The organism is Ruegeria sp. CDSC045, assembly GCF_059610725.1.
Window position 1 is genome coordinate 115,344 of record NZ_JBXWOE010000005.1, and the last position, 56,307, is coordinate 171,650.

A 56,307-nucleotide genomic window follows, 5' to 3' on the forward strand; every position below is an offset into this window, starting at 1 on the left:
GCAAGTCGGCGGGCTGATTGCTTCCGGCTTTGGCGCAGCTCTTTTAGCGACGCGCCGATGGCGCGATCAATTTGTCTTCCCGGAGTGTCACCTTGCATGATACATCCTGTCACTCGTCGGCGTAGTAACCCACGACGTCCCCATCCGTGGTGACGCCGAGACCGTTTAGTAAACGGTTGGCATAGTTGAAATAGCTCACAATCTGGTTGATTTCGAGGATCTCGCCATCCTCCCAACCTGCAACTTTCAGTGTGGTTGCATCCGTCTCAACCATCGTTCCGGGTGCTAGGGTAAGTTTCTCGGCATAGATCAATGCAGCAAGGTGTGCCCCTTCAAAAGCATCCTGCGGTTGGTGGGCCTTTAGCGCAGCCTCAATTTCATCGGCGCGCGCATTGTCATCAATCAGGTGCCGAGCGTTTGCCCAGTGGTTGGCATAGGAGTAGGGGCAGTTGTTCAGGGTCGACACGTAAGAGCTGATGACTTCCTGAAACCACATCGGTATGGAGTTTGCGTGATCGTGCAGGCACGCCCGGTACAAAATAACATGCCCTTTCATTGTGTTGGGCCGCAGGGAATGCACGCGCATGACATTATCCACTGTCCCGTGCGGCGTGCGTGCCATATCCAATGTGGCTTTTAGCTGATCGTCGGCTTCTTCGTCAGAAATCATCCGAATCCAGGCAGACATTTATGTTTCCTCCCTTGGTCGTCAGCTCAATTTTTAGGCAGCCAGAACCTGCCCGTTGAGTTTTTTATTGACGAATATTGCATATTAAGCAACCATATTAATTAGCGTGCAACAGATTTGAGGATTCTATGGCCTTGCCCGATTGCTCCACTCAATCGCATCGCCAAGCCAACGGCTGCTATCTGGGCAATCCCCGGATCGAGCCACGGCAACAGAATTTCCCGACGGATTTTCGGGGCGGTAGCTTTCTCACCTCTGATTTCATCCACTCACGAGGACACCCGAAAGTGTGGTCTCCCGAAACGACAGGCCCATCATGAACCAACCTTCTCCCATGATTGAGGTAACCAACCTGGATAAATTCTATGGCTCATTTCATGCGCTTAAGAACATTGATCTGAGTGTTCATCAGGGTGAAAAGGTGGTGATCTGCGGCCCGTCCGGTTCGGGGAAATCCACGTTGATCCGCTGTTTCAATGGTTTGGAGTGGCACAATTCCGGGCGTCTCGTGATCGATGGGATCGAAGTATATGAAGGCATAAAGGAAATCCGCGAATTACGGCAAGAAGTTGGGATGGTCTTCCAACAGTTCAATCTGTTTCCGCATCTGACTGTTCTTGAAAACCTGATGATCGGACCGATGAAGGTGCGCAAGGTATCAAAATCTCAGGCCGAAGAGACTGCGCGCAATTATCTGGACCGGGTCCACATTCCTGAACAAGCAGATAAATACCCGGCTCAACTATCTGGTGGACAACAACAGCGGGTGGCCATTGCACGATCCCTGTGCATGGAAACCCGGATCATGCTTTTTGATGAGCCGACCTCTGCCCTTGATCCCGAAATGATCAACGAAGTGCTGGATGTGATGGTTGAACTTGCTGAGACCGGTATGACCATGGTCGTCGTCACCCATGAGATGGGATTTGCCCGTAAGGTCGCTGATACGATGGTTTTTATGGAAGCGGGGCAAATTGTCGAAGTTTCGCCGCCGGAACAGTTCTTTACCAACCCCTCAAGCGAACGCTGTCGCTTGTTCCTAAACCAAATTCTGGAACACTGATATGAGCGATTTGGGCATATCGGGACCTACAGGTCAGGCGCTGCCGAAACCGCCGGTCATTAAGAGGTTTTTTGGCTCAGTACCCGTATCGATCGCTATCTATACAATCATCGTAGGTTTGATTGCCTATGGCTCTTATGCTGGTGCTCAGGGCATGGGGTATAATTGGCAGTGGTACCGCGTACCACAGTTCCTGTACCGCAATACCGAGGTTGGGTTCGAGTGGGGCGAAATTCCGATTGGTCTGGTCGCCACTATTCAACTATCCGTCACGGCCTTTTTGCTGGCAACCGTTCTGGGGTTGTTGTTGGCGCTATTGCGGCTGTCCGGACTGGTCGTGGGTTCAGCGGTTGCGGTTGGCTACCTTGAGCTTATCCGGAACATCCCGCTCTTGGTTCTGCTTTATCTCTTTTACTATGTGCTGGGTCCGATCTTCGGGTTTAATCGTTATACCGCGAGTATCTTGACCCTGGCGGTGTTTCATTCTGCGTTGATATCTGAGATTTTGCGGGCGGGGATCAACGCCATCCCCACGGGCCAGTGGGAAGCGGCCAAATCCATCGGGATGAGCCCCTTTCAGATATATCGTTACATCATCCTGCCACAATCGGTGCGGTTCATGCTCCCGCCGATGACCGGCGAGGTCGTTCATCTGATCAAATCATCAGCAATTGTCAGCGTGATTGCGGTGGCCGAACTGACCACTTTCGGACGTAACATCATTTCTGACACCTACATGAGTTTCGAAATCTGGTTCACCATCGCATTGGTCTATCTGGTGGTGACCCTGATCCTGTCGATCGGCGTGAGCTATCTGGAGAAGAAATATGCCGTCGACCAATAAACCTGAACAAATTGTCGGACAACAAGGAGAACCAATATGAAGCTTTCTCGCAGAATGCTCGGGGTAGCCCTGGGTGCGGTCGTGGCGACTGGACTGGCGACCTCAAGCTGGGCACAAAGCGCGACCCAGGAACTGTCCAGTGAAAGTGTGATTGAAACCATCAAGCAGGACGGGGTGATCCGGATTGGTCTTTCACTGTTCGTGCCGTGGTCGATGCGTGACAATAATGGTGAGCTGATCGGCTTCGAACTGGATGTTGGGCGCAAATTGGCCGAAGACATGGGGGTCGAGGTCGAATTCGTTCCAACCGCCTGGGATGGCATCATCCCTGCGTTGGTGTCGTCCAATTTCGACGTGATTATCTCAGGTATGTCGATGACCGCGCAGCGAAACCTGACCATCAACTTTACCGATCCTTACGCCTATTCAGGTCTGGCCATCCTGGCCAACAAATCGATGACCGAAGGCATGACACTGGAAGATTTCAATAAACCAGAGATCACTTTTGCCGCCCGCCGCGGTGCGACCCCGGCTGCGGTGATCGCACAGAACTTCCCTGATGCGACCTTGCTTTTGTTCGATGAGGACGGGGCTTCGACCCAGGAAGTTCTAAACGGCAACGCGCATGCATCAATGGCTGCGCAACCGACTCCAAACCGCGAAGCGGGGCGCAATCCTGAAACGTTGTCCGTTCCGTTCGAAAATCTCTATGACCCGCGCGGTGAGGCCTTTGGGGTGCGCAAAGGTGATCCGGATGCCATGAATTTTTTCAACAACTGGATTGCACAGCAATGGCGGTCCGGTTGGCTGGAAGAGCGTCACAACTATTGGTTCGCCACCGAAGAGTGGGCTGATCAGGTTGCGCAGTAACTAAACTAACCGGGGGCGGGTGCACCGCCCCCGAGATTGACGCGGAGCGCGCCCGGTGCAGAATTTCATCAAGAAGCTCAGATGGCCCGACTACCTGATCCTGGCGATTTTGATTGCCTTTTTCGGGTATATCTGGCTGTCGATCGAAGGCACGCTCAATTACAAATGGCGCTGGGAGCTTATTCCTGGATATATAGTCGGCTGGCATTCAAGTCGTGAAGAGTACTTTGCCAACCTGCTTTTGCAGGGGCTAGCTGCCACCGTTCGCATCAGTATCTATTCCGGCATTCTGGCCCTTCTGTTGGGCACTATTTTGGGCGTTGCCCGGTGTTCAGCTAATTTGACAATCCGGATGCTGGCCCGAACCTACCTCGAGTTTTTGCGCAACGTGCCACCGGTTGTTGTCGTCTTTATCTTCTTCTTTTTCCTGTCCCAACAACTGATTGACGCCCTGAATCTTGAACGCTGGGCGCGTGGAATCGCGCGACAAGAGAACAACCAGGTCTGGACTTTCTTTTTTGGCGAAATGCGGCGTTTCCCTTCGCTGGTTTCCGGAGTCATCGTTCTGGCGTTGTTTGAAAGCGCCTTTGTCGGGGAAATTATCCGGGCGGGTATTCAGTCAATTCCGAAAGGCCAGCGCGAAGCCGCGCGTTCGATCGGGATGAGTCAACTACAGGAACTTCGCTATGTAGTCCTGCCTCAAGCGTTGAAGAAAGTGGTCCCGCCTCTGGCAAACCAATTTATTTCGTTGATTAAGGACAGCTCGATCTTGTCACTGATCTCAGTACAGGAACTGACATACAAGACCGTCGAACTTGTTGCGTCCTCACGTATGATCTTTGAGGCCTGGATCACAACGGCAGCTTTCTATTTTATCGTCTGTTTCAGCCTCAGCCGTATCTTTGCCCGCCTCGAAAAACGATCGGATAAACGATAGGTCGGACGACCCGAATGATACGTCTTTACGATTTCAAGTTATCTGGTAGCTGCCACAAAGTCCAATTGTTGTTGTCGATGCTGAAGCTTGAATATCAGCTCATCGATATTGATCTGCTGAACTGCGACCAGAAACAGGAAGAGTTTCTGCGGATAAACCCGCTGCACAAGGTTCCTGTTATCGATGATGACGGATTTGTTCTGCGCGACAGTACGGCAATCATGTTGTACCTGGCACAGAAATACGATGCTGAGAATTGGGGACCCAGAACACCGGAAGAACACGGCGAGATTCAGCAGTGGCTCTCATTCTCGGTCAATGAGATATTTCACGGCATGGCAACAGCCAGAGCGATTGTTTTATTTGAACGGGATATTGATCTGATCGGACCGCAATCACTGGGCGAGGCGTCGCTGGAGATCATGGAGCGGCAGTTGTCAGACAGCCCTTGGCTGACGTGTGGCAGGCTGACCCTGGCGGATCTGGCCTGTTACCCGTACACAGCGTTAGCTTATCAGGGCAACATTCCATTGTCCCCGTACCCGTCGGTTCGAAATTGGATCCAACGGGTTGAAGCATTACACGGATATGTGGCTATGCCCGGAATACCGGCGCTTGCCTAACGCACATGGCTGATAGGTACGTGGACACATTCATAGCCTGACCTGAACCATTCCATTTTCGACCCGAGTGTCAAAAATGCGCATTGCTCGCGTTGCGGGTGCTGACACGGGTTTGCCGTCTCGTACATCGAACGCGCCCTGATGCAACGGACATTCAATCACGTGTCCATCGAAGTAGCCGTCACATAAATCAGCGCCGCCATGGTTACACAGCGCCAGCGAGGCATAAACACCGCTTGGCGTATCATAAACGGCAATTAGCCGTGGTCCGATCTCAACGCGCGTGACCCAGTTCTTTTCCAGCTTCGCAACATCGATCAGGTCGCGCCATGGTTTCTCATTTCCCATCGCTCAAACCTCTGCCGATTGCTCGGGTTCACGCCGCAAAATTTGCCGCAGAATGTCACGATGCGCTGCCAAGTAGCCGCCTCTTTCGACAAAAATGTGATCCTTCAGCTTTTCATGCAAGCGCGGCAGCGAATGGAATGGAACCGATGCAACGTAATGATGTTCCGCGTGATAGTTCATGTTCCAGCACAGAAAGGCCATCGGTGTTGATACCAGATTGGTGCGGGTGTTTTCCGACATCTGGGCAACCGTTGGTCGCCCCACATGCTCGGTCATTCGCACAAATCGCATAACTGGTTCCCCCAGAAACAGTGGAATGATCCAATACCAGATCAGGCCCCACCAGCCGGTCAGAGCCATGGCTAGAAAAATGGCGGTGTAAATGGCAAGCATCCTGCGCGCGTCCCGAAAAACCGCTTTGTGCTCGACCTTGGGGATAAAGCGCAACTCTGTCTCGTTCAGCCGTCCGCGGGCATGTCGGAACACTTCGGTGAACTTACCGCGCCAATAGGGCAGGGCTGAAAGGTAAAGAAGATATTGTCCAATCGTCTTGGGCATAGGGATAAGTTCAGGGTCTTCGCCGGTGAGTTGGGTATAGGTATGATGGTCGCAATGCTCGTACCGGAAAAACCGGTGTGGCAGAATGATGATCAGCCCACAGATCTGACCAACCAAATCATTCAGCCAGCGTGTCCGAAACACAGTGTAATGCACACATTCGTGCTGCAACGAAAAATGATGCACCAGGACAACGCCTTGAAGGAACATTGCCGGCCAGATCAGCCAGCTGTTCCAGGCAAGTGTTATCAGCGTCGTGGTGAACGCAAGCAACAGGATCCAAAGCGCCAGATGGCGCAATCCCGGTCCGTTTGAACGTTGCATGAATCCTTTGAGTTCTTCGCGCGTGAGTTTTCCTTCGGCCAAGGCCTGAGTCAGCGGCGTAACGATAGCTTTTGACATATGGGTTCCATAATTTTGCCGGTGCGGGGGACTTTGCCCTCTTCGTACATACCGGCACCGGAGACGGGAGTGCTCCGCACCATAAGACCAACTTGATCGGGTCCTATTAACAATAGATCATCCTATCTGGGCGCGATTCGATCAAGTTAGGAATGATCAGATAACCGCACGCAATCCGATATTCGGATCAGGATCAGCAAACAATGCCGCCGCGCAGGAATGGCGATCGAGAATTGACGGTCCAGCAGGCAGCCGTTCAGCGTAAAAAACACCATTGTCCCAGTAAGTCTCGCCGTCGATCACAATGGTCGGATCGATTACGTTCCAGCTGATTTCACCGGGGGCATAAGCACCACAAGTGTGGAAATGCAGAATACGCGGATTGCCAAAAGCAGACCCGCCCCATCTTTCGTAATTTTCTCGCATATCCCAGGGATATCCGCAGCCTGGGTGAATCCCAGCATGCCATGAATGTACGAAATTACGATCTATGTCGAACTGCCCGGCAACCCGATCATAGTGGGCCTCAGCTCTTGCAACATTAGCAGGGTCGCCGTCAAACCGCGTTAGCTGGCCATTTTCCATGATTGCAAAAACCGGTTCGTCGAATTCGATAGTATAATTGTCATAATACCTCGACCCGGTCCCGGTAAGAAAACTGACGGCCACCCTGCCAGAAAAACTATGTGCTGGAACCGGTGTAAAGACGGACATTGGAAAGCGCAGGATCGAGGTATCCCCAGTGGGCTTCAGATCCATAATCGGGTGTCCACGTACATCAGTACCCAGCGGGCAGGTGATCCGGACTTCGTCTGCCGCATCAAGCACCGCATTGACGTCTGACTTGAGGTCCAAAAACGCATCGTGGTGGCCGTTCGAAAACCCCGAGCCCAGCAGTTCTTTGTTCACCGCAAAACTGACAATAATCCTTTTGCCCCGCGGCATGTCCGAAAACCGCAACTGATCGCCCAAGCGCGCCAAGAACAGGATGATGTCTGCAGCCCGAAATCGGACAAGAAGGTCGGGCGAGAGATGGGGGTTGTCAGGGTTGAAACCCACATCAACCGCATCAACAATTAGCCCTAGCTGCTGTGCCGCCTGGCTGACGATGTCTACACAATTTGAGTCGAAATACCCGAACTGCGGAGGCTCGTAGGCGATTAGCAACCGGTCGCCCGCTGTTGCATGGGCACAGTTCACCAGAAGGTTTAGCGCTCCTCGCCCGGGCGTTGTGTCGGACATCAGTACCCCCAAAGATTTGATCTTAGAAATCTAGAGCCCTGTATCGACTCTAATCCATTTGAAAGAAGTAATGCCTGACATTAGGATAGCTAATATGATCCTGAATTTGCCATATTCGGCGCTTCGCGCTTTTGAGGCGGTCGTCCGCCATTCCGGCTTTTCGCCAGCAGCCGAAGAGCTGGGTGTAAGTCAAAGTGCGGTAAGCCAGCATGTAAGGTCGCTGGAGGAATGGCTTGGCAGAGAATTGCTGGTGCGCGGTGCGCGTCAGTCACGTCCCACACGCGAGGGCGAACAGCTGGCTCTGGCTATATCCGATGGATTGGGGCGTATTTCTGACGTCTGCGCTCAGTTGCGGGATAAAACTCGCAGCGACCGAACAATAGTCATTTCATGTCTGCCGGGCTTTGCGTTTAACTGGTTGTTTCCGCGGCTTATTCACTTTGATTTGGCGCATCCCGACCTGTCGATTTCGATCGCTACAGATACCGGGCAGCACCCCTTTTCTGGTGCCGATGCGGATATCGGCATTCGGTATGGGCTGGGTGAGTACCCGGGGTTGCAGGCCGATCTGTTGATGGAAGAACGGCTTTTTCCTGTCTGTGCTCCAGCTCTGTTACCCGATCTTCATGGCATCAAAGATTTGTCTCGTCACACACTGCTTGTGGATGAAAACCTACGTCATGGTGCGGCTAACCCGACGTGGGAATTCTGGGCCCGGCAATGTGATCTTAACTTGCCGACAGTGCTGCGTACACGTCGGTTGGGGCAGTCGAATATGGTTGTACAAGCTGCAATCGAAGGGCTCGGCGTGGCGCTCGGTCGTGAGCCGCTCGTGATCGACGCACTCTGTGATGGCCGATTGGTGCGACCGTTCCCACATTTGACGCCATCTCCTTTGTCCTACTGGCTGGTGCGGCGGCATGAGACGAAGGATAGCCAAAAGGTCAGCGAATTCCTGAACTGGATTCATGCCGAAGCCAAAGCGCAACCCGACATCCCGCTGCTCGCAAACGAGTCAAATTAGTAGACCTTATATGTCCCATTACCAATCCAGCATGGCGAAGTGCGGGGAAATTACCCCATATTGGCGCAAGCTAGATATTGAACGGAGAGCGGGATCATGTATCTGAAAAACTGCTGGTATGTTGCCGCATGGAGCAAAGATATTGGTCGCGAATTGAAGGCCGAGACCTTTCTGGGCGAAAACGTCGTGCTTTATCGCCAGCAGGATGGCGCGCCGGTTGCCCTGGAGGATGCGTGCCCGCATCGCAAGCTGCCCTTGTCAAAGGGCAATCTGATAGGCGATCTGGTCGAGTGCGGCTATCACGGTTTGACTTTCGACTGCTCGGGCAAGTGCATAGACAGCCCCACCCAGCGTGGGATGACCCCGCGCCGTGCGGTTGTCAAATCTTATCCGGTGGTTGACCGCTATCGATTGCTCTGGATCTGGATGGGGGATCCGGCACTGGCAAATCCTGATCAGATTTTCCCCGTAGAGAATTTCGATAACACAACCTGGGGCATGACGGATGGTGGCGTGATGGATATCGATTGCCACTACCTTTGGGTCTGTGACAACCTGCTTGATCCCAGCCATGTGGCTTGGGTGCACGTGAGTTCGTTTGCGGGAGCAGGGACGGACGAAGAACCATTGAACGTGGAAAAAACAGATCGCGGTGTAATCGTGTCGCGCTGGATTGAGAACAAACCGCCTTCACCTTACTATTCCAAGCTTGTGACGTTCGGGGGCGAATGCGACCGCCTGCAACATTATGAGATGTGCATGCCTGCCATCGGGTTGAACAAGTCCATTTACACACCGGTTGGAACCGGTGGGTATGACAAGAGTCCGGTTGCTGAAACCTTCATCAATATCTCATATAATTTCATGACCCCGATTGATGAGGATCGGACGAGGTATTTCTGGTTCCAGCATCGTAATTCCCTTGCCGACGATGCCGAAGTGTCAACCTACATGAATGACGGTGCGCGTATGGCATTTCTTGAGGATAAGGATGTGCTGGAGGCAGTCCACAAAGGTATGAAGAACGCCACCACGTCGAATATTGATTTGGGCCTCGATGCGGGCGCCAAACAATTCCGACGCGTTCTTGACCGTGCTATCGAGGCCGAGAATACGTCACAGGAGGCCGTCGCGCGGAAGGCCTGAGATCTTGGCAGAGGGCTGGGAAATCCAGCCCTCTGCCGCAGATTTACGCAGTTTCGTAGATGACGGGGAACCGTCCACCGGCAAACGGCGCGCCCGGTTTAAGACTGTCATCATGCAGCCATTCGGTGACGGAATCGCGTGGCTCATAAGTTGCTCCGTCAACGGCAAAACGGATTGCATACCCTCGCCTGCGACGGGTGGTGGTTCTGTTACCCATAGCAGAATGAACGGTCATCCCGTCAAAGGCCAATGCATCACCGGGCTGCATATTCTCAAAATGGAAGATGTCGTAGTCGTCGCGGTTTGCCTCAAAATCTGGCATATCGATATAGTCGGGATTGTCCTGTTCCAGATAGTGTAGAAAACCACCGAGTTGATCGGTTTTGAACGGACGGTACTTGGCCCCCCACGCATGTGAACCACGTACAAATTCCAGCGCTCCATTGTCCGGGTCGACCGGGTCAAGCGCGATCCACATTGTCATGATCGGGCCGGATACCGGCCAATAAGGCTGATCTGTATGCCATCCGGTTTGAGTCTGCGTTCCCGGCTCCTTCACGAATATTTGGTCATAGATCAGCGATGTCCATGGGCTGCCAGCTACCTGAGACACGCGCTGGCCGATATCCGACTTCAGGCAATAGTCCTGAAACACACCCGGCGTTTCACGCATGTTCTTGTAGGCGAAATAGCGGTCGCCCTTTTTGATTTCGGTATCTACAGCGTGTCGCAGTTTGGTCAGCCATTCGTCAGATAGGATATCCCTTAGCAGCACGACACCGTCGCGTGCATAGGTATCCTGAACCGTCATAGTTTCAGTTGATGTTGTCATTGCTTTTCCATCCATAAATTCCACCCGAGATTGAGGGCGGTAAAAAAACAGGCGCTATGCGCCCAAGTTCTCATGGAATCAGGATGTTGGAGAGCTGCGACAGTTTATGATGAAACAGGGCCACTTCGACCGGGTTGACCATTTTCCGGCTAGGTTTCGGTGAAACTGTTTGATGCGAACATGCATGACGCACCCTACCCGAAATAACCTGACCGAACCAGCAAATACCGCAACAAGTCATGTACGCGATGCGCACGATGACTCGTTCAAATGCTGCGGCGCGCCAAAACGGGGATTGCATTTAGGTAAATTTATTTATTGACGAATATTGCTTCTTAGTTAATAGAATTACCAACATGCAAAAATACTCTGTGTTCTCACTCGCTCGAAACGCGCTCTCTGGCCATCGCAACTGGCCCTTGGCCTGGCGAAGCTCGCCCCTGAAAGACCAGTATGAAGTTGTCGTGATTGGGGCAGGGGGTCACGGTCTGGCCACTGCCTATTATCTGGCCAAGGAATTTGGCATTACCGACGTCGCCGTGCTGGAGCGAGGCTGGCTGGGCGGCGGTAACATCGCGCGCAATACGGTGACAATCCGTTCAAACTACATGCGGGACGAGTCGATCCCGTTCTATGTCAAATCAGTCGCGATGTACGAAGGGCTTACGCAAGAGCTGAACTTCAATATGATGCACTCAAAGCGCACCATGGTAGATGTCGTACAGACTTGGCCCAAGCTGCGAGAGCTTCGGCGACGGCAATTGGTCATGGACATCTACGGCTCAACTTACGAGCAGATCAATACAGACGAATTACGCCGTCGCATTCCCGCGCTGACTGGCGGAGGACCTGATGCTCGGCTGCCAATCATTTGCGGCATGGTACATACCGATGCGGGTGTGAACCGGCATGATGCAGTGGCCTGGGGATATGCCCGCGCGGCGGACGCGATGGGGGTCGAGATCCACCAGCAGACCGCAGTGCAATCGCTGATCCGAGGTGCAGACGGCGCGATCGACGGTGTCGAAACCAATCGCGGAACCATTCGAGCCAAGAAAGTTGTCGTAGCGGTGTCTGGACATACCACAACGTTGACGGAAACCGCCGGGCTGAAGCTGCCGTTGCGAACTATGAACCTGACAGCTTTTGTTTCCGAGCCAGTCCAGCCGTTGGTCGATGTGATCGTGAATTGCCCCGACAGCGGGTTCTATTTCAGTCAATCTGACAAGGGTGAAATGGTAATTGGCGGCGCGCCTGACATGGGCCAGAGCTTTCGCCGGGACATCAAGCAAAACGTGTTCGAAGATACTGTGACGACGATGTTGTCGTTGTTCCCGTCATTCAAAAAGCTCAAGCTGATGCGACAATGGGGCGGGCATCTGGATATCGCGCATGACGCCTCGCCTATCATGGATCAGACCGAAGTGCCGGGGCTGTTCATCACGGCGGGTTGGTGGGGTGGTTACAAGGCGATCCCGGCAGGCGGTCTGACCCTGGCCCATCTGGTTGCTAAGGGTCAGCCTCATCCGCTGATGTCTTCATTTACCCTCGACCGATTCCGTCATCTGGATTTTGTGATGGAAGCCGGCACCACAACCGCCCGATAGAGAGGACAGGACCATGTTGCTTATCCCCTGCCCATTCTGCGGCAAGCGTAACGAAAGTGAATTTATCTTTGGCGGCCCTGTCGGTGCCGATCGGCCTGATCCAAATGCCGTGAGCGACGCGGAATGGGTTGAGTACCTGACTGTAGCACCGAACCCGTTAGGACCGGTGCAGGAAAAATGGTGGCACGGGCGAGGTTGCGGTGAATGGCTGACAATCTGGCGCGATACCCGAACCCATGACATTGTGGAGGCACCCGATGGCTCAGAGTAATCGTCGTGCCTCGGGCGGGCGTATAGATCGCACCTGCCCAATGACGTTCCGGTTTAACGGAAAAACCTATGAAGGTTACAAAGGAGATACTCTGGCCTCGGCCTTGCTGGCCAATGGGGTCCGTATCACAGCCCGCAGTTTCAAACATCATCGCCCGCGCGGCATCGTTGGTCATGGACCTGAGGAACCGGCGACTTTAGTCGAGCTGGACGGTGAAGATTCATCGGGTAACCGTCCGGCAACAACTGTGCCGCTGCGCGATGGGCTGAGCGCCCGCTCAGTCAACTGCTGGCCTTCGCCCGAGTTTGATCTTGGTGGCGTTAATCAGCTGTTAGGACGCTTCATTCCAGCTGGCTTCTACTACAAGACATTCAAGTGGCCCAACTGGCATCTGTTCGAACCATCTATCCGCAAAGCTGCGGGGCTGGCGGCAGCACCCGCGCAACCTCCTACTTCGGGCCACTTCGAAGCGCGTCATGCCCATGCCGATGTGTTGATCGCTGGTGCAGGACCTGCCGGATTGCAGACCGCGCTGGAGGCGGGCAGGGCTGGCAAACGTGTGTTCATTGCTGATGAGGGAACAGAGGCGGGCGGCAGCCTGTTAAACCGGGATCTAAAAATCAACGGGCGATCCGCATTGGACTGGGTGGCTGAAGCTGTTGAAGAATTGCGTGGGATGGGCAACGTTATCCATCTGCAAAATGCAACAGTCTGGGCCTATCGCGAACATAATCTTTTGATCGTGAATGAACGGGAACCCTTAGAAGGCAGTATTCTGGAACGGAGCTGGCGGGTGCGTGCAGACGAGGTGGTTGTCGCCACCGGGTCCACCGAACGCGCCATGGTTTTTGCAGACAATGATCGGCCGGGCGTCATGCTCGCTTCGTCAGTACAGGCTTATGTCAATCGTTGGGGTGTCACTCCGGGACAACGAGTTGTTCTTTTTACCAACAACAACAGCGTTTACGCAGTTGCAGCTGACCTAATGGCAGCAGGTGTGTTGGTCGTCGCAATCCTAGACAGTCGCGATACAGTGCCGCAAGCCGCACTGGATATGGCACAGGGCGTCACCGTTCATACAGGCACCGTCGCCGCAGGTGTGCGAGGTCACAAGCGGGTGCGCGCGGTACGTGCAGTATCCGTCAGTAGTGGGGCGGAGACCTGGATCGATTGTGACCTGCTGGGCCATTCCGGCGGTTGGAACCCAACCGTGCATCTGTGGTCTCAATCCAGAAGTACTCTGCGGTTTGATGAGGAGTTGTCCGCTTTCGTACCCGATCAGGCCGCCCAAGCTTGCCGCGCTGTCGGAGCTGCCGCAGGAGAGTTGACGCTTGACGGGATTATCGAAGGAGGTTCGGACCTGCCCTATGCCATCGAGCCGCTATGGCGCGTAGACGTCTCGGGGCAACGTGGAAAGGCATTTCTGGATCTGCAGAACGATGTGGCGGTTAGCGATGTACACTTGGCCCTGCGCGAAGGCTATGACAATGTCGAGCACGTCAAGCGATATACCACCGGCGGCATGGGCATCGACCAGGGAAAAATCGGTAATATCAACATTATCGGTACTGTTGCGATGCAAAAGGGTGTGCCCTTGCAGGATGTCGGAACGACAACCTTTCGCTCTCCCTACACACCAGTTTCTTTTGGCGCGATCGGAGGCTTGCGCGAGGAAACAGTGTTGTTCCCCTACCGCCACACGCCGGTCACGCAGTGGAACAAGGACAATGGTGCAGTGATGTACGAAGCTGGCGCCCGTTGGCAGCGTCCTGGATACTTCCCCAAACCTGGAGAAGGGTTGCAGGAGGCTGTGAACCGCGAATGTCGTGCGGTGCGCGACGGTGTAGGCGTCTATGACGGCTCCCCCCTCGGCACATTCGAGCTGAAAGGGAGTGATGTCCCGCACTTTCTCGATTTTCTTTACTCAAATGTCATGTCCAGCCTGAAACTCGGTGATGGGCGTTATGGTCTCATGCTGTCTGATGACGGGTTGATCCTGGACGACGGGGTGGTCTTTCGACTGGACGAGCACCGTTGGATGATCTCAACGTCGACGGGTCATGCAGACGCGGTTAACCAGCACATGGAAAAGCTTCTTCAGACTGAGTTTCCCGACTGGCAGGTCATGATCACTACTGTGACCAGCCAATGGAACAACGCTACCATATGCGGCCCCCACGCACGCCATGTCATGCAGGCGTTGGGAACAGATATTGACCTGTCGTCTGAGGCCTTTCCTTTCATGTCTTTCCGCGACGGCACCGTGGTTGGGATCCCGGCCCGCGTCGTGCGTGTCAGTTTCACTGGCGAGCTGTCATTTGAGGTCAACGTCGCGCCGCGCCACATGGCTGCACTGTGGAACAAAGTGATCGAGGCGGGCGCGCCCTTTGGCATTCTGCCAGTGGGTTCGGAATCCAGCCACGTTCTGCGGGTCGAAAAGGGCTTTCTGTCACTGGGGCATGAGGTGGACGGCACTGTAGATGCCTACGATCTGGGTATGGGATGGGTCATGTCGAAGAAGAAGCCTGACTATTTGGGTAAGCGTTCGATTGGGCTGCGTCGTGAAGGTGGCGGCACCCGGCGAGAACTGGTTGGCATTCTTCCTGAAGACCCCAATCGACAAGTGCCCGAAGGTGCACCGCTCACCCCCGGAGGCCGAAAAGAAGCCACCGAGGGGCTCGTCACCGCCTGTGTCTGGAGTGTGGTGAACGACCGTTGGGTCGGTTTGGCGTTGCTGGAAAACGGGCACGCGCGGCATGGGGAATCCGCCCATGTGCGCCTGAAAGATGGGGTGATCCCGGTCACCATTACCAAGCCGGTGTTCCACGACCCCGACGGCAAATTACTGAGGTCCTGAGATGAGCTATGACGTACAGATCACACGCCAGAGTCTGAACGCACTGTTCGATCTCAAAGGGGCATTGGCAACGATTGAAAACTGGGTGGGGGACGCTTTGCCCCGTTTGTCCGATAAGCCTAATAGACGAACAGAGAAAGATGCGATTGAGCTGTATCACATCGGGCGAGACCACTGGATCGCCCGTGCTTCGCTGGATTTGGAACAAACGTTGAGAGCACAGCTCAAGCCTACCGATTGTCCCGCCAATATCAGTATTGTGCAGATTTCGGATACTCTGGCCTTTTTCAAAGTAGTGGGTCCGCAGGCGGGCGAAGTGATGGCCATTGCCTGCCCGTTGGATCTGCATGACACTGCATTCGGCAAAGACGCTGTCACCTATACTGAACTGTTTGGCCTCAAGGCATTGGTGATGCGATGCAAGGATGGTTTCGAATTCGCTGTCGAACAGAGCTTTAGTGACATGGTAGAGGACTATCTGGCTCGCGCCGTCACCTGAAGAAAGGGATGCCATGACCCGCACACATATCCACAAGTACCAGACCCGCTATCACGCGCAGGCGACCTATTCCAAAGCGATCCGGGCCCGAGGTGATTTTGTGTTCATGTAGGGACAGGTTGGTACTCTGCTGGACGGAACATTGATTGGTGAAGGCGATCCGGGCGTACAGGCAGATCAGGCCTGCCGCAACATCCAGCGCTGGATGGAAGAAGCCGGGGGCAGTTTGGCGGATGTCTGCAAACTTACCGTCTATGTCACCGACATCTCCTATCGCCCCGCCGTTTACGAGGTGATCAATCGCTGGTTTGACGGCGTGCACCACTGTTCGACCGGTGTTGTCGTGCAGGGATTGGCTGATCCATCGTTATTGGTCGAAATCGATGCAATGGGCGTCATCGACGACGAGTCCGAAGCATCCTGATGACCGAGGTACAATTTCGGCGTCGAATGACATTGATCTTCACTCTTTGAAAGTGTCGGGTTGGGTGTGTTCATTTTTGCCCACGGATCGCCATGCTGACGACACTGACTTCCATCCTGCCGATCTTTCTGATCATCGCTTTGGGCTTGGCTCTTCGAAAGGGCGGCATCCCCAGCACCGATTTCTGGAACCTGAACGACAAGCTTGTCTATTGGGTACTGATGCCTTGTCTGCTGTTTACCAAAATCTCGCTGTCGCCACTCGATAAATCCGCGCTTGGCCTTTACTCGGTTACCATTCTGGGCGGGTTTGTTGCGGCGCTGATCTTTGCCTTCATAAGTGCGCGCCTTTTTGGGTTCGCGGCACCGCAAGGTACATCGATACTACAGGGAAGCGCTCGGCATAACTCATTCATCGGGCTGGCGCTGGCGGCAAATCTTTTTGGTCCCACAGGATTAGATATCGCTATTCTTGCGACTGCGATACTGGTGCCGACCACCAATATCGTAATGGTGGTCATGCTGGTCGGTGCACTGCAACGCGACAATGCCACCAGTTTGCCTGTTGCAATCCTGCGCGAGCTTGCCCGCAATCCTTATGTTATTTCGATATTGCTTGCGTTCGGCGCCAACCAGCTGATCGGTGACCGGATCCCGGTTTTACATGATGTAGCAGACGTTTTAGGGGCCGGGGCTTTACCGATTACCCTGTTGGCCGTAGGCGCAAATTTGAGAGTGCGCGCTATGGCCGCCAGTGTGCTACCGCTTATCCTTGCGTTCTTAGGCAAGATGGTGGTCTTCCCCATAGCGGTACTGGTGGTCGGGTTGGCGGTTGGATTGCCCCGGGATGTGCTGCAAATTGCTGTCGTTTATTCTGTGGTTCCAACTGGTGCATCCTCGTACACGCTGTCAAAGCAACTGGGTGGCGATGCCCCTTTGATGGCAGCGATTGTCACATTGCAAACCCTGATCGCCGCAGTGAGCATCCCTCTGTCTTTGGCAATACTGCTGCCGCTGGTCGGTTGATACAGCATCCAGAGAGCGGGATTTATGCTGCTCGGCAGGATACCTGCAGAATCCCGTGCACCCATTGGGCGATGTCCAGCAATCGCTTATCTGCTCCGCACGGGCCGATCAGTTGTATACCTAGCGGTAGACCAGAGTGATCCGTACCAAAGGGCAGGGCGATTGAGGGCACCTGAAGCAGAGTCCACATCCGCGAGAACACCGGGTCACCTGTCGCGCCAAGCCCTGCCGGTGCCGGACCAGGAGCTGAGGGAACCAACAACGCATCCACGTCGCGGAACATTTGATCCAGCATGGTTGATGCACGGTTACGGGTCTCAACCGCAGTAAGATATTCGTCTTCTGTAACCAGCAGCCCATCGGCTATCAAATCGTGGAATTGCTGGCTGATACCGGGGACGCCAATTTGGTACTCTGTTTTGCGAAGGCGGGCTGCCTCGTACCCCATGACGGTTATTTGCGCCTGTGTAAGCTGGGAAAATATCGGCGGGTGCGTGATTTCACCTGTTTCCGCACCGGTCGCGGCAATGGCTGCCAGCGCACGTGTGCAGGTGTCGCGCATCTCTATCGATCCGTCCGCCCAATGGGGACCACGCATCAGGCTGACCCGGGGCAACGCAACGTCGTATTCAGGTGGCGGTGTCAGTTTTGTTCCACGCAAAACGGCATCTGCCAACACCAGATCACGCGGATCTCTTGCCAGAACTCCCAGCGTGTCAAGGCTGCCTGACAAGCCCATAACCCCGCTCAGATCATAGTTACCCGTGGTCGGTTTGAGGCCGCAGATACCGCAATAAGCGGCCGGCCGGATCAAAGAGGCAGCTGTCTGCGAGCCAAATGCGAGCGGTGCCATGAAGTCGGCGACCGCAGCGGCAGACCCGGAGGAAGAGCCGCCGGGGGTATGTCCAAGACTTGCCGGATTTGCAGTATTGCCCGGTCGAAAATAGGCAAACTCGGTTGTGACCGTCTTGCCAACTGGGATCGCCCCTGCGTTCAGAAAAGTCTGGACGCATGTCGCGTTTTTGTCTGGTTGTCGATCGGAATAAAGATCGCTGCCCCAACCTGTTGGCAAAGCTTCAGTGTCGATAATGTCTTTGATAACAAAAGGTACGCCATGGAGCGGCCCACCGATTGGAAGTGTATCGGCAGCGTGAGCAAGCTCCATGGCGTGATCCGCATCGAGGTACTGAAACGCCCCGATCGCAGGCTCCCGTTGCGAAATTCGGTCCAGATGTGCCGCCATCACCTGAGACGGTTTGACTTCACCCTCGCGGATCAACCGGGCCAATTCATGCGCGCTGAACCTGTTTAACTCCGTCATTTCTCCAACGTTTCCATGGCCACAGCGAAGGGGGTGACCGGCATGTCATAAATACCCCCTCCCAGCCGGCCAGCTTCGCCAAGCTTGTCGAGGATACCCAGACCAATTACCGGCCCCGACCCTTCAGCCACCGCGCCGCGTGCCGTGCTGCCTAGTCGAATATCTAGTGTTCGAAAATAAGGATGTGTCCCTACGGATAGGCCGGAACTGCGCGCTTGAGCGTTGTCGGGCAGAAAGGCACCCAGACCCTTTTTCTGATCTGGGCTCAATTCGATGGCCATGGCGCCGAGTCCGAAAGCCTCAATTACGGCGCTGTCACCGATTGCTCCCAATGCCCTGTCCTGGGGCACATCGACTTCGAATTTCCCTTTTGGTGGATCGGCTTGAATTGTAAACCATTGGCCGGGTAAGCCCGAAATCTGGATACCAACCTCGTGCCCGTTGCCACCGGCAGCAGTGACAAAACTTGAACCTTCGACACCTTCGGCCAACTTCATCATGCATTTTGTGGCTGCCATCCAAAGATTGAGGAACAGCGACGGCGAGCTAGCCATGAAGGCCAGCGCTTCTTCGTCTTTGATCCCGCCAATGGTACGATCTTTCAGTTCGGCGACAAGCGCGTCTGTTGCAACGGGTGTTCGTCCATGGCAGTCGTCCCCCCCTACCAGGCCAGTCACGGCCAGCGGCACAAGTGCGATACCTTCGGCGAGCCCATTGTCCAACACATCCACAAATCGGGTGTTGAGCCAGCGGATGTGCTCCAACACTGCCATGGATCGTTGACCCAGCCGCATCGCTGGACGGCTGCCCGCATTGATCGGTGTGAACACACGTTGCTGCCCGCGCCAGGCATCATAAATTGTGTGTAGCGGCATGTCTGCCGAGACAACAGCGGCCAGAGGAGTGACAAGATCGTGATCCTGAGCGGGTTTCAACTCGATTTCACCATTTAGGATCATCGCCTCGGCCTGGTCGAAATCCCGAGCAAGCCCCTGCCAGACTGCTGCGACGCAAGCTGAATTAAGGATCGGGGCCGTGATTAGATTGGGATCGGCAAAGGCCGGCCCTGCATGAAGCAGTGTGTTTTCCGCAAGCCCCAACGCGTCGGCGGCCGTGTTGAACCGGTTCCAGACCGGCTGTGTTACCATTGCCCTGTCAAATGCGAGTTGATCCGCAGGATGCAGCATCACGGATTCTCCGGCGGGATGATCCATGTCTCCGAGAAATATAGGAACGCGGTGGTCGTATCGTAGCCGGCCTGTACCCTTGTTCCCAGCTTACCTGGCAGCCATTTGCCATTGACAATAATCTGTGCCGAATGCGCCGGCACGAGTAGCGAAAACATGTTCTGTTCGCCCGAGGCAACCTCATGTGGCGACAGTTCCAGCGCCCGTGGCGGTTGGAGCCCCTCCCAGACGAGTTCGACGGTCAGGCTCTCACCTACTATTGTCTCGGTATAGCGGTGGCTCATCGGATCGCCGGAGGTTCGCACAGCTTGTGCGCCGATTTCAGGCATGGTGGCAAATGCTGGTGCATCGGCAAATGCAGCCAGTTTGCTGATGAAGTTCTTTTTCAGGAATGTGGTTAGATCTGGATTGTCGCTGAGGATCACATTTGGAGCCTCTGGCGGTCCTTCAACCTGATCAGGTGTCCCATAAAGCAGCAATACCTGACCCTGTCCGACAGGCGACCAGGCAACGCGAAAGAACAAAGCCATCGCTGTGAAATCGCCATTGTCGTCTTTTAGCAGAATGCCCGGGTTTTCACCTGTCCAATCTACGGTGCCCGGTGTGACTGGCTCGGTCAATGGCATCACAGATCCTCCTGTGGCGTTACCCAGGTTTCCGAAAAGGCTAGAAAAGCCGTGCTCATGGTTCGGCCAAAGAACTGCCGATCGGCAACGATGCCTGGCAGGGGCGTACCGTTGATCACGACCTGTGCGGATTTTGCTTCCAGAAACACCGAATACATTTCATGCTCTTTGGTGGCCGAGTTTTCCTTGGTCACTTCGACCGGCAAAGGTGCACCCATGTCGTGCCAGATCATTTCGACCGTGACGCCTGATCCACGTAATGTTTCTGAGTAACGTGCCTTCAAATTGCCAGGACGCTTTTCGACACTGTCGCAGTCGAGCCAGGTCATCGCCTCTAGACCCGCTTTGCCGACGAAGGTCGGCATTTTGGTCACCCAGCCATCCACGATCCAACGCATCAAACGCTGGTTGTCGGTCATGATCAGATTTGGAACATGTGGCCAACCTTGCGCCCGATCCGGTGCACCTAAGATGATTGCCGCGTGACCGCGACCATAAGGCGAGAGCACAACGCGGAAAAACAGTGCCAGAGTATCATACTGTTCCTTATCAGCGTTCTGCTTGAGGTAAATGCCCGGGTTTTCACCTGACCAGTCAACCCGGCCAGGGTTGTGAGGGATACGCGTGGTCATGACCAACTTGCCTCGTATGTTTTTAGTGCCTCAATGATGAAGGCTTTGCGATCATCGCCCTGCAAGTGATCGCCGGACATGTAAATCTCGGCCACCCGATGCGAGATCTCCTTGAGAACTGCACCATCGTCGCGCCCCTCCTGAACGGGAATTCTCAGCATCGTATCACCGGCGTAGGTTGGGATGATCTGTCCGGAGAAATTGTCAGACGGTTGTGCCGGAGGTTCTCCGTTTTGCAGCGCGCGGATGGCATTTCGCAGCAGCCGGCGCGCCTTGGCCACCCCCCGGTCGGAAAAGCTGAGATTTTCGCGTGAATGGATATTTTTGGGCCCCTGACTAACCCAGGCATCATAGTCGCCAGGGTCACGTTGCCGCATTTCATATGGGCGATCGGGATCCTGCCCATAGAAGTCGGTCTTGCCAAAGCCCACTTTGCTTTTGTCAGTCAGGCCCTTCGGGTCATCGTTGGCATCAGCGTTGCGGAAATGACGCCAGGCAATGACCATGGTGTTCGTGTCGTCAATGGGTGTGATCCAGCGCGACAACCCGCAACGCCCAAAATAACGCGGCCCGTTTGGCACCGGGAAATGCCCACCGTTCTGGGTAAATGACGGCAGCATATGATCATGGATACGGATCCAGACGATGTCATCTACACGCCGCACATTGGTGTAAAAATCACCAGTGGCACTGGCATGAAACTCAATCATCGGCATTTCGGCGAAGGCGTCGATGAATTGGCTGCGCACGGCCAGCGTATGAAGATAGACCACATGAAACGGATCCCAGGCGTTCTCCATGACCTGAAGCCAGTTGCAAGGGGATTTGATCAGGTAGGGCACCAGCTCGTCACCCTCATCATCGAAAGTGTCCATTACAGGGAAAGGAGGTTGGGCTTCGGGTGGACCCATATAGGCAAAGGCGAGTCCTTTGTATTCGATCACAGGATACGCCCCCAAACAGGCCTTTTTCTTGACTTGTGATGCGGGCGGTTCGCAGGGGGTCTCCAGAATGGTGCCGTCCAGCCCGTATTTCCAACCGTGATAAGAGCAGCGAATGCCGCCTTCCTCCACGATCCCGAACTCAAGGCTCATGTTGCGGTGGCAGCAATGCAAGTGAGTCAGCCCCAGCTTGCCTTCTTTCTTCTCGCGAAACAGTACAAGGTCTTCGCCCAGAATGCGTAAACGATAGGGCAGATCACCAACCTGATCTGTCATTGCCACCGGCATCCAGAACCGGCGCAGATATTCCCCGCATGGGGTGCCAGGGCCAACCTCAGTCAGTTCCGGGTCAGGTTTCTGAGCCCAAACTGACTGCTTGTCATGGCCTCTAAAATCGCCTTTGGGGGCGTCGAAATGGTCATTCATGGCGTCCTCCGTACGTATTGGTGCTGACAGATCAGGGAAACGGATCCGGGACCGGCGCTGCGCCGGTCCAGACGGATTTGATCTGACAGAAATCCTTGATGGCGTCCGGGCCAAGTTCTCGCCCATATCCGGACAGCTTGACCCCGCCAATAGGGCTGGCGGGATCGACGCTGCGATAGTGATTGATGTAAACGGTGCCTGCTACGATAGCCTCGGCCACTCGCTTGCCTTTGGCGGGATCCGTGCTCCAGACACCGGCGGCCAACCCATAGTCGCTATCGTTGGACAGCGCGATGGCCTCGGCTTCTGTATCAAATGAGGTAACCGCCAGCACCGGCCCGAACACCTCTTCGCGCCAGAGCTGCATGTCGGGCGTCACATTGTCGAAAATGGTTGGGCCAACAAAAAACCCGTCTCGCCCAGCGGCAGCTTCAAGCCCGTCCAACAGGCAAACAGCCCCATCCGCCTTTGCCCGTGCAATCATTTCGGTCACTTTGCGCAGGTGCGGTTCATTGGCCAGCGGAGCAATCTGAGTCTCAAGCTCCATCGGATCACCAAGACGTAAGTCGCGCGCCCGTGACAGCAGTTTTGCCAACAAGTTTTCTTTCATGCTGGCTTCGACGATTAGACGTGACCCGGCGACACAGGTCTGTCCATTAGACAGAAAAATACCAGAGAGAATGCCGTTGACGGTGTTGTCCAGATCACAGTCTGCAAACACAACCTGCGGTGATTTTCCTCCTAACTCCAGCACTGTCGGGACCACACCCGCCGCCGCTGCTTCGGCGACTTTACATCCTCCGAGATCTGACCCGGTAAAGGTCACCTTGCGGGTCAATGGATGGCGAACGAGCGACTCGCCAACCTCATAGCCGAGCCCAGTCACTACATTAAGGACGCCAGGCGGTAACCCAGCCTCATGTACAAGCCGGGCAAATTCCAGCGTTGAGGCTGACGCCATTTCCGATGGTTTGACAACAACCGTGTTGCCCGCCGCCAGTGCCGGAGCCAGCTTCCACGCAAGGATCATCAAAGGAGAATTCCAAGGTGTTATTGCCACAACCACGCCATAGGGGATGTAGTGGCCTACGCTGCTCACGCCGAGGACTGTATTTGCCTGTTGTTCGGGCTGCATTTTGCGAGCTTGTGCTGCGAAATGCCGAAACCAGCTATGCAATCCGGCAAATTGCCCCCGTACTTCGGAGATCCGCTTGCCATTGTCGCGGATCTCGGGCTCGACCAGTTCCTGCCAGCGGGTCTCCAAAGTATCGGCAAGCTGATCAATAACATAGGCCCTGTCATTTGGGCTGGTGTTGGCCCATGGGCCTTCCCGAAAGGCGCGGTCGGCATTTCGTATGGCTTGATCGGCTGTTTCAGCGCCACATCGTGCGATCTTGCTCCATTCAGTGCCGGTGGCCGGGTTAACACTCGGAAGTGTTTCAGCGGCCCAGGGTAGAAATGACCCGTTGATGAATGGCGTATAGGTCCGCATCTATGGCCCCTCGGGCAGAGGTTGCGCCACCAAGGTCAGCAAATCGCCCCGGCGCACCACACCGCGATTGCCATGGGCAAGAACAAGACCCGAAGCTGGAAACCTCAGATCCAACGGTGCGCGATCCGGTTCGGCCGGAAAAAAGAGCGTGCCAGCAGATGCTCCGGCCTCGACATATTGTCCGGCGGAGCAGCGTCGATCAAACAGGCCATCGGCAGGGGCGTAGAGACTGTGCGTTGGGTCCGCGATTTCTACGCAGTGCGTCGGGACAGATTCCGAGGATCTGCTGGGTAGAACACCCAGATGACGCAGGCAACGCATCAGGCCAGCCTCAGCAAGATCGGTCACATCAGGGTCGACACCGCCGCCACCGCTCAGTTCCGCCGCGATCATAGGGATCTTGGCCCGAGCCGCGGCGGAGTTAACTGATCGGTTGTCGTTGTTCGCACCGAGTACCCAGATCAACGGCAACCCAAAGGCCCGAGCCAATTCCATATTGGCTGCAGTGAGCTGCGCATCGTCTGTGCGTGCAGCCAACGCGCAGGGTTCGAACACTGATGCCTTGCCTCCGGAATGCAGATCAATCACGGCATCTGCCCGCGGGATCATTTCAGTTTCAATAAAATGGGCAAGCATGGCGGTTGGGCCGCCGTCTGCATTTCCGGGGAATGCGCGGTTCAGGTTTTGACCATCTAGCGGCGAAACACGCGAAGAGGCGTGAACCGCCGGCGCGTTCAGAGCTGGGATCAGGATGACCTGTCCGGTCAACTTTAACGGATCAAGTTGCGCTGCAAGCCGAAGGATAGCTGCTGGACCTTCGAATTCATCACCATGAGTTCCCCCAAGCATCAACACGACAGGCCCCGGCTGTCCGCGGATGCTGATGACCGGAACGGGGTAATACCCAAGGGGCACAGCATTGTCGGACCATTTCAACATCAGATCACCGGTATTCCGTCCCGGTAAGTCCAGATCCGTTGTGAGATGAAGCCTGCTGTTAGAGGTCGCGTGGGGATCAGTCATGTGAGTCCTTAGGGTGGCATTCTGCACATCAATATCATAACATTAAAGAAAGTGAATTGCTAAAAATGACTAGTTATGTGATATGAAGGAAAATCACAACCCACCCCGCCTATTGGTGCAGGAGGACATGAATGACCGTTGCCCTCGCGAAAGCGGGAATTGACAAGATCAAACCCCATATGGTGAGCGAGGCGGCCGATATCGCGCCGCCCTCCGCAGTCCTGCTCAATTCAAACGAAAGTGCGTTTGGTCCCAGTCCGATTGCCCGAGACGCGGCACGGGCTGCCGCCAGCTCGATTGAACGTTATCTGGAAAATCCGGATCACATTCTTGCCCCGGCAATCGCGAGCCATTTCGGACTGGATGCGGCGCGCATCACAACAGGGCAGGGGTCCGACGACTTGCTGGCGCGGCTGGCGCGGGCATATCTTGGACCCGGTACCGAATTGATCCGCAGTGCAAACGGCTATCTGAAGGTCCCGAACTACGCCTATGCCAACGATGCCGAGGTTGTGTCGGTTGCAGATGATCATTTCAAACCATCCGCTGACCGTATGATCAATGCGTTGACCGATCGGACGCGGGTGGTTTATCTGGCCAACCCCGAAAACCCGGCAGGTACTTACCTGAGCGGAACTGAAGTTCGCCGCCTGCATGCTGCACTGCCGGACAACGTCTTGTTGATCATCGATGCAGCTTATGAAGAATACGTCGACGCGCCGGATTATGAACCCGCCCATATTTTGGTCGAACAGGCGGAAAATGTCGTCATCTGCAGGACGTTCTCCAAGATTTACGGATTGGCCGGCGCGCGCGTGGGTTGGATGTACGGGCCCGATGACATCATCGATGCTGTTCGTCGGGTCGGTTTGACTTTTCCAGTGGCGTCGTCCTCTGCTGCAGCTGCGATTGCGGCATTGGAAGATGAGGCGCACACACGCTATGTCCACGATGCGAACCGTAGGGGCCGGGACTGGATCAGCGCCGAGATGCAGGCACTTGGGTTGGGCGTAATACCCAGTCAGGCAAATTTTGTTCTGGTTCATTTTCCCGATATGCAAAAATCCGCAGAAGCGGCCACAAGCGCGCTTTTGCAGCAAGGGGTCGCGGTGCGGCGGTTCGCCTCGTCCGCATACGGGGACTATTTGCGCATAACTGTCGGACATATGCGCGATCTGAGGATTGCGCGGGACGGTATTGCAAGATTTCTGGGCGGAGGCGCGTGATGGTCGCTTCGTCTAGGGTGGCGGCGGATGTGCCAAAGGTGGCGCATCCTTCTGGTGCAGCAATTCTGGCACAAATTAAGGCGGCGCATGTGCGTGAAATTGTGGCCCTGCCTGATATTGTTACCAGTGATGGGTTGCTATGGCCAATTTCTCGGGATCCGGAATTTCGGCTGACCCGCATCTGCAAGGAAGATGAAGGTGTCAGTATCTGTGGGGCTATGTCCTATAACGGAACCCGTGCGCTTTTGATGATGCAGCAAACAGGATTGATGGATTCTCTCAATGCAATCCGGGCTATCGGGGTGGATTACGAACTACCGGTCGTGATGATGGTGGGTCTGCAAGGGAAAGAGCCGCATATACACCCAGATTACTCGGCCTCTTACGGGGTCAGGATCGTCCGTCCGGTCCTGGATGCAATGGAACTGTCGCATTCGCTGATCGAAGAGCCCGGAGATGAGGCGCATATCTGCCAGGCCGTTGAGGCCGCCTATACATCGTCAAAACCCCATATTTTCCTGATCGGGCGCCCCCCGGAGACACCATGACAATGCACCGAGATGCGGCGCTCGAGGCGCTGATCCCTCATGTTCGCGACGACGATATTGTGGTCGCAGTCTATCAAAGCTGTTTCGACTGGCTGGCGCTGAACCCACGTGAACTGAACTATGTCGCAGTCGGGGCGATGGGGCAGGCCTCATCTCACGGATTGGGGCTGGCGTTGGCCAATCCAGATCGGCGCGTGATTGTTCTGGATGGTGATGGCAGTCTGTTGATGAACCTCGGGACATTGGTCACAATTGCCAGTGCCGGGGCAAGAAACCTGTATCACTTTCTATCTTTCAACAGGGTGTACGAAGTGAACGGAGCGCATCCTCTGCCTGGGGCGGACATGGTAGATTTCGCTGCTATGGCCTGGGCCGCAGGGTACGCGGGTGTGCAACGTTTCACGGATATCGACCGGTTTGCCGAAGCGGCACCACAGGTATTATCTTTGTCCGGCCCGCAGTTCATTTCGATGGAGGTAAAGGCAGGCGCGTCCTATCCCCGCGACTATGCCTATATCCACAGCGCTCAGGCGCGATCGACTTTTCGGGCGGCTCTCAATCGGCGTTGAGATCTGATTGGACGATGTTCAGAAAAGACTTTCCAACGGCAGATAGGGTCTTGTTCTTTGACCAAAATAGAACAGCCCGGAAGTTTAACGGCGCGGCAAATGGTATAGCCACGCAACCTGGAATGGTCTTGAGGTAGTCCAGACTGGCGCCGACGACAGAAACTCCCAAACCACGTGAAACCAGCCTGCAGATAGAGTCGGTTGTGCGCGTCTCATACTGCATGCGCCGTGCAATCCCTTTTGCTTCGAAAAACTGGTCGATTTCATAGCGAAAGCGAGAGGACGGCATATAGGAAATAAAACTTTCATCTGCCAGATCCCTCGCCTGGACAAGAGCATTGCCGGCCAAGGCGTGATCCACCGAAACCACGCAGCACACATCACTGTCTTTGATCACAAGGCTTTCAAATGACGGATTTGCCGGTTGGGTTGTCGTGATGCCAAAGTCATAATTCTGGGACACCATCCATTCGACTGCGTCATCGCTGGGGGCAATTTCCATTCGGGCCATCGCATGTGGGCAAGTGGCAGCAAATTTCCCTATCAGGTCCGGCGCGAGTTGCGAAGAAACGCCCGGCGTAATCACAAGATTGAGGCGCGCGTGGCCAAACTTCCCAATAGCTGTGGCAGAATCCTTAATATGTTCCATACCGCTAACGGCTTGGCGCACTTCTTCAACCAGTAATCTGGCCTCGTCTGTGGGTATCAGCACACGGCCGACACGCTGAAAAAGTGGAAACCCAACTTCTTCTTCGAAATCAGAGATCAGCCGGCTGACTGCAGGTTGAGAAATACCCAACATCGCTGCGGCCTCGGTCACAGTCCCGGTCGAGACCACCGTTCGAAACGCGTCAACTTGTCGGAATGTGATGTTCATTTGGCCTCAGTGGTTTTGCCTTGTCATGTAGGGTGTCAGATTCGACCCATAAGATATAGTTATTCGAATTTCAAAAATCTGGCCAGCATGCGATATCACTTAGTTGGCGCCAAATTGGGTTGTGTATCTGGATTTCCCTGCTATTGCTGACGAGTAGAGACGGCTATGAATTCGATCTTTTGCGAGTGGATTTTACGGAAACCATGTGGAAGCTTGGCATCAAAACTCAACGTATCTCCCGCTGACATATCAAAGTCTTCGCTGCCGCAACGATAGATTGCCTGGCCTTCGATTATGTATATGAAGACATAGCCTTCATGCTGATAGCCGGGCAAATTGTCTGATTGTTCTTTTGAAATACTGATCCGTGCCGACTGGAACGTCCCTTGGGGTGCGCTGTGCTTACCCAACAGAAGGTAGTTATGCGTGTGCCCCTGAGTGATACGCCGCGCCTGGAGACCATCCCCGGCACGCGCGTGATGCACATCTGCTGCCGCGTCTGAGCGTGCAAACAATGCCACCAATGGCACATCAAGGGCATCCGCCAGTGATTGCAGCATCGCAAGCGAAGGTGAGACATTTCCATTCTCGATACGACTGATCATCGCAGTGGACACCTGTGCCCGAGTAGCCAGGTCACCCAACTTAAGTTCACGCTCTTGGCGTAACCGTTGCAGTGTCTGACCTATTTCACTTTCTGTGCAGTTTTTCTTTTCCACTATTTTTGCTGCCGATCATGGAATTCAGGATATGGATACAGCGCATCCGGGATGTCAACATCAGTGCCCTAATTCGAAAATGCGTCAAGGCTCGAGTATTCAGAACACTTTTTGGATTTCCGATACCAGCAGATTGGACAGCCGACTGGTCACTGTATTTGGGACTTGGTCAGGTTGTTGATCGGAAAATGTTGCAATCTTTTGACCATCAACGCATTCGGAATTAGCGCGTGAATGGCTGCTGGTCATATCAAGTCGAAAGCCGGTTCATGATTTCCTTTAAAGGCGCGCAATATCCAAAGGATGTATTCCTGATCTCAGCGTTCTTTCCCTCCGCTACGGTGTTTCCTATCGTGATCATGAAGAAATCTCGACCGTCACTATCATCTGCACAAATCAGCCTGCATTGTTGGCGGACGCGGTGACACGTCAGGTGGAGCAACCCGAACTTCAGCGGTTTGAGATTTCGGCGGCGCAGCTAGCAGCCAACTATAACCAAGCTTTGGAACAGGGGATTGAGGTTGACCCCGACCAATGGGACGCCCTGAACGCCGCCGCTTGGCCCATTCTCGTTCGCTCGGATACGCAATCCCGCTCAGGCGCGGGGCCCATGTGAGGCTTGGGATATGAGCCAGCGCTTGCTCCGTTTGCAAACAAGAAATGCCGCCCCGATTGGGGCGGCGTCGGACCGGAATTCGTTCAACATGTATTCCCGGTGAATCGGCGCTGGGTCGCCAAAGAACCTTTTGACCCTGCGCGCCATGAGCCAGGGGTAGTGCACAGAGCCAAGGTCTGATGTGCGTCAATCCTGCCGGTTATGTTCGCGGTAGCTCGGACATTCTGGCAAGGATATCCACGCCCTGCTGTTTCCAGAAATGTAAAAGGTCGATGAATATCCAGTTCTCGGCCAGCTTATCCCCGTCTCGCCGATAGATATCTATTACCCGAAATTCACCGGCTTTGTCAGTCGCAGGCATTCCCATGAACCCGCCAGTTGGACGGGCTGTGAAATTCGGCCAGCCAAAAAAACCGCCATAATGACCCTCTGCCAGGCGGCATATGTGTTTGGTTTTTGACCGGTCAGCGAAACCAGCACGGAAAGGGCCTGCATGCTGTTGGGCGTAGCGTTCGATCGTGTAGGTCGCCCCGATCCCGGATGGCCCCCACCAGATCATGTCTTCGGACCATGTGCGCCGTAGCTCGTCCTCAAGGCTGAGGCCGCTGTTCCATTGGCCCAGATCGGAGATCATAGAGTTGATGGCCGCCAGAGTCCGCTCTCCTTCCGCCTCAGGTTGCGGACCGACCATCAGGCCGTCATGGGTCATGGGCCCCGGCTGCACGAGCTGCGCGGCTGTCTGAGGCGGGAACGGCTGCAATCCGGCCTGCATCATGAAATGAGGTATGTCGAAATACATCGCGGTTTCAGTGATTTTTCCGTTTTCGACCTTGTTGAATTCGCAATAGCGCAGAAATGTCATTTTGCCGTTTGGCGAGATACCTAGCCAATCTTTGTCGAACAGCCCCATGAGATGGCCCATTGATACAACCCAGACCGAGGTGAAACCGTCCATCTCGTTTTCTCCGGCCATGAATATGTCCATGCGGCGCTGCATTCGGGTCAGGCTTTGTTTCAGCGGAAGCCAGAACTGGGTACCTACGTCACTGGGGCCATGCAGTTCGTCAAAGGGATGGAATCCGCGCCACAGATAGTCATCGGCGCAATATTTCGAGATCACGTCAGGGACCGCTGATTCTTCAGCTCGGCTCAGAGCTTCATAAAGATCCAGAACAATATTTTTCTCGGCTTCGTAAGGCATATTCTTTTCTTTCAGTGCTTTACCAGGAATTGAGCACAGGTTTTCAGTATAGTGAAACGTAGATTTGCAAACGCATGCAAAAAAAGCTTGCCTGATGTTCCATCAGATGTCTATGCTCTTGCAAACGTATGCACGACAAGTGCACATGGGAGGACAGAATGGCCGAAATTCAACTTCGCAGTGTTGGGAAACGTTGGGGATCGTTTGTGGGGGTCGATAATTTCGACCTGACTATTGCCGATAAAGAGTTTCTGGTTCTTCTTGGCCCATCAGGCTGTGGCAAGACGACGACCATGCGCATGATTGCGGGTTTGGAGGACGCCAGCGAGGGCGACATTCTGATAGATGGCGAGCGTGTCAATGACATGGAGCCCAAGGACCGCGATGTCGCCATGGTGTTTCAGTCCTACGCGCTCTATCCGAACATGAATGTTTATGAGAATATCCGGTTCCCGCTGAAGGTGCGCGGCATCGACCCTTCCACGCATGACGAAAAAGTGCGCCGCGCTTCGGCCATGGTCGAACTGGATGACTTTCTGCATCGCAAACCGGCAGAGTTGTCGGGCGGCCAGCGACAGCGCGTCGCTTTGGCCCGCGCCATTGTTCGCGAGCCAAATGTCTTTCTGATGGACGAACCGCTGTCAAACCTTGACGCCAAGCTGCGTGTTTCGACGCGCGCGCAGATCAAGAACCTCAGCCACGAGCTTGCCGTGACCACAATCTACGTGACTCATGACCAGATCGAAGCGATGACCCTTGCCGATCGTGTGGTGATCATGAAGCAGGGTATCGTGCAGCAGGTTGGCTCTCCGACCGATATTTACGATGCACCCGCAAACACTTTTGTGGCCAGCTTTATTGGCAACCCTGCAATGAACCTTATCGATGGTCAGGTTCAGAATGGGGTGTTTAGGGCTCAGAACACTGAGGTGCATGGGCTGAATGCGTCGGACGGCCCGATTACGCTGGGCTTTCGCGCCGAGGACGCCAATGTCGTGGAAAGCGGCGGCGAGATTAACGGGCCCATCTACACGCAGGAGCTTTTGGGCGACAGCACGATGGTCTCGGTTCGGATCGGTGGCGCGCTGGTTTCGGTCAAAGCCGACAAAACCTATCGCGCTGAAATCGATGATCAGGTTTCAATCCATATCCACACCGATCACTGCCACTTGTTTGATGCGCAAACCGGAACGCGTTTGGAGCGCTGAACAGAAAATCCAAACCCGCATTGCCGGGTTTAATGCAGGTGCAGACTTCGAAGATGCACCCATCTACCTAGGGAGGAATACAAATGTTTCTGAAGAAAATAGCATTGGCTGGGTCCTTGGCCGCCTTTGCCGCCAGCGCAGGTTATGCCTGTGAAATTAGCGGGCGCGTGAATATCGTTGGTAACGAATTTGCGGCCATTCAGGCCGTCGCAACCGGCGCGAAAGAATGCACAGGCGCATCGGTCGATTCAAACCTGACCTCCGAGCACCAGACCATCAACGTGGCTGGTCTGTCCGGAAACCCGTCTGAATACACCAGTGCCATCATCGCCAACAGCTCGATCGTGGCGTTGATGAACGAAGATGTTATTCGGCCGCTCAACGATCTGGTGGAACAGCATGGTCAGGACCTGCAGCCAGGTCAGTTGATCAAGATTGGTGATGACATTATGGCCGTGGCGTTCATGGCGAATGCTCAGCACCTGATGTATCGCAAGGACGTGTTGGAACAGGCCGGTGTCGAAGTGCCAACGACCTATGAAGAATTGCTCGAAGCTGCCAAAGCCATTCGCGAGCAGGGCATCATGCAAAACCCGGTTGGCGGCGCCTATGCGTCGGGTTGGAATCTGGCACAGGAATTCAACAACATTTTTCTTGGCTATGGCGGCAGCCACTTCAAAGCCGGAACAGCCGAGCCCAACGTGAATTCTGAGGCTGGTGTAAATGCGCTGAACATGATGAAGGCTTTGTCGGAATACATGAACCCCGACTTCCTGACCCACGATTCCAATGCCACTAATGCCGAATACCGTGCTGGTAACGTTGCAATCATGAATATGTGGGGTTCACGCGCATCGCAGCAAACCACGACCGAAGGCGTGCTTCAGGAAGTGATCGACGGTCATGCGATCGGCGCACCACTGACAGTCGGCGGCGGGTCGACGCCGGCATCGACCCTGTGGTGGGACGGCTGGACCGTCGGCAAGAACATCTCGGATGAAGAAGCCGAGGCTACGTTCATCGCGATGAAACACGGTATCCGTCCTGACATGCTGAACGATGAAACCACGCCGCTGGCGGTATGGTTGATCGAAGGATACGAGCCTGGTGCGGACGCCGAAGGCGTGTTTGAGGCGGCCAAAATGGGCACACCGCCTTATCCGATGTTGCCTTACATGGGCCTGATGCACAGCGCGCTAGGCAATGAACTTTCAGACTTCATGCAAGGCAAGGAAAGCGCTGAGCAGGCGCTGGCCGATGTCGAAGCCGCATATCGCGCCGCTGCCATCGAACAAGGTTTCCTCCAGTAGGGCCTGACTCGTGCGGGCGTCTGTAAGGGCCGCCCGCACAAACCAATTCACGTGGGGATTGCGACATGCGCCATAAGACCTTCCTGTGGTTCTTCCTGCCCACCGGGCTTGCGATGCTGCTGTTCATCGCGATGCCGATAGTCTCGGTGGTGACCCAATCCATTTTCGCGCCTCATCCTGCCGTTTTGTTAGAGGTCGAAAGCTGCACCCCCCTGATTGGCTGCACGACAGAGACCACGATTGATCAAGAGGCAACAGCCGCCCTTCGCGCCGAGAAACCACTGGGCCGATTTGTCGGATTGGACATTTACCTGGACCGTGGCCACCTGGCGATCCAGGAAATTGGCCAGATCTGGGCTGCGAATGAAACCTGGGGCGATTTCTTCTCAAAGATCGGTAATTTACCCTTTTACAGGGCAATGGCTTTTACGCTGACCTTCACGTTTGTTGTGACGCCGCTCACAATCATTTTGGGGCTGGTGATTGCGCTGGCAATCAACTCCCTGCACCGAAATCTCAAAGGGCTGCTGATCTTCTTTTCGCTTCTGCCGATGATCGTCACTCCGTTGATTGGCTCGCTTATCCTGTTCTGGATGATTGACAGCCGCGGGGTCATCGGCAACGCCCTGGTATATCTGGCCGGGGATCCGGATTTTAGCCTGAAGGCCTCAACCGGGCTGATGTGGGTGGCGCTGATGGTTTATGGAGTTTGGCACGCCGCTCCATTTGCTTTTGTCGTGTTCTATGCGGGGCTGCAAACATTGCCCCAGGATCAAATCGAGGCCGCCCAGATAGACGGGGCAACCCGCTGGCAACAGATTAAGTTCGTGGTCGTTCCTCATCTCATGCCACTGGTCACATTTGTTGCGTTGATTCAGTTGATGGACAACTTCAAGGTGTTTGAACCGATAATCGGGTTCAGCGCAGGTGCGCACGCACAATCCCTTAGTACATTCATCTTCAACGACTTAGGCGGTGAAACCCGGCAGCTTTCTTCCGCGGCCGCGACCTCTGTGATCACGATAATCGGAGTCGCCATTCTGCTGTCACCCGTGCTTGTCCGCACCTGGCGCGACTTCAAAGGAGCAAGATAATATGGCCAGCCGCGCACAAAGAATGCCTAGAAGTCTCCGGATCGCCTCGTCCTTATTTGTGATCCTATGGTTCGTTCTGGCCGCTTTCCCGTTCCTCTGGACGGTCTGGGGTTCGTTCAAAGTAGAGTTGGATTTCTTTTCGATCGCCGACTGGACCAATGCCATCACCGGAGCACGGACCGAAGCCGTCTATGGCTCGCCCTTCACAACCACAGGGTACGAGGGTGCCTGGATACAGGAAGAATTTTGGCGGAATGTTCTCAACACGGGGATCGTCTGTTTCTTTGTTGTCACCATCTCGCTCACAATCGGAACGCTGGGGGGCTATGCTCTGTCCCGGTCGACCTACAACTATACGTTCTGGCTATTGATCACGGCACTTATCTTCCGGGCTATGCCACCGATTACGCTGGTCTCGGGATATTTGCTGCCTTTCTTCGAATGGAACATCTGGGGGATCCTTCCAACCACGATCATCGTGCTTGTGGCGATAAACCAGCCGTTCACTCTGTGGATGCTGCATTCTTTCTTTAAGAATATCCCAAGCGAGCTGGATGAAAGCGCCAAGGTCGACGGATGCAACCAGTTCCAGGCATTTCGTCGCGTGATCATTCCGGTGATGTGGCCAGGGGTGATCACCACCGGGCTGTTCTCGTTCCTGCTGGCCTATAACGATTTTGCCGTCGGGGCGATGCTGCTGTCCGAAAGCAACCGCACGATGGTGCCTGCCATTGCCGCGTTTCTTGGTACAACGCAGACTGAAGGTAACGTGATGTTCGCGGTTGCGGCTGTGGTTTCAGCCACAGTTCCATTGTTCATTCTGGTCATGTTCTTCCAGCGACAGATTGTGGGCGGTCTGACGGCCGGGGCTGTGAAAGGCTAACTCTGATGGGACGCACTCATCCTCAGTCCGTATCTGCCCATGCGCATACTGCCAGACTGAATGTAGCTGCGCGCAGGACCCGGCGGCCGGGACGAATTCCATTTGCTTTGATGCGCGCGGGACCTTGCGGGGCGCTTCTCCGAACACGCCCCGAACAGACCCCATTGAGACAGAGAAGATGAAAAACCTCGACCGCAAACCCTTTCTGAAATTCACCGAAGCACAACGCCATCCTGGCAACTTCCGGCCGGCATTTGACGCTTTCTTCGCCCCCGGTGCACATGTCAACGTGGTGCATCCCTTCAATGAGGTCGCGGGCGGCCTCGGGCTGCACGATCACGTCATCGCCCCGCTCGCCGCTGCCTTCGACGGGCTTTTTCGGCGCGATGACATCGTCATGGCCGGCGAATTTGACGGGCAGGACTGGATCAGCGCCACCGGCTATTTCGTTGGTCGGTTCTCGCGCGACTGGCTCGGCATCCGGGCCACAGGCGAGCTTGCCTATCTGCGCTTCGGCGAGTTCCACCGGATGCAGGACGGCAAGGCGGTGGAAAGCTATATCTTCCTCGATATTCCAGAGCTGATGCTGGCCGCTGGACAATGGCCGGTCCCTGACAGCCCGGGCAAGACCCGCGGCTTCACCGGCATGATTCAAGGCCCCGCCAGCCATGATGGCATCTTGACCACTCCGCAGGATCCTGCGGAGGGTGCCAAGAGCTATCATATGGTCACAGAAATGCTGGCCGGGCTTGCTACCGAGAACGAGGCTTGGCGCCCCTACTGGCATGACAACATGGTCTGGTACGGCCCCGGCGCCTTCGGTTCTTTCGTCGGGATTGAGAGTTTTGCCACCTTCCAGGTGCCTTTTGAAGCCGCCTTTGAAGGCTGGTCCGGCGGCACTGCGGGCAATGGTATGACGGCGCATTTCACCCGCTATGGCGAAGGTAACTACGTATGCTCGGGCGGTTGGCCCTCGTTAACTGGCGTCCAAGTGAAACCTTTCCTCGGCCAGTCCGCAAGTGGCAAACGCGTCTTCATGCGGGTCTGCGACTGGTGGCGCCGCGAGGACGATCTGCTGGTCGAAAACTGGGTTTTCGTCGATGTCCCGCATGTGCTGTTGCAACTGGGCTATGACCTCTTTGCTGAAATCGCCGAGCAGGCTGCATGAGCTGCTCTGCCAGACATAACGCCGTTGCGCACCATCCGGCGCTCAACCGGATGCCAAGGGATTTTCTGACGGCGGATTAATCCTCGCCCTCCACACAGAAGACCCCTTGGTAACCATAAAAGGAAGAGAAACATGAAGGGCTCCCGCCCCGAACAAGCCGTGCTGACACGTGACACGGACATGAGCAAAACCGACGAGACCCGCGCCGTGATCGAGGGGATGGTCGATGGTTTGAACGACCACCGTATCGAAGACATCGGCGAATTCTTCGCCGAAGGGTTCCGCTGGCTTGGCAACCAGGGTTGCGGCACCAAGACGGGCCTGAAGGAATTCCAGGAAAACTGGCAACGCCCGTTCCAGGCTGCGTTTTCCGACAAGACCTGCATCGACGAGGCCCGGCTTTATATGGGCGAGTGGGCGGCAGCTTTTGGCCGCCAGGAAGCAACCCATTCTGGCGAATTTCTGGGGATTGCGCCCACCGGCAAGCGCGTCGAGATCCGTTACATGGATTTCTGGAAGGTTGTCGACGGCAAGATCGTCGACAACTGGGTGAATGTCGATTTTGCCCATGTCGCCTCGCAGCTTGGCATCGATCTGTTCCAGGGCAAAGGGTGGGAAACATTTGACCGGGGAGAAGAAATTCCGCCCCGGCCCGAAAATTGAGGATTAGGACAATGGCTATCGAATATCTGAAAAGCGGCAAACCCGAGGCCGACCGGGCCGAAGATGACGCCAAAACCCGCGCTGTCGTTGAAACGACTCTGAAAGACATCGAAACCCGCGGTGATGCGGCAGTGCGTGATCTGTCGGAAAAGTTTGACAATTACTCGCCGGAAAGCTTCCGCCTGAGCCAGGAACAGATCGACGAGCTGATCGCCTCATTGACCGAACGCGAGCTGGCCGACATCAAGTTCGCTCAGAAACAGGTGATAAACTTCGCCCAGGCGCAGCGCGACTCAATGCTGGATATCGAGGTTGAAACCTTGCCGGGCGTCATCCTCGGCCACAAGAACATCCCGGTGCAGTCCGTTGGCTGTTATGTTCCTGGCGGTAAATTCCCGATGGTTGCGTCGGCGCATATGTCGGTTGCGACCGCTAAAGTCGCGGGTGTGCCTCGCATCATCGCCTGCACGCCGCCGTTTCAGGGCAAGCCCAATGCGGCCGTGATCGCTGCCATGTATCTGGGTGGGGCGCATGAGATCTATGTCATGGGTGGTATCCAAGCGATTGGTGCCATGGCGATCGGTACGGAAACCATTGATCCGGTCCACATGCTGGTCGGCCCCGGGAACGCCTTTGTGGCAGAAGCCAAACGGCAGCTCTTTGGTCGCGTTGGCATCGACCTTTTTGCGGGCCCGACCGAGACCATGGTCATTGCCGACGAAACCGCTGCCGATGCCGAACTTTGTGCGACCGACTTGTTGGGGCAGGCCGAGCATGGCTACAACAGCCCGTGTGTTCTGGTCACCAACTCGCGCAAGCTGGCCGAAGAAACGCTGAGCGAGATCGACCGTATCCTCGGTATCCTGCCTACCGCCGGAACCGCAAAAGTCAGCTGGGAGGAGTATGGGGAAGTCATTGTCTGCGACACTTATGACGAAATGCTGCAAGTTGCCGATGATATCGCCTCTGAACATGTGCAGGTGATGACCGACCGTGACGACTGGTTCCTGGAAAACATGACCAGCTATGGCGCGCTGTTTCTTGGGGCGCGGACCAATGTTGCAAACGGTGACAAGGTGATCGGCACGAACCACACGCTGCCGACCAAAAAGGCTGGACGTTATACCGGCGGTTTGTGGGTCGGCAAGTTCATGAAAACTCACAGCTACCAGAAGGTTGTTACCGACGAGGCTGCGGCAATGATCGGCGAATTCGGCTCACGCCTGTGTATGCTGGAAGGCTTTGTCGGCCATGCCGAGCAATGCAATATTCGCGTCCGGCGTTATGGGGGTATCAACGTACCTTACGGCGAAGGTGCGGCTTATCGCGAGGCTGCAGACGCGTCCTCATAAGAGTGAGGTCATTGCTGCAGAACTTGCGCTTGGAGTTTGCCCGGGCGCCATGGGTTTTGAAAGAAAAGCAGAGAAAACAATGCGAGATTTCGCAATGGACACACATTCTACCCATAAGGCCCTGATCGCGCCATTGCGCGAAGCCATGTATAACTTTGACGAAACCGGCGTCCGAGCTGCACTGCAGGCGGTGATTGCGCCCGATGCCGTCATCCACATGCCCCATCCATTCGGCGACCTGACCGGGCCGCAGGAACTCTATGATGCCTGCTACACACCGCTTTTGAAATCCATGCCCGATCTGGAACGCCGGGATTGGATTGTGATGGGCGGGCCGACGCAACATGGTGATGATTGGGTCTGCTGTGGCGGCCACTACGTAGGCACCTTCGTCGCCCCTTGGTTGGACATCTCGCCGACCGGGCATCTGACCCATATGCGGTTCCACGAATTCTACCGCTTCGAAAATCGCAAAGTTGTCGAAATCCAGGCACTCTGGGACATTCCCGAAGTGATGATGCAGGCGAAGGCCTGGCCGATGGCCCCGTCTTTGGGGCAGGAGTTCTGTATTCCCGGCCCGGCGACGCTGGACGGTATCGTGCGGGGCCCCTGGGATGAGGCAAAATCGAAGGCCTCCTGCGAGCATATCGTTTCCATGCTTGAGCATCTGGAAAAGCATCCCAGTCAGGGTGGCCCCGAAGTGATGGAGATGGAAAGGTTCTGGCATCCGCGCATGAACTGGTACGGGCCCGCCGGGATCGGCACCGGGCGCGGCATTGCAGGGTTTCGCAACTGGCACCAGATCCCTTTCCTGGGTGGCATGCCGGACCGAGGCAAATACGCCGACGAGATCACCTTTCATTTCTTTGGTGACGGTGATTATGCAGCTGTTACCGGCTGGCCGGACATGATCCAGACCATCACTCATGACGGCTGGATGGGTATCGCCCCTTCTGGCCAGCGCATCACTATGAGATCGTTGGATTTCTGGCGATTGGAAGATGGCCTGATCCGGGAGAACTGGGTGTTGGTCGACCTGCTGGACGTGTACCGGCAACTGGGCGTAGATGTCTTTGCCCGCCTGCGCGAATTCAACAAAGCGCGTGTCGCAGGTGAAATTCCATACCCAGTCGGCGAGGTCTGATATGCTCAATTTTCCCAGCACCCCCAGTTTCAGTCTAGGCGGCAAACGTGCGCTAGTCGCCGGGGCATCGTCGGGCATAGGTCTGGCCTGCGCCGTAGCGCTGGCAGAGCATGGGGCCGAGGTCACATTGGCGGCGCGCCGCGCAAGTGCGTTACAAGAGATAGCCGATCAGATGACTACCAAGGGATGGTCTGCCAAGGTGCTTGAGATGGATGTCACCGATGTCGCAGGAACTGCCGCGGCTGTCGCCGAAAACGGACCGTTTGACATCCTTTTGAACTCGGCAGGGTTTGCACGTCATAGCAAGGCGGTCGAAACGGTGCCCGAAGATTTTGACTCGGTCATGAACGTCAATGTCCGGGGGGCCTATTTCCTAACCCAAGCCGTTGCCAAAGGGTTGCTTGAGGCCGGGAGTCCCGGATCGCTGATAAATATCTCAAGCCAGATGGGCCATGTCGGCGGGCAGGAACGCGCGGTCTATTGCGCCTCCAAGTTTGCGGTCGAGGGCTTTACCAAGGCGATGGCGCTGGAATTCGGGCCCGCAAAGATCCGTGTCAACACGATTTGCCCGACTTTCATCCTGACGGATTTGTCCCGGCCTACATTCGCGGACCCGACCAAACGGGCCTGGATTTTGGACAAGATCAAGCTGGGCCGCCCGGGAGAGATTGAGGATATTATGGGCGCGGTAGTGTACCTGGCATCAGAGGCGTCGGCTTTGGTTACAGGAACAGCAATGTTGGTGGACGGAGGCTGGACGGCAGACTGATGGTTACTCAGAAAGTTACATCGTTGGACGTTGCCCGGCTGGCCGGGGTCAGCCAATCTGCCGTTAGCCGGGTCTTTACGCCTGGTGCATCGGCCTCGCAAAAAACGGTCGCGAAAGTGCGCAAGGCAGCGGATGAACTGGGATATCGGCCAAATTTTCTGGCCCGTGCGGTGGTCTCGGGCAAAAGCCGGATCATTGGACTTGTGGTCGCCTATCTGAACAATCAGTTCTATCCTGAAGCGTTGGAAAAGCTGACAAACAAGTTGCAAGAGCGCGGCTACCACGTGCTGGTCTTCATGGCGTCGCATCAGGCCGGCAACATAGACAACGTGATCGAAGAAATACTGGATTTTCAGGTTGACGGGATTATCGCGGCTTCGGTGGCTTTGTCGTCGGATCTGTCGGATCGTTGTCTGGCTGCCGGTGTGCCGATGGTGCTGTTTAACCGGGTTCAGGACGACCCGGCCATGTCGGCGGTCACCTCGGACAATATCGCGGGTGGGCGCAAGGCTGCCGAATTCCTTTTGGCCGGGGGGCATAAAAAGATCGGGTACATCGCCGGGTGGGAAGGCGCGTCGACCCAGCGCGACCGCGAAGCAGGTTTCAGGGCCGCCTTGCATGATGCGGGGGCGGAACTGCATGCGCGCGGCGTTGGTAACTTCACCAGCGAACAGTCGCGGGCGGCAACGCTGGAGATGTTTGCCTCGGACCCGCCCGACGCCGTTTTTGTGGCCAATGACCACATGGCTATTGCAGTGATGGATACCCTCAGATTCGAGTTGGGCCTAGGGATTCCCGAAGATGTTTCGGTTGTCGGATATGACGATGTGGCCGTTGCAGCATGGCCAACCTATAGCCTGACCACTGTACGACAGCCTGCAAACCGTATGGTTGCCGAAACAGTGGACATTTTGCTGAGCAAAATCGAAGGGCCCGATGTTGGTCCGCACCGGTTGGAAATAGATGGACCGCTGATTGTTCGCGGTTCTGCACGTATACCTGAAGGATGGAAGACATGAAGGGATTTGACCCGAAATTCAAAGATTTTCCTGACTATATTATTGGGATCACAAAAGAAATCTGGGAAGATCGGGGCATTGCCACGCTGCACCATTACTATGCACCCGATATCGTAGTTCGATCCCCGGGGTCAGTTGTCGTTGGCAATCAGGGCGTCATTGCCGCTACCATGGCAACGCTTGCCGAGTTCCCCGACCGCACATTGCTGGGTGAGGATGTGATTTGGTCCGGCACACCGGAAGAGGGCATGCTGTCCTCGCACAGGCTTTTGTCGACTGCGACCCATCTGGGAGACGGTGCCTATGGGAAGGCTACCGGGAAAAAGCTGGTTTACCGTATCCTTGCTGACTGTCACGCCATCAACAACCAGATCAACGATGAATGGCTGATCCGCGACCAGGGTGCGATTGTCCAACAGATGGGTTGGGACCCAAAAGAATATGCCCGCGATCTGATCGCCCGCGAAGGCGGCCCAGAGGCTTGCGCCCAGCCTTACACGCCGGCGAATGATCAGCCTGGACCTTACAAAGGGCGTGGTAATGACAATGAATGGGGTCAGAAGTACGCCGACATTCTGAACCGGGTCATGTCTGCAGACCTGAGCGTGATCAGTGCCGAGTATGACCGCGCCGTGCAATCGGAATATCCGCGCGGCACGACTGGTCACAGCTGGGCTCCGGTCGATCGCTTTTGGATGGGGCTTCGCGCCTCTTTCCCGAATGCCGAGTTCAAAATTCAACATCAGATCGGTCGCGACGACCCAATGATGCCGCCCCGCGCCGCGATCCGCTGGTCGCTGCATGGCAAGCATGATGGATGGGGTGTGTTCGGCACGCCGACGGGGGCCGAGGTCTTTGTGCTGGGTATTAGCCACGCCGAATTCGGCCCCTGGGGCCTGCGCCGTGAGTACACTCTGTTTGATGAAACGTCGGTCTGGAAACAGATCCTTTTGAAAACCGGTGATCTGTAAATGTCGCATCGTCTCTCAAATCTGGAGGCTGGGCAGGCCCTGCGGCGTTTTCACGCCCACCGGGCCAGCCTGCGTGCCCGGCGACTGAACAACCGCCCGCCTGGTTTCGGAGTTTGACCGCAGCGAACTCCAACCAAAAGGAAGACAGAAATGAGTACCATCCAAAGCCGCATCGTCCGTTATGGCGAATTGAAACCCTGTAAAACCGCGTTCATCGACGCCCATACCCCGGGGTCAGATCAAAAGGAAAACTTCACCATCATCGGCGGGGGCGTATCTGAAAGCCCCGACCAGCATGTCCACATCACCGATAAGATCGGTTTCAACATCGGTGCCGCAGGCCAACCGCCGAGATGCCGGAACTCTCTGCATAGCCACACCACGGCCGAAGTGTTCTTTGTCGCCAAAGGCCGTTGGCGGTTCTTCTGGGGCAGATACGGATCGGCTGGTGAGTTCATTGCCGAAGAAGGAGACATCTTCAACATCCCGACCGGTATCTTCCGCGGGTTTGAAAATGTGGGGCAGGACTATGGGATGATCATGGCGGTCCTTGGTGGTGACGATGCCGGGGGCGGGGTCACCTGGGCGCCACAGGTTATTCAGGATGCGCAGGCCCATGGCTTGATGCTGGGAAACAATGGGGTTCTTTACGACAGCAAAAAAGGGGAAACGCTGCCGCATAACGTACAGCCCATGCCCTTGCTGACTGAAGAGCAGTTGAAAGCCTATCCCGAGGTCCCCGTCGAAAATGTGATTGGCAATTACGTGGCCCGCTATTGGGATTTGATGGCGCTGTCATCAAACAAGCCTGCCGTTGTGATCGGTGAAAACGGCCTAATCAAGGACAAGCCGGGTTTCGAGGTTGATTTCCTTGGTCGCGGCTCGTGCGTATCTGATCCGGTCAAAGCCGAAAAGCCTGTAGTCTTGATGCCAGCCAGTGGCCACTGGCGGATTACGATTGAGGATGTCGAAACAACCCTGACAAATGGGGATACCGCATTGGTTCTGCCCGGCGAAAGCTATGGCGTCACGCCTTCGATGACCGGTGACGCGGGGCTCTATCGCGTTACCGCAACCGAAGATCCGGCCGGTACAACTTGGACAGGTGCATGAAACAAACTGCGCTGCCTTCCGGGCGGCGCAGATTAGATTTGCAGAGGGAGAAGAAGGAATGACCCGCATTTCAACCACACATGTAGGGAGCCTTCCGCGTAGTCAGGAGGTCGTGGATTTCATCTTTGCGCGCGAGCGTGCAGAGCCATTTGACGCGGCTGCGTTTGATGCCTGTATGACCTCGGCAGTGTCCGAGACAGTGCGCAAACAGGTCGAAGCCGGGGTCGATATCGTATCGGATGGCGAGACGTCGAAGATCTCATACGCCACCTACGTCAAAGACCGCTATACCGGCTTTGACGGGGACAGCCCGCGCAACGCGCCAGCGGATCTGAAGATGTTTCCCGGCTTCCTTAAACGCCTGGCTGATGATGGTGGTACGCCACAATATGCGCGCCCAATGTGTGTGGGTGAGGTGCGGTCAAAAGGGCAAGGTGAACTGCAAAAAGACATCGACAACCTCAAGGCCGCCATGGCCGCGCATGGTGTCGAGCGTGGTTTTATGAACGCGGCCAGCCCGGGTGTCATCTCACTGTTTCTGCAAAATGATTTCTACCCCACACGTGAAGCCTATCTGGCTGCACTCGCCGATGCGATGAAGCAAGAGTACGAAACCATTGTGGGGGCCGGTCTGGATCTACAGCTGGATTGCCCCGACCTGGCCCTGTCTCGCCATATGCTGTTCTCTGACCTTTCGGACGAAGAATTTGTCAAAGTCGCCAATTTGCATGTTGAGGCCCTGAACCACGCATTGCAGGACGTTCCCGCTGACAAGGTGCGCGTCCATATTTGCTGGGGCAATTACGAAGGACCGCATTGTTGCGACATTGGAATGGACAAAGTGTTCGGCACGCTGATGTCGACCAAATCCCGCTATGTCCTGTTCGAAACCTCGAACCCCCGTCATGCGCATGAATGGACGGTGTTCCGTGACCGCAAAGCCGAAATACCTGAGGACAAAGTGCTTGTACCTGGCGTTGTCGACACCACGACAAATTTTGTCGAACATCCGGAACTGGTCGCCCAACGTATTGAACGGTTTTCGAATATTGTCGGCCGCGAAAGAGTGATCGCGGGCTCGGATTGCGGATTTGGCACTTTTGCCGGATTTGGTGCGGTTGATCCTGATATCGCCTTTGCCAAGCTTGGATCTCTGGCCGACGGGGCTGCATTGGTCACATGAAACCACTTGTAATGTTGCCCGGCATGATGTGCGACGCCCGGCTTTTTGCCCCGCAGATCGCGGCGCTTTCGAGCAGCAATCCTATCCTCTACGCGCCGATTGGGGGGCATGACACGGTGCAGGCTTTGGCCGCCGAAGTGTTGTCTTATGCGCCCCCGCGCTTTGTCCTTGCGGGTCTGTCCATGGGTGGCATCGTTGCGATGGAAATAATCCGGCAGCAACCGCAGCGCGTCGTCAGCGTGGCGCTGATGGATACCAACCACTTGGCCGAACGGGATGACGTCAAAGGCATGCGTGGTCCACAAATCGCTTCTGTGTCCAGTGGGGGCTTGGGCCGGGTCATGGCCGAGGAGATGAAACCAAACTACCTGACCGATGGCCCGAACCGCGAGGCAATTCTGAACCTGTGCATGGATATGGCCTTGGGTCTTGGACCGGATGTTTTTATCAACCAGTCCAAAGCATTGCGAGATCGCCCCGACCAAAGCGATACCTTGCGCAGCTATCCCGGACAGGCCCTGATCCTGTGCGGGAAAGATGATGCTCTGTGCCCGGTTTCGCGACACGCCTTGATGCATGAACTTCTGCCCAACAGCTGTTTCGAGGTCATCGAACAGGCGGGGCATATACCTACACTTGAACAACCCGAACGGACGACAGCGGCTCTGTGCCGTTGGCTGGAGGCACTATGAAAAAACCCTTACTGGACTTTTTGAAATCCGTCGACACCCCCACCGTTTGCAATGCGATAGAAGTGGCGCAAGGCAAGCGTGGGTTCGACAATTTCACGCGGGGCACAATGCTGTGCTCGGATCCCGATGCGGGGGCAATGGTCGGCTATGCCAGAACCGCGAAAATCGCGGCAGTGAACCCGCCTGAAGACCCCCCCGAGGTGATCCGTCAGCGCCGGATGGATTACTACCGGCACATGGCAACGGGCACAGGCCCGGCTGTCACGGTTGTCGAAGATTTGGATTTCCCGGACTGCATCGGTGCTTATTGGGGTGAGATCAATACCACGGTCCACAAAGGGTTTGGCATCAGCGGTGCGTTGACCAACGGCGTGATGCGGGATCTGGGCGATTTGCCGGATGGGTTTCCGGTTGTGTCGGGCTCGGTCGGTCCAAGCCACGGGTTCGTGCATGTCAAAGAGGTGGGCACCCCGGTGACCATCTTCAGCCTCTCGATCAAGGACGGGGACCTGGTGCATGCGGACCGGCACGGCGCTTTGGTGATCCCGCCCGAAGTGGTGGACAGCCTGGAACAGGCGATCCGCAAATTGCTTGAAACCGAAAAGCTTATTCTTGGCCCAGCACGCGCGTCAGAGTTCGATTTTGAAGCCTTTGAACAAGCATGGGCGGCGTTCGAATCCTCGCGCACGTAGTGCAGCAACAACCGCGCGGCCCAGCTATAGACTAACCCGATAGCGAGGCGATGTGATTCTGAATGGTCCCGTCATTAGCGATGGAGATCGTGTCGGAAATCGCGGCTGGATCACACCCATCTCATGCCCAAATCCGACAGATGCCTTTGAACCCGTCCAGGATAGTCCGAGACGATGGCATCAACGCCCAGATCAATCATCCTGCTGATTTCCGCCGGTTCATTGACCGTCCATACGGCTACGCAAAGCCCAAGTTCTTTGGCAACCGCGACGTCCTCAGATATCACATCTGCGAAATACGGACACCAAAGCGCGCCGCCCGCTTGCTTGACCATTTGCGGGATTTTTTCGCTTTGGCCTCGAAAGTCCGGACAAACGGCCTTGGAGGAATCCTCGCCAACGTCATCGGCATTTTCGGGAAGCTGCGTCAGGTAAGATGACGGCATGCCAGGTGCCTGCCGCTGACAGACTTCCAACAGGGTCCAGTCAAAGCTGTGCAGCAACACGCGATCGGATAGGCCAGCGGCCCGAACCTGCTGTACCACGCGTTCGACAAAGCGGTCCAGATAGGCCGCGTCATGGGCCAGATCCGGATCAGATTTCAGTTCGAGCATCAGATTGGCTTTGCTGTATTCCGGCCGATTGATCAGATCCAGAAGGTCCTGCAGCTTTGGCACGCGAACGCCGTCCAGTTGGGCCTGATCGGGGAACCGTCGACCATAATCCGAGTGTCCGTCCAAGCGCCCGATTTCGAACTGTTGAATCTGGTCGAAGGACAGGGATGAGACTTTGGGTTCTTTTCCGGTCAAAAACTGACCGCTGGCATCCCGAAAGGTCGGCGCGTGCAGCCGATGGTTATGGGTTATGACAGGCACATCATCCGCCGTCAGCACCACGTCAAACTCAAGAAGCGGAACCCCGATGGACAGCGTAAAATCGAAACCGATCATGCTGTTTTCGGGCAGGACGCCGCGTGCCCCCCGGTGCCCTACTACACGGATCAGGTTTTTACCGCCGCGAAACGCCTCGACCTGAGGGAAAGGCATCAGCCCTCGAGCCTTATGCCAGAGGCCGGGTCAAACAGATGCATATGCTCTGGCGCAACAGAAAAACGCATATTGGGATGACGGCCTTCGATCGGATGAACACCCGGAAGGCTGATCGTGATTGCCGCGCCAGAGCCTGACACCTGACCGTGCAACAATGTATTCGCCCCCAGTGGTTCAGCTATCTGAACTATGACATCGAAGGGCCCGTTTTCATCAAGGAACAGATGCTCTGGCCGTATGCCCAATTTGAACGGGCCATCGGGCCCGTCCGAGGGGCCAATCTCGGTATCGTTGATCCTGATCTTTCCGCCCTGGCGCTCTGCATCAAAGGTATTCATCGCCGGGCTGCCGATGAATTGCGCAGCGAACAGCGTCCGCGGCGTCTCATAGACCTCAAGCGGAGTGCCGATTTGCTCGGCAATACCACCGTTCATCACGATCATTCTGTCGGCCATGGTCATGGCCTCGACCTGATCATGGGTCACGTATAGCGAGGTGATACCCAGCTTTTCTTGCAGTTCGCGGATTTCCAGGCGCATCTGGACACGCAGCTTTGCATCCAGGTTTGAGAGCGGCTCATCAAACAGGAACACGGCAGGTTCACGGACAATAGCGCGGCCCATGGCAACCCTCTGGCGTTGACCGCCTGAAAGCTGACGGGGCTTGCGGTCAAGCAGCGGCTCAAGCTGCAACAGCTTAGCGGCCTCGGTCACCTTCTGGTCAATCTGAGCCTTGGGCAATCCGGCGATTTTCAAACCATAGCCCATGTTCTGGCGTACCGACATATGGGGGTACAGAGCATAGTTCTGGAACACCATCGCAATGTCCCGGTCCATCGGCTCCTTGTCATTGGCGCGCTCTTCGCCAATCCGGATTTCGCCGGATGTCACAGTCTCAAGCCCGGCCACCATCCGCAGCAAAGTGGATTTGCCGCAGCCGGAGGGGCCCACGATCACGATAAACTCGCCATCCGCGATATCGACGTCGATGCCATGAATGACGTCCGTCGGGCCAAAGCTCTTTTTGACGTTCTCAAGAGATACTGTTGCCATTTCTTATTTCTCGCTATCGACAAGGCCGCGGACAAAAAGCTTTTGCATCGACACCACCACAAGGACCGGTGGGATCATTGCCAGGATCGAGGTTGCCATGATCGTCGGCCAATGGGCAAAATCATCGCCCGAGGGGAACATCTGTTTGATGCCCATCACGATGGTGTTCATTTCGGGGTCGGTCGTGATCAGCAGCGGCCAGAGATATTGGTTCCACCCATAGATGAACAGGATCACGAACAGGGCCGCGATGTTGGTTCGGCTCATCGGGATCACGATATCAATAAAGAACCGCATGGGGCGGGCGCCATCCACCCGCGCGGCCTCGGCCAGTTCGTCCGGGATGGTCAGAAAGAACTGGCGGAACAGGAACGTGGCCGTGGCCGAGGCGATCAGCGGAAAGATCAGCCCCGAATAACTGTTGAGCATACCAAACCCGGCCACCACCTCGAAGGTCGGGACAATCCGCACCTCAACCGGCAGCATCAGGGTCAGGAAGATCAGCCAGAAAAACGTGTTTCTCCCGGGAAAGCGGAAATAGACGATGGCAAAGGCTGACAGCAGCGAGATGACGATCTTGCCCACGGCAATGCCAATCGCCATCACCAGGCTGTTGAACAGCATCGTTGCGACCGGGACGTTCACGCCGGAAAACAGGGCCGCCTTGTAATTCACCCAGAACTGATCACCTGGCACAACCGGCATCGGGGGCGAGATGATATCGGCCTGAGTAACGGTCGAGGCTACAAAGGCCAGCCAGATCGGGAAGAAGATGATCAGAACGCCAAGGATCATAAACGCATGGGTCAGCCACAGGCCCGCGCCACGTTTCTCGACCATACCATGTTGTTGGGCCGCCATCAGTAATGCACCCTCTTCTCAACATATTTGAACTGGATCACTGTCAGCAGGCCGACAACCACCAGCAGGATGACCGACTGGGCCGAAGACGACCCCAGATCTTGGCCCACAAACCCATCGGAAAAGACTTTGTAGACCAGGATGGTTGTGGCTTGTTGCGGACCCCCTCCGGTGATCGTGTGGATCACGCCGAAAGTTTCAAAGAAGGCATAGACAATGTTCACGACCAGCAGGAAGAACGCGGTCGGCGACAAAAGCGGCAGTACGATGGTAAAGAACCGGCGCCAAAAATGGGCCCCATCAATCGCCGCTGCTTCGATGACCGAGCGGGGCACGGATTGCAGCGCCGCAAAGAAGAACAGAAAGTTATAGCTGATGCGTCCCCAGGCCGAGGCGACAACGACCAGCCCCATGGCTTCGGCATCGTTCAGGACGTGGTTCCAGTCATAGCCGAGCTGGCCAAGATACCATGCGACCACACCAACGCGGGTGTTGAACATGAACAGCCACAGCACACCCGCCACCGCTGGGGCAACGGCGTAGGGCCAGATCAACAAGGTCCGATACACGCCCGAGCCCTTGATCAGACGGTCTGCGATGACAGCCAGGAACAAGGCCGGGATCATCGAGCACAGGGTCACAAGCGTAGAAAACACCGCCGTCGTCACGAATGAGGCGCGGTAGTATTTATCGCTCAACAGGAATTCGAAATTGCCCAAGCCCACGAACTGAGATGACAACCCGAACGGGTCGGGAATGAACAGCGATTGCCAAACGGCCTGACCAGCAGGATAGAAAAAGAAGACGGCGGAAATGATGACCTGCGGGGCGATCAGCGCAAGCGGCAGCAGCCAGCCGCGAAAAATGACGCGTTTTTCCATTCTATTGGCCCACCAGAGTAGAATGCGGGCCCAACGAGGCCCGCATCAGATTACGACTTATTGATTGGCGGATTCGAACCGGCGCAGCAGCGCGTCGCCGCGTTCCTTCGCACTGTCCATCGCCTCTTGGGCGGTCTTTTCACCGGCCCAGATGGCCTCAAGCTCTTCGTCGATGATGCCACGGATCTGGTCGAACGATCCCAGACGCAGACCTTTCGAGTTTGCCGTCGGCTCTTTCGCGGTCATCTGGATGACGGCGATGTCAGTGCCCGGGTTTTCGTCATAGAAACCAGACGCTCGGGTCGCCTCACCTGCCTCGGTAGTGATGGGCAGATAGCCGGTGTTCTGGTGCCAGGCCGCCTGAACGTCAGACGAGGACAGGAAGCTGAGGAACTCGCCGACGCCTTTGTATTCATCGGCCTCGTGACCTTCCATGACCCACAATGAGGCACCACCGATGATGGTGTTCTGCGGCTCGGCCGTGACAGCTTCCCAATAGGGCAGCGGGCGCACGTCGAAATCAAACTCGGCTTCGGCTTTGATCCCGGCGTATCCCGCCGAGCTTTCGGTGAACAGGGCGCATTCGCCGGACCGGAAGTTCGCGCCACCTTCGTTGCGGCGGCCCGTGTAGATGAACTTGCCGTCCTTGGCCCAGTCACCCATCGCGGTCAGGTGTGCAACCTGGGCCGGACCATTCAGCATCAGCTCGGTATCCAGACCGGCAAAGCCGTTATCCTGCGAGGCGAAGGGGACGTCGTGATAGGCTGACAGGTTCTCAAGATGAATCCAGCTTTGCCATGCAGTGACCAACGGGCAATCTTCACCACCGGCCTTGAGCTGCTCCAGCGTTTCCCCGACCTTTTCCCAGGTCGACAGATCGGTGTCAGGATCAACGCCCGCCGCTTCGAACGCATTGCGGTTGACCCAAAGAACCGGTGTTGACGAGTTGAAGGGCAGGGACAGCATGTCGCCATCCGTGGTCGTATAATACCCTTTGACCGAGCCGACATAGGCGTCCGGATCAAATGACGCACCGCTTTCGGCCATCACCTCATAGACCGGTTTGATCGCGCCCTGGGCCGACATCATAGTTGCGGTGCCAACCTCGAATACCATCAGGATCTGCGGTTGTTCACCGGCGCGGAACGCGGCGATGCCTGCATTCAGGGTTTCCGAATAGTTGCCCTTGTGGCTTTCAACCACGACATATTCATCCTGGCTGGCGTTGAATTCTTCAACCTGAGCTTTCACAAGCTCACCCAGGCGGCCGGTAAAGGCATGCCAGAACTGAACTTCGGTTTGCGCCATTGCCGCGATCGGGGACAAGGCTGTCGATACGGCAAGAGCGCCAAGCAATTTCGTTTTCATGATTCCTCCCATGCATCAAAGGCGATGCTTCGTTGAATACCGAGCGCTACGCGTAATCGGCACACATGACGATTTCACGACGTTAACGTCACAGAAATATAATTCAAGCCTGATTTTCTGGCAAAAAATATAATACGATGTTATGAACTGACCGAGGTTTGCAGCAAAAGCAGGACGCTCCATGAGCCAAACCCTGAGAATTAGGCAGCTTGAGGCACTTATGGCGGTGACCGTCAATGGCTCGGTCACGGCTGCCGCATCCGATCTGGGTGTCAGCCAGCCTGCGGTCAGCAGGTTGCTTTCAGATTTGGAAAAATCGCTGGGGTTTCAACTGTTCGACCGCCGCGAAGGTCGGTTGGTTCCGACGCAGGAAGTTCGCTATCTGCAACCTAGCGTAGAGCGCGTGTTGGAATTGATGCGGCAGATCTCGGATGTCAGTCAGGACATCACGCAACGCAAAGCCGGGCATATTCGCGTCGCCTGCCTTCCTGGCTTCGCCACCAGTCACTTACCAGACGTTGTTGCTGGATTTCTGAGCGACCGGCCTGGTGTCACCATGACGATAGAGCCGGATAGGCCCGAGCGTATCCTGGAGTGGATGATCGGCGAGCAATATGATTTCGGAATCACAGATGGGTTTAATGGCCACCCGGCTGTCGAAAGCACCCATATTGATATCCGCACAGTTTGCGTCTTTCCCGCAGGCCATGCGCTGGAAGACCTTTCGACCGTGACACCGGCAGATATTGCCGATCAGAAGATCATCCACACCCGGCGCGACAGCGACTTTTTCGTGCGCCTGTCGCGTGCATTTCAAAACTCGAATGTCGAACTGAACTCGCATATCGAGGTTCGGCAATTCACGGCCGCTTGCGAATTGGTGGTGAAGGGCGTTGGGGTGTCTGTCGTTAGCGAACTGGACGCAGTACAATATCAGAACAGGGGGTTGAGCTATCGGTCTTTCAGGCCATTTCTGCCTCATACGCTGTCGCTGGTGCGACCGGTTTTGAAGCAACCATCGCTGGTCACGCTGGAATTCATAGAACAGTTCAGCGACAGCCTTGGACCTTTCATCGCCGATCCTTAGCTGGATACAGCCGAAAGCGTTGCCCGATTGATTGCCTGAACGCGGCTTTGGGCATTGGCAAAATTTTACAAAAATCGAATTGAGACCCCGGGATTGCTTTACGCGCCCTGAAACTTGTGGGCAAACTGACTTGGTTCATGCCCAGTTCGACGCGTGGCGGGACCTGCCAGCCAGTGTCACACCACTGTTTCGCAGGGCCTGCACAAGTCGCGTCGACAAACGAAAATGAAAGGTGTCACATGCCATTTTCCAACCCCAGCTTGATGTCCCGCCGTCAGTTCCTTGCGACCACCACCGCCAGCGCCGCGGCCATTACACTTCATCCTTTTTCTGCGGCGGCTGCCAATAATCAGGCGCATTTACGGATAATGGAGACGACGGACATTCATGTGCATGTCTTCCCTTATGATTATTACGCCGACAAGCCTCGCGACACGGTAGGCCTGTCCCGCACCGCTTCGATCATCAACGGCATCCGGTCCGAGGCGACGAATTCTCTGCTGGTTGATAACGGAGACTTTCTGCAGGGCAACCCAATGGGCGATTACATCGCCTATGAGCGCGGGATGAAAGAGGGCGACAGCCACCCGATTATCACCGCCTTCAACACAGTCGGTTATGACGCCGCCACATTGGGCAATCACGAATTCAATTACGGTTTGGACTTTTTGGAAAAGGCGCTTGCTGGCGCGGATTTCCCGGTTGTACTGGCCAACGTCGCAAAGGAACAGGGGGCAAACCCGCGTGAGGATAAAACGCTGGTCAAACCCTATGCGATTCTCGACCGCGAGATTGAAATGGGCGATGGCAGCAAACACCCGATCAAGGTCGGCGTCATTGGGTTTACGCCGCCGCAAGTCATGAACTGGGACCGCAAGCATCTCGAAGGCAACGTGCAGGCCCGCGACATTGTCGAGACAGCGCAAGCCTATGTGCCTGAGATGAAAGAGCAGGGTTGCGACTTGATCATCGCGCTTTCGCATTCGGGGATTGGCGATGCCGACCATTCCGATGGTATGGAAAACGCCTCGGTTGTGCTGGCTGGCGTTGACGGGATTGACGCGCTGGTGACCGGTCACAACCACCTTGTTTTCCCGTCCGAAACATTTGCCGACCGTCCCGGTATTGACGTTGCAAAAGGGACGTTGATGGGCAAACCCGCCGTCATGGGCGGGTTCTGGGGATCACATCTTGGCCTTCTGGACCTGCTGCTGGAGCGCGATGGGAACGAGTGGCGTGTGGTGACCACAACGTCTGAGGCGCGCCCGATTTCGGTTCGCAACGAAGATCGCTCGATCACGGCGCTGGTCGAGGATGATCAGGCCGTGCTGGCCTCGGTCGCGAAAGACCACGACGAAACACTAGCCTATGTGCGCCGAGCGGTCGGCAAGACGTCGGCCCCGCTGCACAGCTATTTCGCGCTGGTTGCGGATGATCCATCTGTACAGATCGTGTCGATAGCGCAGAAATGGTACGTCGAAGAGATGATGAAGGGCACGGAACATGAAGGCCTGCCCATATTGTCAGCCGCGGCGCCTTTCAAGGCCGGCGGTCGTGGTGGCCCGGAGTATTACACCGATGTCCCGGTGGGTGACGTGGCAATCAAGAACGTGGCCGACCTTTACCTTTATCCCAACACCGTCCGCGCCGTACGGGTGAACGGAGCGCAGGTCCGAGGTTGGCTGGAGCGGTCTGCCGGGATGTTCAATCAGGTCGAACCGGGCGCAAGCGACGCGGTCCTGCTGAACCCAGAGTTTCCGTCCTATAATTTTGACGTGATGGACGGCGTCACCTATCAGATCGACCTGTCCCAACCATCGCGGTTTGGACCCAAGGGTGAAGAGGTCAACCCTGGCGCGGCCCGGATCGTGGACCTTGCCTTCAATGGTTCTCCGGTCACGGATGATATGGAGTTCATCATTGCCACCAACAATTACCGAGCGTCCGGTGGCGGATCTTTCCCCGGCGCGATGGGCGACACGGTTGTGTTCGAGGCGCCGGACACCAACCGCGACGTGATTGTCCGCTATATCGTCGAACAGGGCACGATTGACCCCAAAGCAGATGCCAACTGGTCGTTTGCGCCGCTGGACGGCACCACGGTCCTGTTCGAAACAGGCCCGAAGGCGCGTGACTATATGAGTGACGTCAAAGGTGTTTCGATCGAGGATGTCGGTGAGGGCGCAGATGGTTTTGCGGCCTTCCGCATCCAGCTGTAACAGATTGAAAGCAGGCTTATCCCCCTAATTTCTGACCCAATGGTATGGATCGGAGTTGGGGGGTGAGCCTAAATTATTCTGTCAGGCAACTGTCCTGCGAAGCGGCCCGTCCTGGGTCTAGAGTTTGCGTATTCCGTGGAGCGTTAGGGTGCTGACCAAATCAGCGTAATCCTCACGTGCTTTGGTGCCCGCGCCGGAGTTCCACATGTAATACCAGTTCAGCATGCCAAAAACTGACATCGTGGCGCCGCGCAGCTTGTCCTTGTCATCGCCGAACGACTCCGGGGACAGGTCTTTCAATATGTCCCGCACGACATTCACCAGATCCAACTGATACCCGCGCAACAGCTTTTGCTGATCGTCGCTCAGGGCGTTCATGCCGCTGATCTGCACCCGATGTTCATCATCCGCGCCCTGATAGGCGAACAGGATTTCACGCACGGTCTTTCGCAGCCTTTCTTCGGGCGTCAGGCCCGTCAGATCAACCTCGCAGATGCGATCGCGCAGCTCACGCAGATAGGTTTCGAGGATGTCATACAGGATGGCATCCTTGCTGTCGTAATAGTGGTAGATGTTCGCCTTGGAGATTCCGCACTCATTGGCCAAAAGGGTCATCGAAGCGCGATCAAACCCCTGGTCGGCAAACACTTTGGCTGCCGTTTTCAGGATTTGTTCCCGCTTTTGGTCGTGGTCTTTTGCGATTGTCCGGGCCAAGGCTTAATCCTTATCGCGGTTGTCGATGACGCGCTTCGCCTTGCCCTGAGAGCGTTCGACGTCGCCCGGCTCACCTACAACAATTTCTGTTGAAACTCCAACGATGTCCTTGATGCGTTTGGTCAGCATCCGGGCGGCCGCCGTCTTGGACATTTCATCGGTAGATCCCGGAGAGGCTTCGACAAAGACCCGCATGGCATCCATCCGGCCGGATTTATACAGCTCGACCTGGTAATAAGGCGCAAGGCCTCCGGTCGCCATGACCTGTTCCTCGATTTGGCTGGGAAAGACATTGACGCCGCGCAGGATCATCATGTCGTCGCTGCGGCCGGTGATCTTGGCCATGCGACGCATGGAACGGGCCGTTCCGGGCAGCAGGCAGGTCAGATCGCGCGTGCGATAGCGGATCATCGGCAGCCCTTCTTTGGTCAGGGTGGTAAAGACCAGCTCACCAGTTTCACCGTCGGGCAGTACTTCGCCGGTGGCGGGGTCGATGATTTCTGGCAGAAAGTGATCTTCCCAGATCACTGGGCCATCCTTGGTTTCGACGCATTCGCTGGCAACGCCGGGCCCCATGATCTCCGACAGGCCATAGATGTCGACCGCATGCATGTCGAATGCAGCCTCGATTTCCGAGCGCATCGCGTCGGTCCAGGGCTCGGCGCCGAAGATACCAACCTTCAGAGAGCTTTCGCGCGGATCAAGGCCCACCTTATGGAATTGTTCGAGGATGTTGAGCATGTAGGATGGGGTCACCATGATCCCATCGGGTTGAAAATCTGTGATCAGTCCAACCTGCTTTTCGGTTTGCCCGCCACCCATCGGAACGACGGTCGCCTCTAGACGTTCGATGCCGTAATGCGCGCCCAGACCCCCGGTGAACAGGCCATAGCCATAAGCGTTATGCACGATATCGCCCTTGCGCAGACCTGCGGCCCGCAGCGACCGAGCACCCAGATCGGCCCAGTTGTCGATATCGCCTTTGGTATAGCCCACAACGGTTGGCTTGCCGGTTGTCCCGGATGAGGCATGCAGCCGAACCAGTTGGCTGCGCGGCACGGCGAACATGCCGAACGGGTAGTTGTCACGCAGGTCGTTCTTGTAGGTGAATGGAAATTTCGAAAGGTCAGATAACTGTTGCAGGTCATCTG

At 55.7% G+C, this 56,307-nt stretch carries 56 protein-coding genes and 1 pseudogene (2 of these 57 running past the window's edge); 34 read left to right on the plus strand and 23 right to left on the minus strand.

Going from position 1 to position 56,307, the window contains the following annotated elements; translation table 11 throughout:
- Window positions 1-98, minus strand: the beginning of a protein-coding gene (locus AC2FH6_RS11135) for a helix-turn-helix domain-containing protein (RefSeq protein WP_496691476.1). 490 nt of this gene lie to the left of the window's left edge; 98 of the gene's 588 nt are visible here — the first part of the coding sequence; it begins with the start codon at window positions 96-98; the stop codon falls past the left edge of the window.
- Window positions 99-109: 11 nt separating this feature from the next.
- On the minus strand, window positions 110-688 hold the full coding sequence (locus AC2FH6_RS11140; RefSeq protein WP_496702587.1) for a carboxymuconolactone decarboxylase family protein: 579 nt from the start codon (window positions 686-688) through the stop codon (window positions 110-112).
- A gap of 316 nt (window positions 689-1,004) precedes the next feature.
- On the opposite strand from AC2FH6_RS11140, the gene AC2FH6_RS11145 reads away from it, so the two are divergent.
- Genes AC2FH6_RS11145 through AC2FH6_RS11165 form a run of 5 tightly spaced genes read left to right on the plus strand, consistent with a single transcriptional unit; the run spans window position 1,005 to window position 5,025 of the window.
- Window positions 1,005-1,751 carry an amino acid ABC transporter ATP-binding protein gene (locus tag AC2FH6_RS11145; protein WP_496698216.1) on the plus strand — a complete coding sequence of 249 codons (747 nt, stop codon included), beginning with the start codon at window positions 1,005-1,007 and terminating at the stop codon, window positions 1,749-1,751.
- A 1-nt stretch (window position 1,752) separates the two neighbouring features.
- Window positions 1,753-2,595, plus strand: a complete 843-nt coding sequence (locus AC2FH6_RS11150; RefSeq protein ID WP_496691479.1) for an amino acid ABC transporter permease — start codon at window positions 1,753-1,755, stop codon at window positions 2,593-2,595.
- A 36-nt stretch (window positions 2,596-2,631) separates the two neighbouring features.
- Window positions 2,632-3,465 carry a transporter substrate-binding domain-containing protein gene (locus AC2FH6_RS11155; RefSeq protein WP_496691480.1) on the plus strand — a complete coding sequence of 278 codons (834 nt, stop codon included), beginning with the start codon at window positions 2,632-2,634 and terminating at the stop codon, window positions 3,463-3,465.
- 55 nt (window positions 3,466-3,520) lie between these two features.
- The gene (locus tag AC2FH6_RS11160; protein ID WP_496702590.1) at window positions 3,521-4,402 is read left to right on the plus strand and encodes an amino acid ABC transporter permease; all 882 of its coding nucleotides are present in this window, start codon (window positions 3,521-3,523) and stop codon (window positions 4,400-4,402) included.
- Between the two features lie 14 nt (window positions 4,403-4,416).
- Entirely contained in the window at window positions 4,417-5,025 is a 609-nt protein-coding gene (locus tag AC2FH6_RS11165) for a glutathione S-transferase family protein (RefSeq protein ID WP_496702591.1), read from the plus strand.
- Window positions 5,026-5,055: 30 nt separating this feature from the next.
- Here AC2FH6_RS11165 and AC2FH6_RS11170 read toward each other — a convergent pair whose 3' ends face one another.
- The 3 genes from AC2FH6_RS11170 to AC2FH6_RS11180 all read right to left on the minus strand — a co-directional run bounded on the left by AC2FH6_RS11170 (window position 5,056) and on the right by AC2FH6_RS11180 (window position 7,575).
- Window positions 5,056-5,373 (minus strand): non-heme iron oxygenase ferredoxin subunit, encoded by a 318-nt coding sequence (locus AC2FH6_RS11170; protein ID WP_496702247.1) that lies wholly within the window; start codon window positions 5,371-5,373, stop codon window positions 5,056-5,058.
- Window positions 5,374-5,376: 3 nt separating this feature from the next.
- The gene (locus tag AC2FH6_RS11175; protein ID WP_496702593.1) at window positions 5,377-6,333 is read right to left on the minus strand and encodes a fatty acid desaturase family protein; all 957 of its coding nucleotides are present in this window, start codon (window positions 6,331-6,333) and stop codon (window positions 5,377-5,379) included.
- Window positions 6,334-6,489: 156 nt separating this feature from the next.
- Window positions 6,490-7,575, minus strand: a complete 1,086-nt coding sequence (locus tag AC2FH6_RS11180; protein ID WP_496702595.1) for a hypothetical protein — start codon at window positions 7,573-7,575, stop codon at window positions 6,490-6,492.
- Between the two features lie 94 nt (window positions 7,576-7,669).
- Here AC2FH6_RS11180 and AC2FH6_RS11185 point away from each other — a divergent pair, with 94 nt between their 5' ends.
- Both AC2FH6_RS11185 and AC2FH6_RS11190 read left to right on the plus strand, forming a co-directional pair.
- A complete protein-coding gene (locus tag AC2FH6_RS11185; protein ID WP_496698230.1) occupies window positions 7,670-8,599 on the plus strand; it encodes a LysR substrate-binding domain-containing protein in 930 nt (309 codons plus the stop codon).
- A 96-nt stretch (window positions 8,600-8,695) separates the two neighbouring features.
- Window positions 8,696-9,745 (plus strand): aromatic ring-hydroxylating dioxygenase subunit alpha, encoded by a 1,050-nt coding sequence (locus AC2FH6_RS11190; protein ID WP_496702597.1) that lies wholly within the window; start codon window positions 8,696-8,698, stop codon window positions 9,743-9,745.
- 43 nt (window positions 9,746-9,788) lie between these two features.
- On the opposite strand, the gene AC2FH6_RS11195 is transcribed toward AC2FH6_RS11190, so the two are convergent.
- Window positions 9,789-10,577: a phytanoyl-CoA dioxygenase family protein gene (locus AC2FH6_RS11195; RefSeq protein WP_496698233.1), complete on the minus strand. Its 789-nt coding sequence runs from the start codon at window positions 10,575-10,577 to the stop codon at window positions 9,789-9,791.
- Between the two features lie 356 nt (window positions 10,578-10,933).
- On the opposite strand from AC2FH6_RS11195, the gene AC2FH6_RS11200 reads away from it, so the two are divergent.
- The 6 genes and pseudogenes from AC2FH6_RS11200 (at window position 10,934) to AC2FH6_RS11225 (ending at window position 17,260) form a co-directional block, all read left to right on the plus strand.
- Complete coding sequence (locus tag AC2FH6_RS11200; RefSeq protein WP_496702599.1) at window positions 10,934-12,184, plus strand: FAD-dependent oxidoreductase; 1,251 nt, start codon at window positions 10,934-10,936, stop codon at window positions 12,182-12,184.
- Between the two features lie 13 nt (window positions 12,185-12,197).
- Window positions 12,198-12,455 carry a sarcosine oxidase subunit delta gene (locus tag AC2FH6_RS11205; RefSeq protein WP_496691490.1) on the plus strand — a complete coding sequence of 86 codons (258 nt, stop codon included), beginning with the start codon at window positions 12,198-12,200 and terminating at the stop codon, window positions 12,453-12,455.
- Complete coding sequence (locus tag AC2FH6_RS11210; RefSeq protein WP_496702601.1) at window positions 12,442-15,312, plus strand: 2Fe-2S iron-sulfur cluster-binding protein; 2,871 nt, start codon at window positions 12,442-12,444, stop codon at window positions 15,310-15,312. Before AC2FH6_RS11205 ends, AC2FH6_RS11210 begins: the two co-directional genes overlap by 14 nt.
- A 1-nt stretch (window position 15,313) precedes the next feature.
- Window positions 15,314-15,811, plus strand: a complete 498-nt coding sequence (locus AC2FH6_RS11215; protein ID WP_496702603.1) for a sarcosine oxidase subunit gamma — start codon at window positions 15,314-15,316, stop codon at window positions 15,809-15,811.
- A 124-nt stretch (window positions 15,812-15,935) separates the two neighbouring features.
- Window positions 15,936-16,235, plus strand: a pseudogene (locus tag AC2FH6_RS11220) (RidA family protein); the annotation flags it as partial.
- Window positions 16,236-16,327: 92 nt separating this feature from the next.
- Window positions 16,328-17,260 carry an AEC family transporter gene (locus AC2FH6_RS11225; RefSeq protein ID WP_496691494.1) on the plus strand — a complete coding sequence of 311 codons (933 nt, stop codon included), beginning with the start codon at window positions 16,328-16,330 and terminating at the stop codon, window positions 17,258-17,260.
- A gap of 22 nt (window positions 17,261-17,282) precedes the next feature.
- Here AC2FH6_RS11225 and AC2FH6_RS11230 read toward each other — a convergent pair whose 3' ends face one another.
- Genes AC2FH6_RS11230 through AC2FH6_RS11260 form a run of 7 tightly spaced genes read right to left on the minus strand, consistent with a single transcriptional unit; the run spans window position 17,283 to window position 24,908 of the window.
- On the minus strand, window positions 17,283-18,581 hold the full coding sequence (locus AC2FH6_RS11230) for an amidase (protein ID WP_496691495.1): 1,299 nt from the start codon (window positions 18,579-18,581) through the stop codon (window positions 17,283-17,285).
- Window positions 18,578-19,795, minus strand: coding sequence for a YlbE family protein (locus tag AC2FH6_RS11235; protein ID WP_496702605.1), 1,218 nt, complete (start codon window positions 19,793-19,795; stop codon window positions 18,578-18,580). Before AC2FH6_RS11235 ends, AC2FH6_RS11230 begins: the two co-directional genes overlap by 4 nt.
- Window positions 19,768-20,394: a hypothetical protein gene (locus AC2FH6_RS11240; RefSeq protein ID WP_496691497.1), complete on the minus strand. Its 627-nt coding sequence runs from the start codon at window positions 20,392-20,394 to the stop codon at window positions 19,768-19,770. Before AC2FH6_RS11240 ends, AC2FH6_RS11235 begins: the two co-directional genes overlap by 28 nt.
- Window positions 20,394-21,026: a hypothetical protein gene (locus tag AC2FH6_RS11245; protein WP_496702607.1), complete on the minus strand. Its 633-nt coding sequence runs from the start codon at window positions 21,024-21,026 to the stop codon at window positions 20,394-20,396. The genes AC2FH6_RS11240 and AC2FH6_RS11245 overlap by 1 nt, the downstream gene beginning before the upstream one ends.
- Window positions 21,023-22,393 carry a Rieske 2Fe-2S domain-containing protein gene (locus AC2FH6_RS11250; RefSeq protein WP_496702609.1) on the minus strand — a complete coding sequence of 457 codons (1,371 nt, stop codon included), beginning with the start codon at window positions 22,391-22,393 and terminating at the stop codon, window positions 21,023-21,025. Before AC2FH6_RS11250 ends, AC2FH6_RS11245 begins: the two co-directional genes overlap by 4 nt.
- Before the next feature lie 31 nt (window positions 22,394-22,424).
- Window positions 22,425-23,885 (minus strand): aldehyde dehydrogenase family protein, encoded by a 1,461-nt coding sequence (locus tag AC2FH6_RS11255; protein ID WP_496702610.1) that lies wholly within the window; start codon window positions 23,883-23,885, stop codon window positions 22,425-22,427.
- A complete protein-coding gene (locus AC2FH6_RS11260) occupies window positions 23,886-24,908 on the minus strand; it encodes a succinylglutamate desuccinylase/aspartoacylase family protein (RefSeq protein ID WP_496702611.1) in 1,023 nt (340 codons plus the stop codon). It lies immediately after the preceding gene.
- Window positions 24,909-25,039: 131 nt separating this feature from the next.
- On the opposite strand from AC2FH6_RS11260, the gene AC2FH6_RS11265 reads away from it, so the two are divergent.
- From AC2FH6_RS11265 to AC2FH6_RS11275, 3 genes are read left to right on the plus strand one after another with little or no spacing between them, the layout of a single operon-like run.
- Window positions 25,040-26,134, plus strand: a complete 1,095-nt coding sequence (locus AC2FH6_RS11265; protein ID WP_496702613.1) for a pyridoxal phosphate-dependent aminotransferase — start codon at window positions 25,040-25,042, stop codon at window positions 26,132-26,134.
- Window positions 26,134-26,682 (plus strand): decarboxylase, encoded by a 549-nt coding sequence (locus tag AC2FH6_RS11270; protein WP_496702615.1) that lies wholly within the window; start codon window positions 26,134-26,136, stop codon window positions 26,680-26,682. Before AC2FH6_RS11265 ends, AC2FH6_RS11270 begins: the two co-directional genes overlap by 1 nt.
- Window positions 26,679-27,251, plus strand: coding sequence for a thiamine pyrophosphate-dependent enzyme (locus AC2FH6_RS11275; protein ID WP_496702617.1), 573 nt, complete (start codon window positions 26,679-26,681; stop codon window positions 27,249-27,251). Before AC2FH6_RS11270 ends, AC2FH6_RS11275 begins: the two co-directional genes overlap by 4 nt.
- Here the strand turns inward: AC2FH6_RS11275 and AC2FH6_RS11280 are convergent.
- Together AC2FH6_RS11280 and AC2FH6_RS11285 are read right to left on the minus strand one after the other, a co-directional pair.
- Window positions 27,238-28,128, minus strand: a complete 891-nt coding sequence (locus tag AC2FH6_RS11280) for a LysR substrate-binding domain-containing protein (protein WP_496702618.1) — start codon at window positions 28,126-28,128, stop codon at window positions 27,238-27,240. The genes AC2FH6_RS11275 and AC2FH6_RS11280 overlap by 14 nt on opposite strands.
- A 140-nt stretch (window positions 28,129-28,268) precedes the next feature.
- Window positions 28,269-28,847, minus strand: a complete 579-nt coding sequence (locus AC2FH6_RS11285) for a helix-turn-helix domain-containing protein (protein ID WP_496691506.1) — start codon at window positions 28,845-28,847, stop codon at window positions 28,269-28,271.
- A 421-nt stretch (window positions 28,848-29,268) separates the two neighbouring features.
- Here AC2FH6_RS11285 and AC2FH6_RS11290 point away from each other — a divergent pair, with 421 nt between their 5' ends.
- Window positions 29,269-29,463, plus strand: a complete 195-nt coding sequence (locus AC2FH6_RS11290) for a hypothetical protein (RefSeq protein ID WP_496702425.1) — start codon at window positions 29,269-29,271, stop codon at window positions 29,461-29,463.
- A 199-nt stretch (window positions 29,464-29,662) separates the two neighbouring features.
- On the opposite strand, the gene AC2FH6_RS11295 is transcribed toward AC2FH6_RS11290, so the two are convergent.
- Entirely contained in the window at window positions 29,663-30,664 is a 1,002-nt protein-coding gene (locus tag AC2FH6_RS11295) for a nuclear transport factor 2 family protein (RefSeq protein WP_496702621.1), read from the minus strand.
- 158 nt (window positions 30,665-30,822) lie between these two features.
- On the opposite strand from AC2FH6_RS11295, the gene AC2FH6_RS11300 reads away from it, so the two are divergent.
- The 15 genes from AC2FH6_RS11300 (at window position 30,823) to AC2FH6_RS11370 (ending at window position 45,925) form a co-directional block, all read left to right on the plus strand.
- Window positions 30,823-31,872 carry an ABC transporter ATP-binding protein gene (locus AC2FH6_RS11300; RefSeq protein WP_496691509.1) on the plus strand — a complete coding sequence of 350 codons (1,050 nt, stop codon included), beginning with the start codon at window positions 30,823-30,825 and terminating at the stop codon, window positions 31,870-31,872.
- Between the two features lie 83 nt (window positions 31,873-31,955).
- Entirely contained in the window at window positions 31,956-33,182 is a 1,227-nt protein-coding gene (locus AC2FH6_RS11305; protein WP_271949112.1) for an ABC transporter substrate-binding protein, read from the plus strand.
- Window positions 33,183-33,247: 65 nt separating this feature from the next.
- A complete protein-coding gene (locus AC2FH6_RS11310) occupies window positions 33,248-34,276 on the plus strand; it encodes a carbohydrate ABC transporter permease (RefSeq protein ID WP_496702623.1) in 1,029 nt (342 codons plus the stop codon).
- A 1-nt stretch (window position 34,277) separates the two neighbouring features.
- The gene (locus tag AC2FH6_RS11315) at window positions 34,278-35,159 is read left to right on the plus strand and encodes a carbohydrate ABC transporter permease (RefSeq protein ID WP_281972841.1); all 882 of its coding nucleotides are present in this window, start codon (window positions 34,278-34,280) and stop codon (window positions 35,157-35,159) included.
- 178 nt (window positions 35,160-35,337) lie between these two features.
- Window positions 35,338-36,327 carry a nuclear transport factor 2 family protein gene (locus tag AC2FH6_RS11320; RefSeq protein ID WP_496702213.1) on the plus strand — a complete coding sequence of 330 codons (990 nt, stop codon included), beginning with the start codon at window positions 35,338-35,340 and terminating at the stop codon, window positions 36,325-36,327.
- A 132-nt stretch (window positions 36,328-36,459) separates the two neighbouring features.
- Window positions 36,460-36,990: an ester cyclase gene (locus tag AC2FH6_RS11325; RefSeq protein ID WP_496702212.1), complete on the plus strand. Its 531-nt coding sequence runs from the start codon at window positions 36,460-36,462 to the stop codon at window positions 36,988-36,990.
- A gap of 11 nt (window positions 36,991-37,001) precedes the next feature.
- A complete protein-coding gene (hisD, locus tag AC2FH6_RS11330) occupies window positions 37,002-38,342 on the plus strand; it encodes a histidinol dehydrogenase (RefSeq protein ID WP_496702211.1) in 1,341 nt (446 codons plus the stop codon).
- A 79-nt stretch (window positions 38,343-38,421) separates the two neighbouring features.
- Window positions 38,422-39,486: an ester cyclase gene (locus tag AC2FH6_RS11335; RefSeq protein WP_496702626.1), complete on the plus strand. Its 1,065-nt coding sequence runs from the start codon at window positions 38,422-38,424 to the stop codon at window positions 39,484-39,486.
- A gap of 1 nt (window position 39,487) precedes the next feature.
- Window positions 39,488-40,255, plus strand: a complete 768-nt coding sequence (locus AC2FH6_RS11340) for an SDR family NAD(P)-dependent oxidoreductase (RefSeq protein ID WP_496702628.1) — start codon at window positions 39,488-39,490, stop codon at window positions 40,253-40,255.
- Window positions 40,255-41,274, plus strand: coding sequence for a LacI family DNA-binding transcriptional regulator (locus AC2FH6_RS11345; protein WP_496689182.1), 1,020 nt, complete (start codon window positions 40,255-40,257; stop codon window positions 41,272-41,274). Before AC2FH6_RS11340 ends, AC2FH6_RS11345 begins: the two co-directional genes overlap by 1 nt.
- On the plus strand, window positions 41,271-42,245 hold the full coding sequence (locus AC2FH6_RS11350; protein WP_142639913.1) for a nuclear transport factor 2 family protein: 975 nt from the start codon (window positions 41,271-41,273) through the stop codon (window positions 42,243-42,245). The genes AC2FH6_RS11345 and AC2FH6_RS11350 overlap by 4 nt, the downstream gene beginning before the upstream one ends.
- Window positions 42,246-42,395: 150 nt before the next feature.
- The gene (locus AC2FH6_RS11355) at window positions 42,396-43,358 is read left to right on the plus strand and encodes a cupin domain-containing protein (RefSeq protein WP_281972845.1); all 963 of its coding nucleotides are present in this window, start codon (window positions 42,396-42,398) and stop codon (window positions 43,356-43,358) included.
- A gap of 58 nt (window positions 43,359-43,416) precedes the next feature.
- Complete coding sequence (locus AC2FH6_RS11360; protein WP_496702630.1) at window positions 43,417-44,541, plus strand: cobalamin-independent methionine synthase II family protein; 1,125 nt, start codon at window positions 43,417-43,419, stop codon at window positions 44,539-44,541.
- Entirely contained in the window at window positions 44,538-45,233 is a 696-nt protein-coding gene (locus AC2FH6_RS11365; protein ID WP_496702632.1) for an alpha/beta fold hydrolase, read from the plus strand. The genes AC2FH6_RS11360 and AC2FH6_RS11365 overlap by 4 nt, the downstream gene beginning before the upstream one ends.
- Window positions 45,230-45,925: an RraA family protein gene (locus AC2FH6_RS11370; RefSeq protein ID WP_496702634.1), complete on the plus strand. Its 696-nt coding sequence runs from the start codon at window positions 45,230-45,232 to the stop codon at window positions 45,923-45,925. Before AC2FH6_RS11365 ends, AC2FH6_RS11370 begins: the two co-directional genes overlap by 4 nt.
- A gap of 110 nt (window positions 45,926-46,035) precedes the next feature.
- Here AC2FH6_RS11370 and AC2FH6_RS11375 read toward each other — a convergent pair whose 3' ends face one another.
- Genes AC2FH6_RS11375 through ugpB form a run of 5 tightly spaced genes read right to left on the minus strand, consistent with a single transcriptional unit; the run spans window position 46,036 to window position 51,136 of the window.
- The gene (locus AC2FH6_RS11375) at window positions 46,036-46,971 is read right to left on the minus strand and encodes a glycerophosphodiester phosphodiesterase family protein (RefSeq protein WP_496702637.1); all 936 of its coding nucleotides are present in this window, start codon (window positions 46,969-46,971) and stop codon (window positions 46,036-46,038) included.
- Window positions 46,971-48,026 (minus strand): sn-glycerol-3-phosphate ABC transporter ATP-binding protein UgpC, encoded by a 1,056-nt coding sequence (gene ugpC / locus AC2FH6_RS11380; protein ID WP_496702639.1) that lies wholly within the window; start codon window positions 48,024-48,026, stop codon window positions 46,971-46,973. The genes AC2FH6_RS11375 and ugpC overlap by 1 nt, the downstream gene beginning before the upstream one ends.
- Before the next feature lie 3 nt (window positions 48,027-48,029).
- Window positions 48,030-48,866, minus strand: coding sequence for a sn-glycerol-3-phosphate ABC transporter permease UgpE (gene ugpE, locus AC2FH6_RS11385; RefSeq protein WP_496702423.1), 837 nt, complete (start codon window positions 48,864-48,866; stop codon window positions 48,030-48,032).
- A gap of 20 nt (window positions 48,867-48,886) precedes the next feature.
- Window positions 48,887-49,768, minus strand: a complete 882-nt coding sequence (gene ugpA / locus AC2FH6_RS11390; protein ID WP_142639899.1) for a sn-glycerol-3-phosphate ABC transporter permease UgpA — start codon at window positions 49,766-49,768, stop codon at window positions 48,887-48,889.
- A 57-nt stretch (window positions 49,769-49,825) separates the two neighbouring features.
- Entirely contained in the window at window positions 49,826-51,136 is a 1,311-nt protein-coding gene (ugpB, locus tag AC2FH6_RS11395; protein WP_496702641.1) for a sn-glycerol-3-phosphate ABC transporter substrate-binding protein UgpB, read from the minus strand.
- A gap of 181 nt (window positions 51,137-51,317) precedes the next feature.
- Here ugpB and AC2FH6_RS11400 point away from each other — a divergent pair, with 181 nt between their 5' ends.
- A complete protein-coding gene (locus tag AC2FH6_RS11400) occupies window positions 51,318-52,223 on the plus strand; it encodes a LysR substrate-binding domain-containing protein (RefSeq protein WP_496702643.1) in 906 nt (301 codons plus the stop codon).
- 239 nt (window positions 52,224-52,462) lie between these two features.
- Window positions 52,463-54,442 (plus strand): bifunctional 2',3'-cyclic-nucleotide 2'-phosphodiesterase/3'-nucleotidase, encoded by a 1,980-nt coding sequence (locus AC2FH6_RS11405; protein ID WP_496702644.1) that lies wholly within the window; start codon window positions 52,463-52,465, stop codon window positions 54,440-54,442.
- Between the two features lie 117 nt (window positions 54,443-54,559).
- Here AC2FH6_RS11405 and AC2FH6_RS11410 read toward each other — a convergent pair whose 3' ends face one another.
- Window positions 54,560-55,156 (minus strand): TetR/AcrR family transcriptional regulator, encoded by a 597-nt coding sequence (locus AC2FH6_RS11410; RefSeq protein ID WP_496691524.1) that lies wholly within the window; start codon window positions 55,154-55,156, stop codon window positions 54,560-54,562.
- Window positions 55,157-55,159: 3 nt separating this feature from the next.
- Window positions 55,160-56,307 carry the 3' portion of a phenylacetate--CoA ligase PaaK gene (gene paaK, locus AC2FH6_RS11415; RefSeq protein WP_142639891.1) on the minus strand. It continues 163 nt past the right edge of the window, so only the last 1,148 of its 1,311 coding nucleotides appear in the window; its start codon lies off the right edge, out of view; it ends in the stop codon at window positions 55,160-55,162.

Coding starts and splice junctions, on each gene's coding strand:
- AC2FH6_RS11185 (WP_496698230.1), top strand. CDS start 7,670: ATGATCCTGAATTTGCCATATTCGGCGCTTCGCGCTTTTGAGGCGGTC.
- AC2FH6_RS11355 (WP_281972845.1), top strand. CDS start 42,396: ATGAGTACCATCCAAAGCCGCATCGTCCGTTATGGCGAATTGAAACCC.
- AC2FH6_RS11180 (WP_496702595.1), bottom strand. CDS start 7,575: ATGTCCGACACAACGCCCGGGCGAGGAGCGCTAAACCTTCTGGTGAAC.
- ugpE (WP_496702423.1), bottom strand. CDS start 48,866: ATGGTCGAGAAACGTGGCGCGGGCCTGTGGCTGACCCATGCGTTTATG.
- AC2FH6_RS11215 (WP_496702603.1), top strand. CDS start 15,314: ATGAGCTATGACGTACAGATCACACGCCAGAGTCTGAACGCACTGTTC.
- AC2FH6_RS11190 (WP_496702597.1), top strand. CDS start 8,696: ATGTATCTGAAAAACTGCTGGTATGTTGCCGCATGGAGCAAAGATATT.
- AC2FH6_RS11175 (WP_496702593.1), bottom strand. CDS start 6,333: ATGTCAAAAGCTATCGTTACGCCGCTGACTCAGGCCTTGGCCGAAGGA.
- AC2FH6_RS11235 (WP_496702605.1), bottom strand. CDS start 19,795: ATGGATCATCCCGCCGGAGAATCCGTGATGCTGCATCCTGCGGATCAA.
- AC2FH6_RS11335 (WP_496702626.1), top strand. CDS start 38,422: ATGCGAGATTTCGCAATGGACACACATTCTACCCATAAGGCCCTGATC.
- AC2FH6_RS11375 (WP_496702637.1), bottom strand. CDS start 46,971: ATGCCTTTCCCTCAGGTCGAGGCGTTTCGCGGCGGTAAAAACCTGATC.
- AC2FH6_RS11210 (WP_496702601.1), top strand. CDS start 12,442: ATGGCTCAGAGTAATCGTCGTGCCTCGGGCGGGCGTATAGATCGCACC.
- AC2FH6_RS11240 (WP_496691497.1), bottom strand. CDS start 20,394: ATGCCATTGACCGAGCCAGTCACACCGGGCACCGTAGATTGGACAGGT.
- AC2FH6_RS11170 (WP_496702247.1), bottom strand. CDS start 5,373: ATGGGAAATGAGAAACCATGGCGCGACCTGATCGATGTTGCGAAGCTG.
- AC2FH6_RS11230 (WP_496691495.1), bottom strand. CDS start 18,581: ATGACGGAGTTAAACAGGTTCAGCGCGCATGAATTGGCCCGGTTGATC.
- AC2FH6_RS11165 (WP_496702591.1), top strand. CDS start 4,417: ATGATACGTCTTTACGATTTCAAGTTATCTGGTAGCTGCCACAAAGTC.
- AC2FH6_RS11315 (WP_281972841.1), top strand. CDS start 34,278: ATGGCCAGCCGCGCACAAAGAATGCCTAGAAGTCTCCGGATCGCCTCG.
- AC2FH6_RS11150 (WP_496691479.1), top strand. CDS start 1,753: ATGAGCGATTTGGGCATATCGGGACCTACAGGTCAGGCGCTGCCGAAA.
- AC2FH6_RS11350 (WP_142639913.1), top strand. CDS start 41,271: ATGAAGGGATTTGACCCGAAATTCAAAGATTTTCCTGACTATATTATT.
- AC2FH6_RS11295 (WP_496702621.1), bottom strand. CDS start 30,664: ATGCCTTACGAAGCCGAGAAAAATATTGTTCTGGATCTTTATGAAGCT.
- AC2FH6_RS11305 (WP_271949112.1), top strand. CDS start 31,956: ATGTTTCTGAAGAAAATAGCATTGGCTGGGTCCTTGGCCGCCTTTGCC.
- AC2FH6_RS11270 (WP_496702615.1), top strand. CDS start 26,134: ATGGTCGCTTCGTCTAGGGTGGCGGCGGATGTGCCAAAGGTGGCGCAT.
- AC2FH6_RS11370 (WP_496702634.1), top strand. CDS start 45,230: ATGAAAAAACCCTTACTGGACTTTTTGAAATCCGTCGACACCCCCACC.
- ugpB (WP_496702641.1), bottom strand. CDS start 51,136: ATGAAAACGAAATTGCTTGGCGCTCTTGCCGTATCGACAGCCTTGTCC.
- ugpC (WP_496702639.1), bottom strand. CDS start 48,026: ATGGCAACAGTATCTCTTGAGAACGTCAAAAAGAGCTTTGGCCCGACG.
- AC2FH6_RS11245 (WP_496702607.1), bottom strand. CDS start 21,026: ATGACCACGCGTATCCCTCACAACCCTGGCCGGGTTGACTGGTCAGGT.
- ugpA (WP_142639899.1), bottom strand. CDS start 49,768: ATGGAAAAACGCGTCATTTTTCGCGGCTGGCTGCTGCCGCTTGCGCTG.
- AC2FH6_RS11405 (WP_496702644.1), top strand. CDS start 52,463: ATGCCATTTTCCAACCCCAGCTTGATGTCCCGCCGTCAGTTCCTTGCG.
- AC2FH6_RS11265 (WP_496702613.1), top strand. CDS start 25,040: ATGACCGTTGCCCTCGCGAAAGCGGGAATTGACAAGATCAAACCCCAT.
- AC2FH6_RS11140 (WP_496702587.1), bottom strand. CDS start 688: ATGTCTGCCTGGATTCGGATGATTTCTGACGAAGAAGCCGACGATCAG.
- AC2FH6_RS11260 (WP_496702611.1), bottom strand. CDS start 24,908: ATGACTGATCCCCACGCGACCTCTAACAGCAGGCTTCATCTCACAACG.
- AC2FH6_RS11275 (WP_496702617.1), top strand. CDS start 26,679: ATGACAATGCACCGAGATGCGGCGCTCGAGGCGCTGATCCCTCATGTT.
- AC2FH6_RS11325 (WP_496702212.1), top strand. CDS start 36,460: ATGAAGGGCTCCCGCCCCGAACAAGCCGTGCTGACACGTGACACGGAC.
- AC2FH6_RS11400 (WP_496702643.1), top strand. CDS start 51,318: ATGAGCCAAACCCTGAGAATTAGGCAGCTTGAGGCACTTATGGCGGTG.
- AC2FH6_RS11300 (WP_496691509.1), top strand. CDS start 30,823: ATGGCCGAAATTCAACTTCGCAGTGTTGGGAAACGTTGGGGATCGTTT.
- AC2FH6_RS11360 (WP_496702630.1), top strand. CDS start 43,417: ATGACCCGCATTTCAACCACACATGTAGGGAGCCTTCCGCGTAGTCAG.
- AC2FH6_RS11250 (WP_496702609.1), bottom strand. CDS start 22,393: ATGAATGACCATTTCGACGCCCCCAAAGGCGATTTTAGAGGCCATGAC.
- AC2FH6_RS11320 (WP_496702213.1), top strand. CDS start 35,338: ATGAAAAACCTCGACCGCAAACCCTTTCTGAAATTCACCGAAGCACAA.
- AC2FH6_RS11225 (WP_496691494.1), top strand. CDS start 16,328: ATGCTGACGACACTGACTTCCATCCTGCCGATCTTTCTGATCATCGCT.
- AC2FH6_RS11155 (WP_496691480.1), top strand. CDS start 2,632: ATGAAGCTTTCTCGCAGAATGCTCGGGGTAGCCCTGGGTGCGGTCGTG.
- AC2FH6_RS11365 (WP_496702632.1), top strand. CDS start 44,538: ATGAAACCACTTGTAATGTTGCCCGGCATGATGTGCGACGCCCGGCTT.
- AC2FH6_RS11195 (WP_496698233.1), bottom strand. CDS start 10,577: ATGACAACATCAACTGAAACTATGACGGTTCAGGATACCTATGCACGC.
- hisD (WP_496702211.1), top strand. CDS start 37,002: ATGGCTATCGAATATCTGAAAAGCGGCAAACCCGAGGCCGACCGGGCC.
- AC2FH6_RS11205 (WP_496691490.1), top strand. CDS start 12,198: ATGTTGCTTATCCCCTGCCCATTCTGCGGCAAGCGTAACGAAAGTGAA.
- AC2FH6_RS11145 (WP_496698216.1), top strand. CDS start 1,005: ATGAACCAACCTTCTCCCATGATTGAGGTAACCAACCTGGATAAATTC.
- AC2FH6_RS11310 (WP_496702623.1), top strand. CDS start 33,248: ATGCGCCATAAGACCTTCCTGTGGTTCTTCCTGCCCACCGGGCTTGCG.
- AC2FH6_RS11345 (WP_496689182.1), top strand. CDS start 40,255: ATGGTTACTCAGAAAGTTACATCGTTGGACGTTGCCCGGCTGGCCGGG.
- AC2FH6_RS11255 (WP_496702610.1), bottom strand. CDS start 23,885: ATGCGGACCTATACGCCATTCATCAACGGGTCATTTCTACCCTGGGCC.
- AC2FH6_RS11340 (WP_496702628.1), top strand. CDS start 39,488: ATGCTCAATTTTCCCAGCACCCCCAGTTTCAGTCTAGGCGGCAAACGT.
- AC2FH6_RS11280 (WP_496702618.1), bottom strand. CDS start 28,128: ATGAACATCACATTCCGACAAGTTGACGCGTTTCGAACGGTGGTCTCG.
- AC2FH6_RS11200 (WP_496702599.1), top strand. CDS start 10,934: ATGCAAAAATACTCTGTGTTCTCACTCGCTCGAAACGCGCTCTCTGGC.